General features: G+C 47.8%; 36 protein-coding genes and 3 pseudogenes (2 of these 39 cut by a window edge). 17 read left to right on the top strand and 22 right to left on the bottom strand.

Going from position 1 to position 57,671, the window contains the following annotated elements:
* Both H6F51_10360 and H6F51_10355 read right to left on the bottom strand, forming a co-directional pair.
* Positions 1-678: the 5' portion of a response regulator gene (locus H6F51_10360; protein ID MBD1822891.1), read on the bottom strand. It extends 453 nt beyond the left edge of the window; only the first 678 of its 1,131 coding nucleotides appear in the window; its start codon is at positions 676-678; its stop codon lies beyond the left edge, outside the window.
* Between the two features lie 2 nt (positions 679-680).
* Entirely contained in the window at positions 681-2,885 is a 2,205-nt protein-coding gene (locus H6F51_10355) for a CBS domain-containing protein (GenBank protein ID MBD1822890.1), read from the bottom strand.
* Between the two features lie 327 nt (positions 2,886-3,212).
* On the opposite strand from H6F51_10355, the gene H6F51_10350 reads away from it, so the two are divergent.
* The 5 genes and pseudogenes from H6F51_10350 (at position 3,213) to H6F51_10330 (ending at position 6,174) form a co-directional block, all read left to right on the top strand.
* Positions 3,213-3,593, top strand: coding sequence for a response regulator (locus H6F51_10350; protein ID MBD1822889.1), 381 nt, complete (start codon positions 3,213-3,215; stop codon positions 3,591-3,593).
* Between the two features lie 274 nt (positions 3,594-3,867).
* Positions 3,868-4,581, top strand: coding sequence for a GAF domain-containing protein (locus H6F51_10345; GenBank protein ID MBD1822888.1), 714 nt, complete (start codon positions 3,868-3,870; stop codon positions 4,579-4,581).
* A gap of 132 nt (positions 4,582-4,713) precedes the next feature.
* Positions 4,714-4,917, top strand: a complete 204-nt coding sequence (locus H6F51_10340) for a hypothetical protein (GenBank protein ID MBD1822887.1) — start codon at positions 4,714-4,716, stop codon at positions 4,915-4,917.
* Between the two features lie 44 nt (positions 4,918-4,961).
* The gene (locus tag H6F51_10335; protein ID MBD1822886.1) at positions 4,962-5,240 is read left to right on the top strand and encodes a hypothetical protein; all 279 of its coding nucleotides are present in this window, start codon (positions 4,962-4,964) and stop codon (positions 5,238-5,240) included.
* Between the two features lie 127 nt (positions 5,241-5,367).
* Positions 5,368-6,174 (top strand): annotated as a pseudogene (locus H6F51_10330) (IS5 family transposase).
* 217 nt (positions 6,175-6,391) lie between these two features.
* Here H6F51_10330 and H6F51_10325 read toward each other — a convergent pair.
* Positions 6,392-6,922, bottom strand: a complete 531-nt coding sequence (locus H6F51_10325; protein ID MBD1822885.1) for an outer membrane beta-barrel protein — start codon at positions 6,920-6,922, stop codon at positions 6,392-6,394.
* Positions 6,923-7,392: 470 nt separating this feature from the next.
* On the opposite strand from H6F51_10325, the gene H6F51_10320 reads away from it, so the two are divergent.
* On the top strand, positions 7,393-7,533 hold the full coding sequence (locus tag H6F51_10320) for a hypothetical protein (GenBank protein ID MBD1822884.1): 141 nt from the start codon (positions 7,393-7,395) through the stop codon (positions 7,531-7,533).
* 384 nt (positions 7,534-7,917) lie between these two features.
* Here the strand turns inward: H6F51_10320 and H6F51_10315 are convergent, their stop codons facing one another.
* A complete protein-coding gene (locus H6F51_10315) occupies positions 7,918-8,868 on the bottom strand; it encodes an NmrA/HSCARG family protein (protein MBD1822883.1) in 951 nt (316 codons plus the stop codon).
* An 882-nt stretch (positions 8,869-9,750) separates the two neighbouring features.
* Between H6F51_10315 and H6F51_10310 the strand changes: the two genes are divergently transcribed.
* Positions 9,751-10,104, top strand: coding sequence for a hypothetical protein (locus H6F51_10310; GenBank protein ID MBD1822882.1), 354 nt, complete (start codon positions 9,751-9,753; stop codon positions 10,102-10,104).
* 115 nt (positions 10,105-10,219) lie between these two features.
* On the opposite strand, the gene H6F51_10305 is transcribed toward H6F51_10310, so the two are convergent.
* Together H6F51_10305 and H6F51_10300 are read right to left on the bottom strand one after the other, a co-directional pair.
* A complete protein-coding gene (locus H6F51_10305; protein MBD1822881.1) occupies positions 10,220-10,879 on the bottom strand; it encodes an HNH endonuclease in 660 nt (219 codons plus the stop codon).
* Between the two features lie 185 nt (positions 10,880-11,064).
* A complete protein-coding gene (locus H6F51_10300; protein ID MBD1822880.1) occupies positions 11,065-11,211 on the bottom strand; it encodes a hypothetical protein in 147 nt (48 codons plus the stop codon).
* A gap of 125 nt (positions 11,212-11,336) precedes the next feature.
* Here H6F51_10300 and H6F51_10295 point away from each other — a divergent pair, with 125 nt between their 5' ends.
* Complete coding sequence (locus H6F51_10295) at positions 11,337-11,702, top strand: hypothetical protein (protein MBD1822879.1); 366 nt, start codon at positions 11,337-11,339, stop codon at positions 11,700-11,702.
* Here H6F51_10295 and H6F51_10290 read toward each other — a convergent pair.
* Positions 11,691-12,011 (bottom strand): hypothetical protein, encoded by a 321-nt coding sequence (locus tag H6F51_10290; protein MBD1822878.1) that lies wholly within the window; start codon positions 12,009-12,011, stop codon positions 11,691-11,693. The two genes, H6F51_10295 and H6F51_10290, sit on opposite strands and share 12 nt — an antisense overlap.
* Positions 12,012-12,252: 241 nt before the next feature.
* On the opposite strand from H6F51_10290, the gene H6F51_10285 reads away from it, so the two are divergent.
* Positions 12,253-12,630 carry a hypothetical protein gene (locus H6F51_10285; protein ID MBD1822877.1) on the top strand — a complete coding sequence of 126 codons (378 nt, stop codon included), beginning with the start codon at positions 12,253-12,255 and terminating at the stop codon, positions 12,628-12,630.
* Between the two features lie 209 nt (positions 12,631-12,839).
* On the opposite strand, the gene H6F51_10280 is transcribed toward H6F51_10285, so the two are convergent.
* Complete coding sequence (locus H6F51_10280) at positions 12,840-13,013, bottom strand: hypothetical protein (protein MBD1822876.1); 174 nt, start codon at positions 13,011-13,013, stop codon at positions 12,840-12,842.
* Positions 13,014-13,074: 61 nt separating this feature from the next.
* Here H6F51_10280 and H6F51_10275 point away from each other — a divergent pair, with 61 nt between their 5' ends.
* Positions 13,075-14,226 (top strand): phage integrase SAM-like domain-containing protein, encoded by a 1,152-nt coding sequence (locus tag H6F51_10275; GenBank protein MBD1822875.1) that lies wholly within the window; start codon positions 13,075-13,077, stop codon positions 14,224-14,226.
* Positions 14,227-14,788: 562 nt separating this feature from the next.
* Here H6F51_10275 and H6F51_10270 read toward each other — a convergent pair.
* A complete protein-coding gene (locus H6F51_10270; GenBank protein ID MBD1822874.1) occupies positions 14,789-15,166 on the bottom strand; it encodes a hypothetical protein in 378 nt (125 codons plus the stop codon).
* 163 nt (positions 15,167-15,329) lie between these two features.
* Between H6F51_10270 and H6F51_10265 the strand changes: the two genes are divergently transcribed.
* The 3 genes from H6F51_10265 to H6F51_10255 all read left to right on the top strand — a co-directional run bounded on the left by H6F51_10265 (position 15,330) and on the right by H6F51_10255 (position 19,005).
* A complete protein-coding gene (locus H6F51_10265) occupies positions 15,330-16,097 on the top strand; it encodes a hypothetical protein (protein MBD1822873.1) in 768 nt (255 codons plus the stop codon).
* Between the two features lie 1,103 nt (positions 16,098-17,200).
* On the top strand, positions 17,201-18,268 hold the full coding sequence (locus tag H6F51_10260) for a hypothetical protein (protein ID MBD1822872.1): 1,068 nt from the start codon (positions 17,201-17,203) through the stop codon (positions 18,266-18,268).
* A gap of 428 nt (positions 18,269-18,696) precedes the next feature.
* Positions 18,697-19,005, top strand: a complete 309-nt coding sequence (locus H6F51_10255) for a hypothetical protein (protein ID MBD1822871.1) — start codon at positions 18,697-18,699, stop codon at positions 19,003-19,005.
* 162 nt (positions 19,006-19,167) lie between these two features.
* On the opposite strand, the gene H6F51_10250 is transcribed toward H6F51_10255, so the two are convergent.
* The 7 genes from H6F51_10250 to H6F51_10220 form a co-directional block, all read right to left on the bottom strand.
* A complete protein-coding gene (locus H6F51_10250; GenBank protein MBD1822870.1) occupies positions 19,168-21,015 on the bottom strand; it encodes a PAS domain S-box protein in 1,848 nt (615 codons plus the stop codon).
* 767 nt (positions 21,016-21,782) lie between these two features.
* On the bottom strand, positions 21,783-22,463 hold the full coding sequence (locus tag H6F51_10245; protein ID MBD1822869.1) for a pentapeptide repeat-containing protein: 681 nt from the start codon (positions 22,461-22,463) through the stop codon (positions 21,783-21,785).
* Between the two features lie 554 nt (positions 22,464-23,017).
* Positions 23,018-24,526: a mannitol dehydrogenase family protein gene (locus tag H6F51_10240; protein ID MBD1822868.1), complete on the bottom strand. Its 1,509-nt coding sequence runs from the start codon at positions 24,524-24,526 to the stop codon at positions 23,018-23,020.
* Complete coding sequence (gene ugpC, locus H6F51_10235; GenBank protein ID MBD1822867.1) at positions 24,483-25,640, bottom strand: sn-glycerol-3-phosphate ABC transporter ATP-binding protein UgpC; 1,158 nt, start codon at positions 25,638-25,640, stop codon at positions 24,483-24,485. Before ugpC ends, H6F51_10240 begins: the two co-directional genes overlap by 44 nt.
* Before the next feature lie 36 nt (positions 25,641-25,676).
* Positions 25,677-26,498, bottom strand: coding sequence for a carbohydrate ABC transporter permease (locus H6F51_10230; GenBank protein MBD1822866.1), 822 nt, complete (start codon positions 26,496-26,498; stop codon positions 25,677-25,679).
* 14 nt (positions 26,499-26,512) lie between these two features.
* Positions 26,513-27,430: a sugar ABC transporter permease gene (locus tag H6F51_10225; GenBank protein ID MBD1822865.1), complete on the bottom strand. Its 918-nt coding sequence runs from the start codon at positions 27,428-27,430 to the stop codon at positions 26,513-26,515.
* A 114-nt stretch (positions 27,431-27,544) separates the two neighbouring features.
* A complete protein-coding gene (locus H6F51_10220; GenBank protein MBD1822864.1) occupies positions 27,545-28,891 on the bottom strand; it encodes a sugar ABC transporter substrate-binding protein in 1,347 nt (448 codons plus the stop codon).
* 157 nt (positions 28,892-29,048) lie between these two features.
* Between H6F51_10220 and H6F51_10215 the strand changes: the two genes are divergently transcribed.
* Positions 29,049-29,876, top strand: coding sequence for an SDR family oxidoreductase (locus H6F51_10215; GenBank protein ID MBD1822863.1), 828 nt, complete (start codon positions 29,049-29,051; stop codon positions 29,874-29,876).
* Positions 29,877-30,061: 185 nt separating this feature from the next.
* The gene (locus H6F51_10210; GenBank protein MBD1822862.1) at positions 30,062-31,024 is read left to right on the top strand and encodes a sugar-binding transcriptional regulator; all 963 of its coding nucleotides are present in this window, start codon (positions 30,062-30,064) and stop codon (positions 31,022-31,024) included.
* A 384-nt stretch (positions 31,025-31,408) separates the two neighbouring features.
* Here H6F51_10210 and xylB read toward each other — a convergent pair whose 3' ends face one another.
* From xylB to H6F51_10185, 5 genes and pseudogenes are all read right to left on the bottom strand, one after another.
* Positions 31,409-32,875 (bottom strand): xylulokinase, encoded by a 1,467-nt coding sequence (gene xylB, locus H6F51_10205; protein ID MBD1822861.1) that lies wholly within the window; start codon positions 32,873-32,875, stop codon positions 31,409-31,411.
* Positions 32,868-33,826: pseudogene (locus H6F51_10200) on the bottom strand (FAD-dependent oxidoreductase). The gene xylB and the pseudogene H6F51_10200 overlap by 8 nt, the downstream one beginning before the upstream one ends.
* 1,196 nt (positions 33,827-35,022) lie before the next feature.
* A pseudogene (locus tag H6F51_10195) lies at positions 35,023-35,301 on the bottom strand (transposase family protein).
* A gap of 161 nt (positions 35,302-35,462) precedes the next feature.
* Complete coding sequence (locus H6F51_10190; protein ID MBD1822860.1) at positions 35,463-36,518, bottom strand: NHL repeat-containing protein; 1,056 nt, start codon at positions 36,516-36,518, stop codon at positions 35,463-35,465.
* A gap of 366 nt (positions 36,519-36,884) precedes the next feature.
* Entirely contained in the window at positions 36,885-54,677 is a 17,793-nt protein-coding gene (locus H6F51_10185) for a DUF4347 domain-containing protein (GenBank protein MBD1822859.1), read from the bottom strand.
* A gap of 577 nt (positions 54,678-55,254) precedes the next feature.
* Here H6F51_10185 and H6F51_10180 point away from each other — a divergent pair.
* Positions 55,255-56,004 carry a hypothetical protein gene (locus tag H6F51_10180; protein MBD1822858.1) on the top strand — a complete coding sequence of 250 codons (750 nt, stop codon included), beginning with the start codon at positions 55,255-55,257 and terminating at the stop codon, positions 56,002-56,004.
* A gap of 56 nt (positions 56,005-56,060) precedes the next feature.
* On the opposite strand, the gene H6F51_10175 is transcribed toward H6F51_10180, so the two are convergent.
* Positions 56,061-57,143 carry a GNAT family N-acetyltransferase gene (locus H6F51_10175; protein MBD1822857.1) on the bottom strand — a complete coding sequence of 361 codons (1,083 nt, stop codon included), beginning with the start codon at positions 57,141-57,143 and terminating at the stop codon, positions 56,061-56,063.
* A gap of 250 nt (positions 57,144-57,393) precedes the next feature.
* Here H6F51_10175 and H6F51_10170 point away from each other — a divergent pair, with 250 nt between their 5' ends.
* Positions 57,394-57,671, top strand: the start of a protein-coding gene (locus tag H6F51_10170) for a metalloregulator ArsR/SmtB family transcription factor (GenBank protein MBD1822856.1). It continues 595 nt past the right edge of the window; the window shows 278 of its 873 coding nt (coding positions 1-278); the start codon lies at positions 57,394-57,396; the stop codon falls past the right edge of the window.

The raw sequence follows: 57,671 nt of genomic DNA, 5'->3' as shown, positions 1-57,671 counted from the left end.
GCGCTGACAGAACTGCTCCAAATCCAAAGGCGCAGGCTCGAACTTCAAACTGCCGCCTTCAACGCGACCAATCTCCAATAAATCGTTTAACAACTGGTCCATCGACCGAACCGACTGTTGAATCATGTACAAAAACTCTCGGCGTCGCTCCTCGGGCAAATTGGACTCACGCTCCAGCATTTGAGCACATCCCAGGATCGAGGTCATCGGGTTGCGAATTTCATGCGCCGCCATCGACCAAAACCGGGATTTCAACTCGCTCAACTCCTTCTCTTTCTCTAAAGCAACGCGAATGGCAGTTTCTGATAATTGGCGGCGGAGGGCGACTTCGATCGCCACATGCAAGTCCCGCTCGTCAAACGGTTTCACAATATAGCCAAAGGGTTCGGTCGCTTTTGCACGTTGTAAGGTCGCTTCATCAGCGTAAGCCGTTAAATAAATAACGGGCGTCTCATACTCGGTGCGAATGTGCTCTGCGGCTTCGATGCCATCCATCGGACCCTTGAGCCGGATGTCCATTAAGACTAGATCCGGTCGGACTTCTGCAACCTTTTCAATCGCTGCTTCTGCAGAGGCAACCGAGGCGGGAACGACATACCCCAACTTCTTCAAGCGCTTTTCGATATCGCGAGCAACAATGCGTTCATCCTCCACAACTAAGATTTTTTCAGCAGCCATAATTATGCCTTCCCGGTATTGTCTAGTTCTGAAAATGTGATTGTCAAAGTCGTTCCCGATTCTACAGTTCGATCCAGATCGATCGTGCCCTCGAGTTGCCCAGTGAAGACGCAGACTAATTCCAAGCCGAGGGAATCGGTGTTGCGAAAGTCCAGATCTGGTGGAAAACCAACCCCATTATCGCGAACGGTTAAGGTCAATCGATGATCTGCAGTGGGAACAATTTCAACCCGGATTTCATTGTCGGGGGCTGGAGTGGGAAAGGCATGTTTCAAGGCATTGGACACAAGCTCATTGATGATCAAGCCACAAGGAATGGCGGTATCAATGTTGAGCCAAACCCCTACCGCTTCAGTTTGTAACGTGGCGGCTTTGGCATTCGCCGCATAGGATCGCAGCAAGTTGTCTGCTAAATCTCGAATGTAGTCCTCAAAGTTGATTTTGAGCAGATTACTCGATTGATGCAGCTTCTCATGAATCAGTGCCATTGAGCGGATGCGATTTTGGCTGTCCTTGAACAAGGCGAGAACCTGGTCATCCTTGATGTAATCCGATTGCAGTCGTAATACGCTTGAGATCACCTGGAGATTGTTCTTGACTCGGTGATGAATTTCCTTCAGCAAGACTTCTTTTTCTTTCAGGGATAGCTTAAGCTGCTCCTCGGTGCGTCGGCGCTCCTGCAATTCGGTCTGAACTTGCTGATACAGCTCGGATTGCTGAATCGCGATCGCGATATGTGTGGCGAGTTGCTTGAGAAGTTCTACTTCAAATTCACGCCAGCGTCTAGGTCCAGCACAGTGATAGGCACACAATAACCCCCATAGATGGTCTCCCTGTAGAATCGGAACGACCAGGCTGGCTCGTACATCGTAGATCACCAAAATATCGATATGACACTGAGTTAACCCTGCCGTGTAAATGTCATCGCAAACTTGGGTTTGTCCCCGTTTATAGGCGTGGGCATAATTTTGTGCAAAGCACGTATCCTGAATCCTACTGTGAAGCGCAGGTCTCCAACCGTCTGCGACCGACTCGACCACGACAGTGCCGCTCCAGTCGGGGTGGAACTGGTAGATAATTACCCGATCTGTTTTAAGGAATTGTCGAACTTCCTCGACGCTCCTTTGCAGGATATCGGTTAGGTTGAGAGATTCCCGAATATGGAGTGCCATCGCAGCGAGAATTTGGCTGCACTGTAACTGTTCGAGCAAGCCGGTTGGATTTTCGAGTAGCTGAAGATCAAGATCGGGTCGCGGGTCTGGGTCAGCTTTGGTTTTTGAAACCTCAAACTGCTCGATCGATCTCTGTAGCTGATCCACGGCGCTGTGCATCTCGTTGAGGTCCAGCGTCTCAAGAAAACTCGTCAGCGAGACAATGCCTAACAGGTTTCCTTCAGTGGCACATACCCCAAATCGCTGCACTTTGGCTTGCTGCATTTCCCAGTAAGCCACTAATACTGACTCTGAGGCGGGGAAGCACAGGAATGGAGCACTCATTACTGCTTGGGCTGGGATCTGTGATAACTCTAGCCCCAAAGACCAAAGCTGAAGCACGTGCCGCCTAAGTAGTAATCCAACTTGGGCATCAGGCTGCATCTCCTCGCCCGCTGTGAGGATAATACACTCCACGTCATGCTCAACCATCAGTTGAGCCAACTTAAGTACAGACGTAGTAGATGGAGCTTGTATCACGGGTGGAAACACAATTTCGGCTAACGGCTTTGACTTTAGGAATTCATCGAGCGGTAAGATCGCACGAAGACTCGCTGGAGTGATGAGTCCGAGCCATTGCCCATGATCATCCACGACGGGGAGGTGATGGATTCGATGCTGACGCAATTGAGCGAGCGCCGTAAAAACCGTTTGATCCCTAGATGCAGTGCAGCAAATGACCGGTTGCCGTGCAACATCAGTCATAGTCGTTGCTGTTAAGTCTTGCCCTGACACAATTGCTCCGATCGCATCTCGCTCGGCAAATACGCCCAGCAGCTGCGTTCCTTCGACGACCAGAAGCCCACTTGCACGAGCTTCGCTCATCAAAGTGGTGTTGAGCGAGAGCTCCAATCCTGGAAGTACGCAACTGCTCTGCGCTTTGCTCATCATCGCGATCGCCTCGCTCAGGGAGGTGTCTGGAGACACGGTCAAGGCACGGCGATCAAGGGCAGCGTCTAAAGCGAGGAAAGAAGTGGATGGGTTTTGCGGGTGCATAAAGCGATGAATGTTGAGCAGCAGGACTCGAACCAGGGACGTTTCGCTGAGCCGAGTAGAGCGAATATCACTCAACGCAGGAGGATTGAATTAACTTTTATATAAGCGATAACGACCGCGTTGCAAATATTTCGCTTGATGGAGCTTTATACGATTTGCCAGCCTAAACCAGGTAAGCTTGGTTATTTCAATCCTTTCGATAAGTAATACATTTCGTTAAGCACCTACAAATCGCTAGAATTCCTCGATGATATAGAGAGAGAGGTGAAGGTGCTAAGTATCAACCTTCGCCATCGCTTTTAACCTTTCATCAATTCTGAGTTCAACATGGAGGAGCAAGGGAGGCGCATTCTCATCGTAGACGGCTCGTGGGATAACTTGTGGGTCTTGCAAGTGTTTTTAGCAGACGAAGGATATCAAGTCGAAGTTGCCAATAGTGGGGAGTCTGCGCTAGCTCAAGCGTCCGCCTTCTCTCCCAACGTGATGCTGCTCGATTTCATGATGCCTGGACTGGACGGTGCTCAAGTGATCCAGCGGATTCGACAACATCCTGTGCTGAATGCACTTCCGATTCTGCTAATGACGGCTCACCAGGCAGGGAATGAAGGGTTTGCTGCTGCGATAGGAGCCGATGGCTTTATTCCAAAACCGATTGAGTTCGACAAGCTGCTTGACCGAATTCGAGGGCTGCGAAAAGCAACACTTTAACCCAAGCATCAGGTTCGTTTCCAATGAGATGACCCAATGCTTGCAGCCTCCTGCTTTTGAAGCGAAGAGGACTTGGGCACACTATCTGTGTTAAGCACTATCACGTTTTCTCGTGTTTCTCTGCTTAATCGCTATGGTCAATAAGTATGAGATTAAACGTTAGTGACTGTTCTGCCTGAGAACGAGCAGGGAGTAGCCCTCTCAGCGTTTAGTTGCATAGAAAATACTATTGGCGCCAGCAACCTTGGTTGCAGGACAAACAGAGGTCCATGTGATGAAAGTACGAAAACCGGCTCAAGAAGCCGCGAGACTGGAAGCGCTGAGACAATACCGCATCTTAGATACCCCTGCAGAGCAGTCCTATGATGACTTCACCTTACTAGCCTCGTTCATCTGCGAGGTTCCGATCGCCTTAATTAGCCTCGTCGATGCAGAGCGGCAGTGGTTCAAGTCGAAGGTGGGCTTAGAGGTAGATGAAACCGCTCGGAATCTCGCGTTTTGTGGACATACTATCTTGAGTCCCGAAACCCTAGTGGTGAACGATGCCCTGCTGGACGAACGGTTTATGGACAATCCACTCGTCACCGATGATCCAAGGATTCGGTTTTATGCCGGTGCACCGCTGATTACTCCCGAAGGACATGCGCTTGGTTCGCTTTGTGTCATCGATCGACGGCCCCGAGCGTTATCCACGCCCCAGAAGCTGGCTCTGGAAGCACTGGCGCGGCAGGTGATTGCCCAGCTCGAGTTGCGGCGAGTGTTAGCGAGTTTAACTGAAGCCCTTCACCAGATCGATCTGATGGAAGGATTAATTCCCATTTGCTCTTACTGCAAAAGCATTCGAGATGACCAAGGCTATTGGTCCAGCGTTGAAAAGTTCATCAAGCAGCATTCAGACGTGAATTTTACCCACGGGATTTGCGACGCATGTCTGCAACAGCAATTCCCCGAGGTCGCAAAAAAGCTCTTGCTCGAAGACCCTCAATAAGTTGAAGGACCGGGCATTTGGGCTCAGCCAAACGAGTTGAAGCAGACTATTTTCATAATTTCTGTGCGAAACTGAGCAAGCACCGAATGGAAAGGCTGCCCGTTCAGCAGAAGTTCCAACGGATGAGACAGTGTGGAAAGGCTGACGAGTCAGGGGAATCCGAAGTTTGCCACTACCTTAAACGCCAGCGTTCAGTCTCACGAGTTTTGGGCGCTACAGCGTACTACAAACTGGCGATTTAGTCCGATTCTAGTCCAGCCCGGTTTTGAGACAACTGATCTTAGAATGAGACAGCAGCTTAAGACTGCGAACTTTATTCTGTTTGCATTGGCATGAGGAAATAACTCCGCACAATTGATAGTGCTTATGTACTGTTGACTATGACTCAACCTGATTCTGCCCCCGATGTTAGCTATTCATTGGATCGAGACGAACTCTTACGGATTCGGAGCCTCAAGCTTTTAACAAGCGATCGCGATTATATGTTTTTTGCCTTGCAGGTGGACTACCCGGGTAAACTGAATCCTGCGATTAATGTCTCTGCTTTTTGTGATCGCTGGGAGTTGGATGAGGGAGATTTGTACAAAGCGTTAGGCGATCTGCGGAAGAAGGGTATTGTTGTGTCGATTTCGAGCCAACTGAACCTTCAACTCTCCTAGCAGAATCCAAAACGCTCTGCATCTGGACTTTCTGCCGACTTTGGCAACTGATCAAAACGAGCAGATGATCTTGATGCAATAACTGAGAAGCCCTAGAGGGTGTTATGCACTTTGTTAGACTGGAGGCATGAGCAGAAAGCCTTATCCGACGGACGTGAGTGATGAAGAATGGGTATTTGTCGTACCCTACTTAACGTTAATGACGGAAGATGCACCACAACGAGAACACAGTCTGCGCGAAGTGTTCAATGGCTTACGGTACATAGCGAGAGCAGGAGGCGCATAGCGACTGATGCCCCATGACCTGCCACCGTGGGCAACCGTGTACCAACAAACGATGCGCTGGATGAAAGCGGGTGTGTTTGAAGCGATGGTCGATGATCTGCGGGAATTGCTGCGGCTTCTATCTGGACGTAACGAGCAACCCAGTGCGGTGATTCTGGATAGTCGAACATTACAAGCCACGGTTGAAAGTGGACATCGAGCGGGGTATGACGGAGGAAAACGCAAAAAGGGCAGCAAGGTTCAAATTGCGGTGGACACCTTGGGGCAACTGTTAGCGCTGCATGTCACGCCCGCGAACGAACAAGACCGACACCAAGTTGAAGTCCTCGTCGAGCACGTGCAGCAAGTGAGTGGAGAAACGGTGAAGGTGGCATTTGTAGACCAAGGCTACACCGGAGAATCAGCGGCACAAGCGGCAGCAGAACAAGGCGTTCGATTAGAAGTGGTGAAACTGCCAGAAGCGAAGAAAGGTTTCGTTCTCCTGCCTCGTCGTTGGGTGGTGGAACGCAGTTTCGGTTGGATGTCCCGGTTTCGGCGATTGGCGCGGGATTATGAACGACTAGCCGAGACGTTAGCAGGCTTCCATTTGGTCGCGTTTGCGATGTTGATGGTCAAACAGTTTGTCGAATTTCGATTTCAAAGTGCATAACACCCTCTAGGTCCAATTTTAAGCCAAGATTTGTAACACGGCTGTATTATGTGCAGACTGAATGAATAAAGGTGCGATCACCAACTGCATCTGCAAATCTCAGCAGCCAACCTCAGCTCAGCCAGATACCGATAAAAGAAAAGGCTCCCACTTTAACGTGAGAACCCTGTCCCTTAGTCATGGGTCAAGCCTGTAACTTTGTCTGCTCGACACGCGCTTAGAACTCCAGTCCCACACCTGCTTGCAGACTCAACGCACCCGCATCACTGCCCCGATACGCATTGATGCCATACTTAGCATCGCTATACACCACGACACCTTTCGCCACTTGCGATTCCACTCCCAGCGTCAGCACCGGTGCATCTTGATTTCCAATCGGCGAGGTCACCCCGCCATTCTGCACAAATGAGTAGCCCGCTCCCGCATACACATTCGATTTGTCGTTCAACCGCACATCGTAAGTCACGGTTGGAACGATCGCGCTATTGTCGCCCGTGAACAAGACCGAACCGCGTGCCGACACAGGAGCATTCGGAATCGCAAAGCGACCTTGCACATTGCCACCAAAAGACGTGTCATCATTGCCCCGTCCACCGCTAAGGACACCGCCAGAAATGCCAGCGCCGACATAACTGCGATCGTAACGAGGAGCTGTTTGAGCCGAAGCAGCGCCAACACCAAGGAACAGCGGCGAAACAACTAAGGCAGCGAGACCCGAAAGCATTGCCACAGATTGAAGAGATCTCATAGTCACCTGAAGAGTTGTGAACGTTAAAAGAGAGTTTCTGCCTTATTCGGCAGTGAGAAGAAACATCGAGCCACTCACCGCTTCTTGGGTATCACCAGCAGACTGAGGTAGAGGTGCGAGCTGCTCCAGAATGCTGGGAAGCGAGTGAGTGCGAAGAGAACCCGGATGAGCGTGGAGGTTGAATGACTCTTAGCTCTGGTCCCATACTTCTGTTATAGAGCGAGGAAGCGGGTGTTAAGGAGGAGAAGGGTCAGTTTACTAAGCGTCCTAAGTAATTTCGGAATAGTGTTTGACCGTTGTGAAGCGAGAAGACCCAATTGACCTGCTCCTTCTATTTCATTAACTATTACAAAAAACTTCAGAATGCTGAACCGATTCGGATAAGAAGGCGATCGAACGCAGCAATTTCTTGATGCGTGACCAACCGCGGAACCTGTGTTTATTTGTGCTGGAAATTAATACTACTTTTCGTGCCAATTCAGCATATGGAGCGCGGTACCGCTATTCCGCCGCTGATAGAAGCCTTTGGACATGCCACACAGCAGCAGACGTTAGCGTATCTGGGGATTCAAGCCGAGGAGATTGCCCAGATTTATGAACTGGAACTGTAAACGGATAGCAACTGGGTACAGCCAGTGCTTACCGCCTCATCAAAAAAGGCTCGTTTACGGATAGGGCACAAAAAAAGATTATGTCGCAAATACTTTTTAGTGACAAACGAAGTATCTCGTTCGCGTTCCGTTAAGCACTAATTCCGAAGAGTTTTTCAATCCTTGAAGTGTACGGCGCTCAGGTTGGTTGGATGACACGAATTTGTCCCGATGTCATTTGATTAGTCACTGTACAAATGTTCAGCAGAAACACCACAACGAGATAAATCCCAGTTCTGTGTCAAGCTGCACAGAACTGGGAATGCCACAGTCTTACTTTAGAGTGTGGCTTACCATCGGGGGTGATGGCTGCATTCATCGATCACCAATCAACCATTATCTTCGCTACTTCAGTGGAATCCTGTCCTTATTGCGGTTGAGCCAGGTTGCGAAATCTTGCAATAAAGGATTGAGCGAACGAGCAACATTGATATCGCGTGCGCCGCAGAAGTCGTCATTGAAGTCGCGCTTGAACTGGAACATATTGCCCAGGTCTTCCGCCCCTGGAAAACCAAAGCTGCGGTAAACAGCGGGATCAACGCTGTTGTAAGCCACCGTTTGACCGAGGGCTTGCGAGAATGCCGCCGCCATCTCATCGCCTGTCAGGTGCTCACCTGCGATACCGACCGTTTGACCAATCAACTCGGAGCCTTTCTGGAAAACGCCATAAGCGCATCTGCCAATATCTTCGGAAGCGATTCCCGGCAGCTTCTTGTCGCTCATAGGGAGGGTAATGGCATACCTGCCGTCGGGGCCTTTTTGGGGTTCCATACCGAAGTAAATGAAATTGTCCCAGTAGAATGAGGTCAGCAGAAAGGTGGTGGGCACGCCCAGATTGGTGAAATAGTGATTGGCCTCGCCCTTGGCATCAAGGTGCGGCACTTTGTATTTGTCCATTAGAGTGGGCATCCGGTCATCGCTGAGAGGCACCCACTGGCGCGTGTCTTCGAGAGTAGACCAGATGACGTGCTGTACCCCTGCTTGCTTTGCTGCCGTGGCCAGGTTCTGGGCCTGAATCAGCTCTTTTTCCGGTGAGAAGTGTTCCCAGAAGTTGGTGACACAGTAGGCACCGTAAGCATCAGAGAAAGCGTGTTGCAGGCTATCAAGGTCATCCAAGTCAGCAGCAACGACTTCGGCACCCTGGCTGGCTAAAGCATTGGCTTTGTCTGACTGCACGTTTCTGGTAATCGCGCGGGCGGCGAACCCCCCATTGGTATCGTTTAAGATGGCACGAACCAGACCGCCGCCTTGAGCACCTGTTGCGCCAATAATAGCGATGGTTTTCCTGTCTATCATGGTGAATTCTCCTTATCGTGAAGTATGGTGAAGCAATTCTCAATTCCCCTTTGGTCAACCCATGAAGCGCTGAGCTGACAGGAAGTTTAATTTTCCTGCTCAGTTCCTCTCCCACCTGAACAGCAACGGATTCCATTCATCCCATTAACCGCGCTACTGCCCCTGAGATTGCATCTATCTGAGGTAGGAAAGCCTGTTCTAGCGCGTAGCTGGAGGGAGTGGGTGTATCCGAGCCGGTGATCGTGAGGACGGAAGCAGTCAGTCTAAATGTTAGGTTCACGAGACTGGCTAGAACTGTAATCCGCTGGGAATACTACATCCATGCAAGTTCCAATAGCATAATTTCGTTCTCACACTGGACTAATCCCTGCTTATGCATCCTGCCGAAGCACTCTGGGCACGCCACCACCCCTCGGACGGCTACCCGATCGGCGTCCTACCTGTACCGGAGCCAATTAGCGGACTCGCGTTCTTTCCTGGCGGATACGGGCTGTGGGGTATGAAGCAGGGGTGCCCGCTGCCCGCCTTTCCGGTAGGCGGCGTCATGGTGCTCGGTCATGACTTCCACTCAGAGACTGGCTACGCTGAGTCGCGGCGGCTTGGGGGAGAACGCCTCACGCTACCCACATGGAGCAACCTCTTGAAGCTGTTCGAGTCCGCCGGGGTAGTGCCAGAGCACTGCTTTTTCACAAATCTCTATATGGGACTCCGTGCGGGAACTGCCACAACAGGCGTATTCCCAGGCGCAAACGGCGCGAAATTTGTATCGCATTGCCAGGCGTTTCTCCTCGAACAGCTCCGAGTCCAACGTCCGGCGTTGCTCCTCACACTCGGTGTTCATGTCCCACCCGTGATCGGAGTCCTCTCGCCGGAGCTAGCACCGTGGGCAGCGGGGCGTGGACTGAAGCATTTGGATGCAGTCGGACCGGTGCAGACCGGCGTGACGTTCCGGGATATAGTGGACTTCCAGACCACTGCTGTCGCGCTGATCCACCCGAGCCTGCGGCATGCCAGTCTGAGGCACCGACGGTATGGTGGTGCTATAGGAGCGAATGCAGAGCTTGCGATGCTGAGGGACGGGCTGCTGGCTGCTGCTACAAGTGTGAGCTAACCTCTAAGTTCGGGCTACCGCATCTTGTAGCCATTCTAGAGTTCAGGAATGCTGGCATTGCCGCAGATTTGAATGCACCAATTCTGGCGCGGATGGGACTCCTGCAAGGCGCAGCAATTAGCTAGCATTTGGCAAAGCGAATTCAATGATAACGCCAAAGCGCAGCGGCAGCAGGCAGCCTTTAACTCAGCACCAGCAGCTTTCGTCCGTCCACTGCTGTGAAGTGTTAGGTCGCAAGCACTAATGCTGTAGCCACGATTTCACCTCTTCAATCCTCCTTGTCTTGCCACCTAAATGAATCATGGCATGACAATTAGGACAAACTGGGCGCAGGTCAGCAATTGGATCAACCTCATACTCCTGCTGAATTTCCGATAGCGGTTTTAAGTGATGTACATGGATAAACCCTTGCGCTACCGACCCAAACTTCTCTTCAAAGTTAAAGCCACAAATGCAGCAACTTACACCGTAATACTCAATGCAACGCCTGCGGGCTTCAGGATTGCGCTCATAGGAATTGATCGTAACCTGGCAGACTGAACCCTCAACCAGCTTCTGATTGTCAGAAACTTCTTCAGAAAGACGAACACTAGAGACAGTATTTAGTCGCTTTTGGGCAACAGACAATTCCTCGCTAGTAAAAAGAGCTGACCAAGGTTGGCGGAGAACTAAAGCTTCAAGGGATAAGTCCAGCCGATTGATCTCAACTAATTTCTGTAAGCCCCTCGTTGGATTGCTTTTCGGCTTAAGCCAATCTTTTGCTGCTTGCAAACCACCAACCCTTTTCACACGTTGCAGGTAGCGGTGGGCCCAATACCCTGTCTCACGCCCTACATGTTGGTAAATGGCGATCATTTCCTCATGGAGTTGAGCCTCTAAGCTTGGGGAGTTGGAAACCATAATTATTCGCCCTGAAACATCACAGACTTATCGTGCCCACCAATAAACTTTGCGGTGATACCCCGCAGGGAAAATATGCGACTTAACGCCTCCGTTCACCTGCTGCTAGTACCTCTACTGAACGAGAGAATGCGGCTTTGAACCGTGTTGCATTACGCTCGGTAGCCCCAACGCTGCCCCAACGCTCAGCGATTTCCCTGATCGAGTTCTGCGTCCAGAAATCCCCAAGCCACTAGCCCAAACATTAACGCCAAGATTAGCCACGCTGTGATCGTCATGGGCGCGATCGCGGGTTCAGAGTTGAGCATCAGATTGACTAAAGATTCTTCCATTGTTCAGACCTTGGGAGGATGGCTTTAGTGTTCTGACCACTTTTCAACTGCTGAGACATCCTCTAAGCTGTAAAACTGGCTCGCTAAAGCGTGCGCTAACTCAACGAATGCTTAGGAGAAAGGACATGAATAATTGGAAACTCATGCTAGGACTGCTTCTGACCACTGTTTTACTTCCGATGCCGATCGTGCGCGCAGAATCAACCCCGACCAATGCAACGACTGCTCCCATTGCGACAACAGCAGCCGTTCCGTCTCTAACGCCGTATGACTTAGTGTATGCGGCATACCAGGGTCGTCTTCGGGCGCAGGGCTTGCGTAGCTATGGAGCCTTTGCGGATGGATGTAACCAAGGAACTCTAACGGCAAATGATGTGGTGCAAGCGGCGCTCAAGGCAAATCTATTGCCGCAGAGCATTTTGCAAGACCAAGGTTATATGAATGCTGTGGATGCACAGATGAAAGCGTTCAAGAATAATTCAGGTAGATGAGTACAGAAGCGATCGCCCTGAGTCTAAAGTAGGCATCGACAGATGGTGCAGGTTTTCTGTCATCCACGCTTGCACCTCGACCTGTTCGGATTCGGTCAATCCGGGTAGGATATCTTGCTTCAAGGATTTTAGGAGCGAGAAGTTACAACCTTTGCTGAGGCTGAGATACGATTCACCGAATTGCCGCTTCAGTCGATAAGTCAGCGCGGACGGCTGCACTTTTAGTTCTTTGGCGATTTTACTGACTGAGACGTTCTCTGAAGAGAGGCGGGCGAAGGACTGCTGAACCTGTTCGGGATTGAGTTTCATTGGGCAGGGCGTGGCACAACGTCCCTCTAAAGCTATCTAGAGCGCCTATTCTGTAGGTGTGCGATTTAAGGACAGCCGCGCCCGCTCAGAGGTCATCTACTGCACTCGTTGTACTATTGATCTCGCCTAACCTGAAGCGAGAATAGCGCCCGGCTACGTTAGCTTTTTAACGCGATCGCTACTCTGGTACTTCCTGGATCGGTTGAACTACTGTGGTGGTGGTTGAATTCAGGAGGCGGCTTTGATGAATGCAGAGTTCAGAGAGATGTTAGATGAATGCGTCAAGTTACAAATTCAAGCAGAGGCGGCGCTGAAGTTTTATAAATCGACTAGCGCCCGGTTGCGTAAGCTTGAAGGCGCGATTGGAACAAGATTTGTACCTGAAGAAGTAAATGAAGCGACCGGGGTAGCAAGCGCGCCCTATGAGTTTGAAACGGAAAATGAACGAATCTCTTATATCGTCTTGCAGCACCCTGAACCAAATGAACACGGTAATACGTTTACGATTTATCAAAGCATCCATACATGGAGTCGATCAGAAAGAATCGAGCGGATGATTCAGCAAGCAGAGCGAGATCTAAATGAAGGTGAAGATAGCGAAATCCCGTCGCAGCCCTAAGGTGTGATGCCCTGGAGTAACCTCGCTTGGTAGCACACTACTTGTATGAAGTAGCGTTATTTTCTCAAGCCCCAATCGAGAGTGATCGGATTGCTTCCGATAAGCTTTGTAGCGCTTCAGTTGAAACTCCCCGCCAGGGCTTTGAACAGATTGTTGCGGAATTGTACTCTAAATATTTATGAAGCCTGGAACTGCGATTATGACTAGCCTTATTCGTAAGTACCAAAGCTTGGGGTAGTAGAGGTCGCGGGTTCAAATCCCGCCGCTCCGATTAGATGAAAGCCAGTCATTGACTGGCTTTTGTCGTTTCTAGGAATTTGAAAGTCAGTGGTATACACACTGGTATCTTTGTTCGTTCTGGTACGCTTTAATGCGGTCTCCATCGGGGTAGTGGTATAAGATTCGGTATACCAATTAGTCCACCAATTGAGCCGTATACCACGAATGGCGAGAGACAAGGTTGAAGTCAAGATTGAAGAGATGCGCGGAAATTTGCGCCTGCGTTGGACGCATGAGCGGAAGCGGTACTGTTTAAGCTTGGGTCTCAGAGATAACGCCACAAATCGCGCTCAAGCGCAAATGAGAGCGTCTGTGATCGAACGCGATATCGAGTATGGGATGTTTGATCCAACGTTGTTCAAATACCGCTCGGAGAAGCATGGCAATACGCCAATCAAGGTATATGAATTGTTTGAACGACACATTGAATACAAGCGCGGAAAAATTGCAAACCAAACGTTAGACAAGTATCACGGGGTACTTAGCAACCTTAAGACTTACTTTCGAGAGCGCTATGCCGGGAATTTGACAGAATCTGACTGCGAGAAGTTTAAATCTTGGTTGTCAGAGAAACTTGCGCCGATTACGCTCAAGCAATACTTAAGCGCAATTAAAACCGCTTGGGAATGGGCGATCGCTCGAAAGATGGTTAGCGAAAATCCCTGGATCGAGGTCGTTAAACAAGTTCCACGCGGCAAGGTTAAAAAACCTCAACCCTTTACAGTTCAGGAAGTGCAGCGCATCATCCAGCATTTCAGAACGTACCCAGAATATAGCTACTATGCGGATTATGCAGAATTCTTGCTTTGTACTGGATGTCGAATTGAGAAGGCGATCGCGCTCACTTGGGTTGATGTCACAGAAGACTGTTCCCAAATTTGGTTTGGAAAAGCCTACAACCGTGGGGATTTACGGCAAATTAAGGCAGGTGAAGCGGGTTTTGTCCCACTCAGTAAAAGTCTTCAGCAAATGCTATTGAGAAGACGTGCGCTCGACGTAAAGCCAGAAGCGTTAATCTTTCCAACGCCTCGGAAGGGTGGATATATGGATAACGCAAACTTCCGCAACCGAGCTTGGAAAACCGTTCTCAGCGAGCTAGACATCCCCTACCGCAAACCAAATACCTCTCGTCATACCCTCATCAGCTATTGGCTAAAACAAGGTGAAGATCCCGCTACGGTTGCAAAATACACGCGCACGTCTCTCAAAATGATTTTTGAACACTATGGTCACTACATTCCAAGTAAGGCAACGTTGCCAGATATCTTAGGCGATATTCTTCCTCCCACCTCTGATGGGAACGGCTCCGGGGTGTAATTCCTGAAACCGTTGGATTGCATTGAGGTGCAATTCTGGATTCTTCTGGCATTTTGCCGTGAGCCACACTTCAATCATCCGCTTGTTGAATTTCTCTCTTCAGAGAACTTGATCTTAGGTGCTTTTGTCGCTGCCGCTGCTGGGACTTGCTCTCGGCTCATTTCAACGAAGGGACAATTAGGATTAGTTGAAATCGAGTTCAACATCATTTGCCAGCGATCGGGATGACGGCGCTTCAGTTCCTCGATGTTTTGATGCAGTGACAAAATTAAATCTCGATTGCTCATAATCTATGGTTAGAACATTTGCTCTATTATCCCCTGCTTTTCTTGCGATAAGTACGATCGCACTAGAACTGGTCGCCACTCGCTTGAATGGGGTGGCATTTCCTCTCGATAGATTGGGGACAATTACAGGATTTCTGGAAAGAAAAAAGTTGATCGATAAGTTGAGCCGATAAATTTGATCGCACCAATTCTGGACTAACACCGATCACGCCTTAGTCCAACGATCGAAACTGCCTCGATCCGCAGGATGCTTGCTATGTCTACGTTTACGAGATTTATGACTTTAGAAATTTGGTAGGAATGCTTGGAAATTTTGCGAAGTAGGCAGTGCGAGAGACGAGAACGGTCGCAAGTCTTGTTAGCGCTTCGATGTTTGCGCTCTGCTGCTGAGCTACCGCCAGATGTCCATTGATTGCTTGATTCGTTTCTCGAATTGCCTCAGTTAATCTATCGATCGATTTCTCGGTACGTTCGCCCCATTTTTCTAAATTCGCAGATGTCTGCTTCTGTTGTGCTGCCAATTGGGCAATGTTAAGCGCAAGAGCGTCGATCGATGCGGTGACGCGATCAAAGTTTCGATTGTCGTTATCTCGCATGACTGACAGCAGATCAACGATCGTTTTAAGCGTTTGCTTCTCGAATGACTCAGGCATTAACTTTTACCTCTGATCTCGTTTGCGCCAGTTCATCGAAACTCACCCCAAAATCTACGCCTAAAACATCCTCGATTTTGCGTAGATTCTCGAGCGCCAGTGTCCCCTAGTTCTCCCCGATTGTTTCCTAATCTATAAAAATATCGAACTGAGGTTTAGAGCATTGTTAACCGTAAAAAATAGCCCATCAGTAGCTACCTCTCAAGCTTCAAAAGCTTCAGCATTAAGAGAAAAAATCAAAATTGATGAGAGTAAACTTGGTAATCTTATATTTAAGATTGCAGAAAATAAGTCAGAGTTAGAACAGGCATTTAAGCTAGTTTATAATGCCTATATTCAAATAGAATACATGAATCCTCATCCTTCAGGAATGCGACTTCATCCCCTTCACGTCTTACAAAATTCAACAATATTTATTGGTGTACACAATGACAAAGTAGTAACAACAATGGCTCTGTCTCCTGATTCCGAATTAGGCTTACCTATGGACTGTATTTATCAGGAAGAACTTGCTACTATTCGTCATCAAAAACGGCGATTTGCAGAAATTGGAGCGTTGGCATCAGACCCTAATTTTAGATACAGAGATTTTACTATTCCGTTACATCTCAATAAAATCATGTATCTATATGCAAAACAGTATTTGCAGTTAGATGACCTTGTAATTGGAGTCGTTCCCAAGCATCAATCTTTCTATACAGCTATTCTTCCGTTTCAGCAAATTGGAGCAATCAAAGCTTATCAAGGTATCAACCAAAATCCTGTTATTCTTCTTAGACTTAATTTACACACTGAAGAAGATGATTTGTACCAGACCTATCACAAGTATCCAATTGAAAAAAATCTCTATCATTTCTTTTGCCTTCATGATAGTGAATGTATTTATCTCCCATACCTCAATAATTCTCGGTTAAAGACAAAAACAGCGTAAAGTGAAAGTCTTTCGTTTTTGGAACCGGATCGAGAGAGGTTTTCTCTGAATGAATCGATAAGAACTGCTTAAGCCTTCTGCTCTGGATAAGCCGGACTAACGGCGCAAAAAATAGTCCAGATTTGTATTGCACCTTAAATCGCTGAATCCCCTCATTTATATAGGGTTTCGGGCGTTGACGAGTCCAGGATTTCCTGAAAAATGCTTTGAACTTCTGCTCACACAGCAAAAGTTCAACAATATTTCTAAATCAAGACCGTCTGCAAAATAAGGATTGTACGCTTTTTTAATTCGTCATCTTAAAGCCTGGACTAAAACTGAACTATTTGGGCTAAGTTGCGATCGCGTTCCCCCAAATTCGATCAACGCATCGCACCGGGACAGAGCAGATGTACTCATTAACCAGGCTTATTAATGGTCTTATCTTGAATCTCGTATGAGTCTCAGGCTTTTTACGGTGAGCCGTAAAAATAAAGGCAATCCTAAAGGTCAGGGCTTTTTGATTGTGGTGGGTTGAGTGAATACGCAAGAGCGATCGGGAAGCACAAAGACACTGTTTCAGGATTAAAAGATGCCACACAACCCGGATTAGTGACGCGATGAGCGCTCATCCTCAGTTGAACATTGTCAGCGTGTGGCAGACTGACGATCTCAGACATCGGAGCCAGGCTCCGTGGTTGAATGCTCTAGTGACGAAGCGGCTTGACCATTAGAGATTAAAGGCACAGCGACAAATAATCCGTTGACAGAATCACAGCACACCTCCCTGACCCAGCGAAGCGGATGATGAGAGGCTATGGCTGCTTATGGTTATCTAGTATCTCAAGTCTCTCCGTTGCATAGCTTCCATTTCTCAGCCGTGAAATAGACGAATGAAGCGGTGTAAGTCTATTTCATCGGAGTAAGGAGTGGTTGTCCGACCATTCGTCTGAAAACAGCTGTCATGCTTCTCCTCTAGTTCTCCCCGTTTATTCTGAAAACAGCTGTCATGCTTCTTCTCTAGTTCTCCCCATTTATTCTCTATCTTGAGCGATATCAGGCAAACCGCTGACATTCAGGACTTCGCTGCATCTCAACTTTACGAACACAACAAGAGGTCAACCATGAACCGCCAATTCTGCACGATCGCTCTCCTGACTACCCTAGGTGTTTTTTCTTTTGCATCGGTTCCGAAAGCTGGAGTCGTCTTAAACGGCGCATCAGTCGATGGTTCCACTGTCGACCATACCCAGTTTGACGATCCTTCTAGTCTAGACTTAACTTTGACAAATCGGATGAACAACCAAACCGCTTCGACGTCATCGGGTGGCACACCGACGGTTTTGAACGTTGAGCGTGATGCGCATTTCGTCAACGTGATGGGCGACAAAACACCAGCGATGCCGAATTTTCCTCAGCTTGCGCCAAAGGCTGGAAAAGTGCGCGGTTATGTGAAAGATTTGTCGGGAAATCCTCTGAAGGGCGCGACCATCGGGATTCGTGCTTCGTATTTTGCCGGTCATTATTCAGGTGCGCAGGGCGAAACCGACGCAAACGGGTATTATGAGTTTGCCGTTCCGAAAGGTTCGGCGCATTACTACAATGCAGGTTATCAACTCAAATGGGGCGACGGCATCGCAGCAATGGGTCTGCATCCAGTGGACGGAAAATTGGAAAGTTTTACAACCGTTGATGGTGCGGTGGAAAACTTTGTGCTGCTGCCTTATGGCATTACCAGCCCTGAAAATGTCAGCCAAAATCCGTATGTCTCATCAAGTTATTACGGGGGTTCGATTCGCGTCTCTTATTACACACGCGAAAAGACCGACCCCAATATAGCTGCAGGCAGCATTGTCGAAGATTCGATTATCGAAATCACCTTAACGCCCGAAGGCAACATGCTTGACGGTACAGCGGGAAGAACTTTCGTCATTCGCCAGCCGATCGGGTTTAAGGGTAATTTCAGTATTCACAATATTCCGCTTGGACGCTACCGAATCACTGCTACAACGGGCGACAAAGCGCTCAAGATGAAAGAAGACCGTAAGTTTAACCCGCTTTTTGGGCTGATGCCGGGAGAGGCGATCGGTGAAGCGAGTCTTTTGTTTATTCCGGGCACTGAAAAGGCTTCCAGCGCTACGCCGAATGCTGGCGGTTGGGAGCCAGTAGGTATTACCCTTAGCATGCCGTAGGTTTTGAACGAATTATTGCATTAACAATAGTCCGGGCAAATTCAGACAGCAATTGTGCCGTAGTTACAGAGGTTTGAGTAGTTGGGATGGCTCAAGAATTCCCACATCTAAGGAACGATCGCGCCGTAACCGCTCATCAATCCCGCCGCTCTGCCAGAAATCCCCAAGCTACTAACCCAAGTATCAACCAGTCGTCATAGGCGCGATCGCGGGGTCAGAGTTATTAATAGGTCGCTCACACAAATTAACGAGCATCGATCGCGCTATCTAAATCCACTACATTCAGAACCGTAGAGAACTTTTTCTTCACCGCTTGGCGAAATCTGAACGCACCATTTTCCGCCTGCCTGCCATAGTCAAAACTCGTCAGTCACCCGAGCGATCGCATAGCTGAGGGGGACTATACCGCTCACGATGATGAGAATTATTTGGGGGATACGATTGCGCAATATTTGGGCGATACTCCATCACCGAACCTTGCCGATCGAGTTAGGGAATTGGAGCGAATTGTTTCCGATCTTTTTGCTCGTGTCGCAGGTGCAAATAAAACAGCAGTCCAATCGATCGCTAAGAGCGAGATTCTGACAGAGGCGGAACTGTGTGATCGCTTCAACATTCCGCACAACTGGAGGAGTTCTGTTCACGGATGGAATGCGGAGCATTGGCTCTCAAGGAAAACAGGTGCAGTGCATTTGGGGGGCGATCGCTATCGTTTGAACACCACAACGAAACCTTAGTTAATCAGCATTTCAGCCATTTTAGAGGGGGTTTGATCACCACCATTTCAGAATCAACTCAAATTTGGTGATCTACAAGAAGCCCGATCGCACGTCAAGCTGTTTGGGCTCCTGCCTGCAAGAGCCCAAAGTCAACGGCTGAATAGCCTTTCCGAGCCCAAATCACCAAAAGTTCGCAAGCACCCGTAGTTGTGATTCCAGAGCAGGTAAGTAGATTTTGAATTGAGCACCTTTGTGGGGTTCACTTTCTACGGTGATGAACCCTCCATGCCCTTTGACAATTCCTACCACTAGGGATAGCCCGAGCCCTGTCCCCTTCCCAAACGCTTTGGTTGTGAAGAAGGGTTCAAAGATCCGATTCAAGTTCTCAGGCGGTATGCCAATTCCAGTATCAGAGACAGTTAGCACCACATAGGCACCGGTTGACGCATCTATACTTGTGCGCGCTAGATTTGCATCAACCCATGTGTTTTCTGCAGAGATGCGTAAAATGCCACCGTCTGGCATCGCATCACATGCATTTTGGCAAAGATTCAGCAGCATTTGATGGAGTTGCGATGGGTCTCCAGCAATGGTCCAAAGGTCAACTGCAACATCTGTTTGAACTCGGATATTGCCTGGAAAGTTTTGCTCAAGGCTCTCTGTTATTTCCAATAGCCAGAACGCCACGGCTAGGGGACTTCTATTGCCCTTCAGCCCTCCTACAAAGGACAAGACTTGCTGGATAACATCAGCACTACGCTTTGTGTTTTGTTCCAGAATTGCCAAAAGTCTTTTACTCTGTTCATCGGTCAGTTTGTTCGCCAATAGTTGGATTGACATTAGAACAGGCGTCAACGCATTGTTGAGATGATGCGCCATCCCACTCGTTACCGTGCTAATGCTTTCAAACCGTTGGATGCGTTGATGTAGCGCTTCGGTCTGCTTTCTCTCAGTAATATTGGTGCTACTGACGAGAATAGATTGAGGCTGTCCTACTGAAACACGGATTAATGTCCAATAGCTGTCAACAATGACTTTTCGACCATCTTTTGCGCGATGCTGAAGCTCACCCTGCCACGCTCCCTGTTCAAGAACCAGGGATTGAGCTTGGTGAAGTTGCGGAGAAACCCCTTCAAAAATTAGGTTGTCAAAGCAACATCCTACTGCTTCATCAGCCGTCCAACCGAATAATCGAGTTGCACTGCTATTCCAAAACAGAATCCGATGGTCTAAGCTCAGCAGAAGAATGGCATTCTGTGACTGATCCAGAAGGGTGGCTTTTGCTTGCAGTTGTGCGTCACTCTCTTTTCGCTCGGTGACATCGGTTTGAATCCCAACGAAATAGAGCAGCTGACCTGTATCTGCGCGCACAGGAGCAAGTTTGAGCTCATTCCAAAAGGGCTGACCATCTTTACGATAATTCAAAAGCGTGGCTTGAATTTCCCGTTGTTGTACAATCGCCTCACGAATTTGCGCGACAACTTCTGGATCAGTGTCTGAACCCTGTAAAAATCGACAATTGGAACCTCTAATCTCCTCGAGTTCATACCCTGTCAGCTTTGAGAAGGCAGGATTTGCGTAGATGATAGGATTATCAGGCTGATTGGGATCGCTGAGCAAAATGCCCTCCGAAGCAAAGTGAAACGCTTGGGCAAAGGGCGACTGAGGCAACTCATCTGCTTGCAATCCTACAGTTGACTGCTTCTTCAACCACTCGAGTCGTTCTTGTTTAGCTCTGTCCCAATACGTCTCGAAAAAGTGTGCGATCTGAGGCTCTTCAGAAATTAAGCCATTAAGATGATCTTGAGCTCGCTTATCCGTCGCGTATGATACTTCTGAGTGCGCCTCCATCCACTCATGGCAGGTTTTGACATAAGCAATAAAGGTGACTAGATATTGGTAGTTCTCGCTCCCTAAAACACACCGCAACGCCTGCCGACAGCTGTCAGCCTCATCTGTATGCAAGGCAATAAAGATGGCACAATCCAGAAGACTTGCTTCGAGAACTGCATTAAGCTGGGATAACACTCTCAATAACTCGTTTTGAGCAGTCAGGAGCCGAAGATGCTCATCTACAGCTTGGGCAGTTGGGGGAGCCGTCTCAAGCAGCATTAATATTTCCTGCGCTTGCATTCCCAACTCCCGGAGTGAGCAGGTGTGGCACACCAAGCAGTATGGAACTGGACAGAAACGCGATAGATAGGCAGACAATTTCTCCTTGAAGAGGGCGGGAAGGGGATTGTCAACGTAGGCAGAACAGGTTTGTTGCCATAAATTTTCTAATACTTGAGGAGTCTGTAAGGCAGGAGAGAAAAAAGGGGGGAAGAACCCGAACTTTTGCTCAATTTCTGTCGTAATTTGCTGACTGGTTCGCATAAATAACGGTTGAATTTAAAAACAAGCACAAGAAATTAGTAAACCCATCGCCTCTCTGTCTGGCGAGCCAGAATTTACAGAGGCAGTATAGGGAGTATATTTGCTTATCCGGTTGTAGTTTAGCTCAGCAACTGCTCTGAAATCTTGTTTTGCATAGACTTTTTTTTATATTTGAGCCTTAAGACGTAGATGTTTTTAAGTTCTCTCCGGTAGCTCGTCAAATGAACGTGGGGTTAGTACAGGGTAAATGCATCTTAAAAGCTTGAAGGTGAGGAAGGAACCCTATCCTTCTGGAGGGCGTTTAATCTCGCATAGCTTCAAGTCTCGACTTAAGCGGTTAGAAAATATGATCGCGAAATTAACGACACCGATCGCGTTCTCTAAAACCACTGCATTCAGAGCCGTAAAGAATTTTTTCTTCACCAAAAAGTGCTCTCTACGATTACACCATCGAGACCAGCACCCTTGAGATTCGCGCCGTTGAGATCGGCACCGCTGAGGTTAGCCCTGCTGAGATTGGCTTCGCTGAGATTGGCTTCGCTGAGATCGGCACCCCGGAGATTAGCTTCGCTGAGGTCGGCGCCGCTGAAGTTAGTATTGAAGAGGTAAGCACCCTGGAGATTAGCCCTGCTGAGGTCGGCACCGCTGAGGTTGGCATTGAAGAGGTAGGCACCCCGGAGATTAGCTCTGCTGAGATCGGTACCGCTGAGGTCGATAGTGTTGCTCAGCTGGGGGAAGTTGCGTTGGCTCATCCATCTGTTCCAAGCTTGAATTTGTCCTTGCTGCAACAGGTGAAAAGGCACATCCCCTGCAATATGAGTCGGAAGCGCAGAGCAATCTGAGGACTTAAAGAAAGTCCTCCAGAGTAGACCAAACAGCCTTTTTCCCGCCCCATGCATCCAGCGCAATCGAACAGCGCTGGGTGATTCAATCTTATTGTTCAAGCGGGTTAATTTCGTTCGAGACTGAGAAAGAGGAACTGGTTTAGGCGGCGGCGAGGAGGGTTGCTGCACAAAATAGCTTCGGTTCTGGATGGACAGTTCAGGATACATCAAATCCCACCACTCAGCTACAAATCCCCAAGCCACTAGCCAAAGCATTAACGCCAGAATACAGCCCTGCTCCGATCAGCATCGGCGCGATCGCGGGTTCAGAGTTCATTAAAAAATCGATTTCTTCCATCGCCATTGGGAATAAGAGACGAGTTTAGCGTTCCCAGATTGAGTGTGGTCTCAAATGTTTGAATTCAAACAAGTCAGACTGGTACAAAAAATATTCCAATTCCTATAGTGTTCTTATAGAGATTGGAATATTTTTTGGTATACCAGTCTGAGTGGAAGACAAAAAGTGCTGTGAATAAGCAGTTTTTACAATATTTTTTCTACTTTGCGGTAGTAGGGGTTGTGAGTTCAAATCCCGCCGCTCCGATTGACAGAACCTCCTCTAGCAGGGGGTTTTGTCGTTTCTGGGTAAGGCTTTCAGGGATCACCCAGTGCTCAATAAGAGCGTCATAGAACCTCACTAATGTATTTGGCATCGAGCGATCGTACTAGTGCAACAAAACTTGGTGCAATTGAGTTACATCATGCCTTCTGGTCCTGAGCCTGTTCAGCTGGTTGCACTCCGATACTATCCAATGACCTCTAAATACATTTCACCTCATAATATGAACTTGAAGCAGCCCTATTAAGGTTTCTTTTGCTCCGACGTCATATAGATTGCGGAGATGATTCGTGACTGTCTCAACGAAACGCAAAGACTGTGGGAGATCGCCAAAAAGTTCAGATAACCTGAGGAGGCTACTGGGGTTGGAACCGCCTGCTTGGGCACGTTGAGTTAGAGCATCTGCCATTGGATCATCAATTGAAATTGGCTTCTTCTGGTCATCCTGCCTATTTAAATAGCGGAACCAAGCAGCGATCGTCAAACTTAAATAGTCAATTGATCCACCCTGCTGTAGTTTCTCCCGCAGTGAACTGAGCACCCACTTAGGTAACTTAGCTGAACTATTGAGACACAAGCGTGGAAGCTGATCTCGGATTTTGGGATTTGCAAATCGCTCAATCAACGTCTTTTTATAGTTGTCCAAATCAATTCCAGGAACAGGCTGAAGGGTGGACGTCACTTCCTCCATCAACTGTTCAACTGCTTGTCGAATTAACCGATCTGCCATCGTTTCATGGACATAGGAGTAGCCCATCAGTGTGCCTAGGTAGCCAATGAGCAGATGGCTAGCGTTGAGCAGGCGGATTTTCATCATCTCGTAAGGATGAACATTATTCGTAAATTGAACGCCCACCACTTCGAGTTCTGGTCTACCTGAACAGAAGTTATCTTCGATCACCCACTGAAGAAAAGGTTCGGCAACGGCTGGAAAAGCATCCTCAATGCCAAACTGGTGCCGAACCATTTCGATATCCGATGGAGTGGTAGCGGGAGTAATGCGATCGACCATACAGTTTGGAAAGGCAACATGGTCAGCAATCCAACGACCTAACTCTGGATCGCGCATTTCTGCGAAAGTCGTTAGCATTTTTTTGACAATATTGCCGTTCCCCTGCAAGTTATCACAAGACAGGACAGTAAAGGGCGCTAATCCCTGTTTACGACGCTGATCTAATGCAGCAATCAAAAAGCCATATACACCAATGGGTTCATCTGGATGTTGTAAATCATGCTGAATCGTTGGGTGATTGACATCAAAATCACCGCTGCCCTCGATATAGTAGTAGCCTCCTTCTGTAATCGTGAGTGTCACAATACGGCATTGGGGATGGGCTAATGCATCAATCACAGCTTGCCGATTCTCTGGTGCGAATAGGTACTGTGTAATAGAACCAATGACCCTAGCATTATCGCTTTCGGGCGATCGCTCTACTAAGGTGTATAAGCAATCTTGTGACTTCAAAGCATCTCGCATCCGATGATCGAAATCCAGCAAGCCAACTCCACAAATGCCCCAATCACTGTTGGGATGCTGGTGAAAGTAATCGTCAAGATAGAGCGCTTGATGGGTTCGATGAAATCCGCCTACACCAATGTGGATAATTCCATTTGTGATTTGATGACGATCATATTGGGGAATGCGAACATCACTCGTTAAACGATCAAGAGATGCTTCATTCAGCTTGATGGCTGATTCTGTTTTGATATTGTGGTTCATGGGAGTCATCCAGTGTTAAATGGTGACGACGAGCCTTGGGAACAGCCTCACCGTTTTGATTGAACAGATGGCAAAGTTCGCCATTCACCTGGATAAATGCGCGATCGTGTGTACGACTAGGATTGTCACCATCAGTTTGCACAACCAATGTGTCACCGCCAGCAATCCTGACATAGAGAAATGTTTCTCCACCCAGTTGTTCTACCACAAGTACCTCACCTGTTAAGGTTGGATTGTTGTGATCCAGTCCTAAATGCTCTGGTCGAATTCCTAAGGTTGCGCTATCTCCAGTGGAGAGGCTTCCAGGTCTAACTGGAATTGTGACGCGAGTACCGCCTGGAAGTTGAACTGTTGTACCGGAATCATTGACGGCTGATACTGTAACTGGGAGAAAGTTCATTTTAGGTGAACCAATAAATCCAGCCACGAATAGATTCCGGGGATGATGATAGAGTTCCAGTGGCGACCCTACCTGTTCCACAATGCCGCCCTGCAATACAACAATCTTATCGGCAAGCGTCATCGCTTCTACCTGATCGTGCGTGACATAAATCATTGTAGATTGCAAGCTATCGTGTAAGCTCGATAGCTCCAGCCGCATCTGCACTCGCAAAGCTGCATCTAAGTTTGACAAGGGTTCATCAAACAAAAACACCTTCGGATTCCGAACGAGTGCCCGACCGATCGCTACCCGTTGACGTTGACCACCCGATAGCTCTTTCGGTTTCCGGTTCAAGAGGGGTTCTAATTGAAGGATACGAGCAACATCTCGCGCCCGTTCCAGTCGTCGCGCTTTTGGCATACCAGAGAGCCGTAGACTGAATGCCATATTTTCTGCCACTGTCATGTGGGGATAGAGCGCATAGGTCTGGAACACCATTGCCAATCCGCGCTTGTCCGGCGGCACATCATTCACTCGTTGTTCATCGATGAACAGATCGCCAGAGGAGATTTCTTCCAATCCCGCAATCATCCGAAGTAACGTTGATTTTCCGCAGCCAGAGGGACCGACGAACACAACAAACTCACGATCGTGAATGTCTAGATCAACGCCCTTGATGACTTCAGTATCGGTGTACCGTTTATGGATATTTCTTAAAGTAACTGTAGACATGAACTGCTCCTATCAATGATTACAAACAAGCAGATGCTATTTGACGGCACCAAAGGTGAGACCTCGAACTAACTGTCGTTGGCTCAACCAACCAAAGATGAGAATGGGTGCGATCGCTAATGTTGATGCAGCAGAAAGTTTTGCCCAGAACAATCCCTGCGGGCTGGAGAATGAGGCAATAAATGCAGTGAGTGGAGCTGCATCAGATGTGGTTAGATTCAAACTCCAGAAGGCTTCGTTCCAGGACAGAATAATGGACAGCAGTGCAGTAGAAGCAATTCCCGGTAATGCTAATGGGAGCAATACATGACGAAGCTCTTGTTGGGTGCTTGCGCCATCCATGCGATCGGCTTCTAGAATCTCTTTTGGGACATCCTTGAAGAAGCTATAGATCATCCAAACCACGATCGGTAAATTGCTCAATGTGTAGATAATAATTAAGGCAAGGCGAGTGTCTAGCAGTCCAGCATTTCGGCACAGGATGTAGATGGGAACCAGGACACCAACAGACGGTAGCATTTTGGTGGACAACATCCAGGTTAAGGTTGTCTTGGTGCGCTTGGTTGGGAAGAATGCCATCGCATAGGCAGCAGGGATAGCAAGCAGCAGTGCAAGGATTGTTGAACCGAGGGAAACTGCTATGCTATTAAACGCATAATTGGCATAATTCGCTCGATCCTGAATCGTTGCATAGTTTTCCAATGTTGGCTGGAAGAATAATTGAGGCGGTGTGGCAACCGCAGCAACTTCTGTTTTGAAGCTCGTGATGAACATCCAGAGGATTGGGAAAAACAGGAGTAAAGCAGCTAACCAGCCAAGCACTGCCCACAGCCATTTACGAGAATTTTTACGTGCCATTTTAAGTGCCCCAATTAAGTATCCAAATTACGAGCCACACTCCGCAACAAGAAGATTGCGACGATGTTTGCCAGAATTACGGCAATCAAGCCACCCGCTGAAGCACCGCCCACATCAAATTCCAGGAGTGCTTTCAGGAAGATGTAATAAGCTAAGTTAGTTGTTGCTAAACCAGGACCACCTCCAGTCGTTACGAAAATTTCCGCAAAGATGGTGAGGAAGAAGATCGTCTCAATCATTGCCACTACGGCGATCGCACGACTGAGGTGTGGTAACATTACAAACCGAAACAGAGCGATCGCATTTGCACCATCCATTCGAGCCGCTTCTAGCTGTTCGTGATCAAGTGACTGAATCGCTGTCAATAAGATCAACAATGCAAAGGGTAACCACTCCCACGACACAATGATGATGATTGCTAGCAATGGAAAGTTAGCGAACCAATCGATCGCGCCTAAGCCCAACCCTCTTGTAATCTGAGCAAACAGCCCATTGACTGGGTGCATTAGCATATTCTTCCAAACCAATGCACTGACTGTGGGCATGACAAAGAAGGGAGAGATAGCAAGTACCCGCGCAATTCCCTGACCGGGAAAGTCTTGGTCAAACAGGACGGCGAGTAATGTACCGAGACCGATCGTAATCGCCAAAACTGCAACGACGAGAACGATCGTAGTTCCAATCGAAATCCAGAAGCCCGCATCACTTAGGATAAAGGTGAAATTCTCAATTCCAATGAATTTCTGTGCATCGGGATTTAATAAGTTATATCGCTGGAAAGAAAACCAGATGGTCATCACCAGCGGCACAATCATCCAGAGCAGCAGAGCAATGACGGAAGGCGCAATTAGCGGTAAGGTTGATGCCTGACGATGAGTTCGCTGTCTAGGGGGTTGTGTTTCGGGGTGACGTTCTACAACTATTGAAGACATAGCTTTAAAGACCGCAAATTAATTGTTTTTGAACCACGTTGGTCAGAAAGTAAGAACAGATTTTTCGCCATTAGTAATCTTGAGTAATCTTGAAAGCTGCTGTTAAATCTGTTCCTACTGGATGTAGCCTGTATGTCTCATGAAGCGTTCCGTTGTGCTTTGGGATTGTTGCAACGCTTGATCGACAGAGGTACTACGGGTCAGCGCAGCCGCGATCGTCTGCCCAGTCGATGATCCAATCGCCTGAAATTCTGGAATATCCACATACTGAATGCCTTTATAGGGCGTTGGTTGAGCAGCCGGACGGGTAACATCAGCAGATTGGATAGAACGCAGCACGATCGAGGCAAAAGGAGCGGCTTTTTGATAGTTAGGATTCTGATAGGTGGAAGTGCGAGTACCCGGTGGTACAGCAACCCAACCATTTTGGTCAGCGACCAGCTGGATATACTCCTTCGAGGTGGCCCAAGCAATAAATCGTTCTGCTGCTTCTGGTGATTTCGAGGTTTTAGGAACTGCTAAAGCCCATGCCCAGAGCCAGTTTGAACCATTAGGGTATTTCTCGATCGGCGCACGAGCAAAACCCAGCTTGTCATATACCTTGGACTCTTTCGGGTTCGAGAGTAGTCCCGCCGCAACGGTTGCATCAACCCACATTCCGCACTTGCCCGTTGAGAACAAGGCTAAATTTTCATTGAATCCATTAGAACTTGCGCCAGGGGGACCATAGTTCTGCATCAGATCCACATAGTAGTTGATCGCTTCTTTCCAAGCGGGTGTATTAATCGTCGGATTCCATTTCATGTCAAACCATTGACCACCATAGGTATTCACGAGCGTTGAAATGAATCCCATATTTTCACCCCAACCCGGTTTACCCCGTAAGCACACGCCATAAACCCCATTTTTGGGATCATGAACTTTACTTGCCCACTCTTTAATTTGAGGATAGGTGGGCTGTTCAGGAACTGTAATTCCTGCTTTTTGAAATAAATCCTTGCGGTAATAAAGCATCGAACTTTCGCCATAGAACGGCACAGCATAGAGTTTGCCGTCATTGGAAAGCCCTTCTCGAATGGGTTTCAACAGGTCGTTTACATCATAGCTAGCAGGCAGATTTAAGGATCTTAGCCAATCGCGTCTTGCCCAGATCGGTGTCTCATAAGAACCGATCGTCAAAACATCAAATTGCCCACCTTGGCTCGCAACATCAGTCGTGACCCGCTGGCGCAATACATTTTCTTCCAACACTACCCATCTCAGTTGAATATCGGGGTTAGCTTTCTCAAAGTGACTGGAAAGCTCCTGCATGATCACCATGTCGCCATTATTGACTGTGGCGATCGTGAGTCTTGTTTTTTCTGCCGCTCGCGAACCTGATGAACAAGCATGCAACAGTTGCGTCAACATCATGCCAATCAGGAACACAACGATGATTTTGGCGAAGCGAGGTGTGCGCATCGCTAGCTCCTTATATTAAAGATCGAGCAAGTAATATTGATTTTATGCTCTGCTTTTGGGCAAAAGCTCAATAATAGAAATCATACTGACCTCAGTTCTAAAACTAAATCGTTCATTGATATTTGAAACAATTCTTGATTAACAAGGAGATAAAACCGTGACGGCAAGCGCAACTTATTCGTTTGAGGGAAAAACTATCTTAATTACAGGGGGTGCTGGAGATATTGGAAAAGCAACGGCACAACGCTTTGCAGCTAATGGTGCTGGAGTAGTTCTGCTGGATTTAAATGAAACCAAAATGGCAGAGGTAGTGCAGGACTTAAAGGAGTACAATGTCCCCCTTGTTGCATTTCACTGTGATGTGACGCTTGCAGACAGCGTGGCAAAAGCATTTTCTGGTGCTGTAGCGCAGGTTGGACAGATTGACTACGTCTTCAATAATGCTGGCTACCAAGGAGCATTTGCCAAAACTGAGGACTATCCAGAGGATGATTTTCAAAAGGTGATTGATATCAATGTCGTTGGCGTTTTTCACGTTCTAAAAGCTGCCGCTCAGCAGCTCCGCGATTCAGGCGGCGGCGCGGGCACGTACCCGTGTAGCAGAGCTATCGTCAACATGGCGAGCCATGCAGGAGTTGATGGACCTCCGAATATGCTGGCATATGCAGCTTCCAAGTTTGCAGTGATTGGCATGACTCAAACTGCTGCAAAGGATTTAGCACCTTACGGAATTCGAGTGAATTCTCTCTCACCTTCACTGATTGGACCAGGTGTAATGTGGACACGGCAAACTGAATTGCAGGCAGCAGTAGGTTCTCAGTATTTTGATGCAGACCCTAAAGTTGTAGAACAACAAATGATTGATTCAGTGCCAATGCGCCGTCTGGGCAGTTTAGAAGAGGTTGCCAACGGAGTTGCTTTTCTCATGAGTGATGAAGCAAGTTACATTACAGGATTTAACCTGGACATTACGGGAGGTCAATAGCGACTTCGGGGTTTTGAGTCGTTACTGTCGATCGTGAACGTCTTACTTCTCAAAAATTACCTGCTCTGTAGATTTTATTGAGGATAATGTAATAGAGTTTACAGAGAACTTTGAGCAAATATAGTAATTTTGGGCATATGCTCAAAGCTCTCTTTAGACAGATGCGTTTTCCCAGATGATGAGATATGGAAGAAACTTTTCTTGAGCGGCGCGATCGTAAACTGGATCTCGCGGCTCATGCAGCTTGGCTCTATTACATTGGTGGCAATACTCAGGAAGAGGTTGCCAATAAACTCAATGTCTCCCGTCAGGCAGCTCAACGCCTAGTGGCATTGGCTGTTAGCGAAAAACTGATCAAGTTTCGCCTTGATCATCCTTTAAGAGAATGTATAGAGCTAGCTGAATCATTACGGGAAAAATTTCAATTGTCCTTATGTGAAGTAGTTCCCAGTGATGATCGCAATGTCGATCGGTTTAATGGGATTGGGGTATGTGCTGCTAATTACCTAGAGAGTTATTTGCTTGCAAAAGCCCCAACCATTCTGGCATTTTCTTCTGGAAGAACATTGCGAGCAATGGTGGAACAGATTCCAGCAATGAATCAACCTCAGCATAAAATTATCTCCATTATCGGCAACCTGTCTCACTATGGGCGTGCGGGTCGTCATGAAGTTGTGATGCACCTCTCCGATCGCGTTGGTTCTCAAGCTTATCCTGTCCCCACTCCGGTTGTTGCGACCAGCATTGAAGAACGGCAGCTACTACAGACACAGCGATCGTTTATTACCGTAAAGACCTTAGCAGAGCAAGCTAAAGCAACATTTGTTGGGATTAGCCATCTTGCCTGGAATGCCCCGCTCCATCAAGACGGCTTTATTAACGATGAAGAAGTTGCTAAATTGATTGAGCTGGGAGCAGTTGGAGAGATTGCAGGCTGGGCATATAATCGCGACGGAGTTTTATTACAAGAAGGAATCAATAGTCGAGTAGCTAGCGTTCCCTTGCAGCAACCAGCTCAGCGCCTGGTTATTGGTGTAGCAGGTAGTGAAAAAAAGGCAGAAGCCATTCTAGCCGCTATGCGTGGCAAGCTCATTACAGGGTTGGTCACTGACAAAGCGGTTGCTGAAGCAATTCTTGCCAAAGTGTAAGTGCAATAGAGCATAAACCAAGAATTTATCGGCATTGCTGAATTTGAGTATGAATCTCGGATTCGCCCTCACCCTAGCCCTCTCCCCAGGGAGAGGGAACAAGAGGTTTCTAGCTCCCTTCTCCTTAGGGAGAAGGGTTGGGGATGAGGGCAAACCATACTTGCATTCAGCAACGCCAATTTATCAAAAACGACTGAGTGAATTGAAACCTCATACAGTCGTCCTTGATAAACCCCAAGGCTGGAGATTGATAGCTATTCATCCATGTTCCGAGGATTTGCCCGCGATCGGGGTGCAGCACTCGTTTATCAATCACTTTTTCAAATGCCTGATTTGTTACTGCTACATCAATAATGTGAATTGCTGTTGATTGCAGCGGATTGTTCAACGCACTGCTTTCAGGGCTTCATATAATTGTTTATATTTTTGAAACACAGGCTCATACATTAGATTTTTCTGGGGCTGTACAACGTCTTCAGCCTGGGGCAGGATCTTGAATGCAGCTTCTAAATTGGAATATGCCCCAACTCCTACCATTGCTAGAATTGCGGCTCCATAAGCAGCACCTTCTTCAGCCTTGGGCGCAATCAATTCTGTTTGCAACACATCTGCCAGGATCTTCAACCAAACGCTCGATCGTGCCCCTCCTCCCGTTGCCAAGAGTTGCTGCATGGGAGTTATTTCGTGAATCACATCTAAGGCTTCTCTTAGACTGAATGCCACACCTTCCAGTACAGCCCGGATCAGATCAGCTTGCGAATGTGCTAAGGCTAGATTTACCCAGGCTCCGCGAGTTTCTGAATCAAGATGAGGGCTGCGTTCTCCCGCAAGGTGAGGCAGAAATAAAACACCACGAGCACCAGGCTGTGAACTTTCCGCCAACTGCATCAGATCCGCGAAGGCAATCTGGGGAGCGATCGTGTCTCGATACCAGCGCAACGAGCCACCTGCCGCTAGCGTCACACCCAACAAGTGATAGCCGCCATCAGCATGACAAAACAAATGCACTCGCCCCTCTGGATCAGGGATGGGACGCTCCAGAGGAGCAAAAATCACGCCCGACGTACCGATACTCAGACTACCTCGATTCAGATTACTGGCTGAAATTCCCAACCCAATTGCGGTGGCTGCATTATCACCTCCTCCAGCAACGATTGGTAATCCGTCTGGTAGCCCCACGCGTGTTGCGATCGCTGGTTTCAAGCGTCCAGCGATTGCGGTGGACTCCACTACAGGTGGAAACCATGCTGAATTAATCTCAAGCGCATTCAGAATATCGATGTCCCACTGTCGATTCGCTAAGTTCAAACAGCCTGTTCCTGAAGCATCGGAGGGTTCTGTAGCGGCTGCTCCAGTCAATACATAGCCCAAATAATCCTTGGGCAGCAAGATTTGCCGAACTTGGGCATAGGCTTGTGGCTCTTGCGTTCGCAACCAGATGAGCTTTGGAAGCTGAAATCCTGTGATCGCAGGATTGCCAGTTCGTTGAATCAGTTCTTGGCGAGAAATTGCAGCTTCGATCTCTCCCACCGCCTTTCCAGTCCGTTGGTCATTCCATAAAATTGCGGGTCTGATCACCTGACCTTCTGCATCAAGTGGAACCATACCGTGCATTTGTCCCGACAAGCCCAGGGCGATCGCACGGTTTTCACCAAGCTGTTGAGCGATGTCTGATAAAGCCTCCAAACTAGCTTCTACCCAATCTGCCGGATTTTGCTCCGTCCAACCAGGTTGTGGCGTGAACAGGGGATAACTTTTTGTTGTCTGAGCAATAAGTTGCCCATGCAGATCAACCGCGATCGCTCGCACCCCTCCTGTCCCCAGATCTAGACCTATTACTACGTCAGCCAAGCTTCCCTCCCAGTTCTGAATGGTTTAACGGATCTTCCTCCTGTGTGATCAGGCGAGAACCTCCTTTGCGGCTGAAGTAATTCCAGGACCACTGGATCATCACAATCAGCTTGTTATCAAACTCAATCAAGTAGTAAATATGGGCAAACACCCAAATTAGCCAAGCCAGAAACCCAGAAAGCTTTAACCAGCCCAGGTTAACCACAGCGGCATTCTGTCCAATCACCGCTAAACTTCCGACATCTGAATAGTGGAAGGACGGCAATTCTCGTCTTTGCAGACGATATCGAATTAATTTAGCGATATAAGCGCCTTCCTGCATGGCAACGGGAGCAACTCCTGGCAAAGGTTGATCACCTTGGTGCTTGTAATGAGCAAGATCTCCAACAACAAAAATGTTTGGTTGTCCTGGCACGCTTAAGTCAGGATTGACGATCACTCGCCCTACACGATCGAGCGTTGCACCTGTCCGCTCAGCCAGTACTTTCCCCATTCCTGAAGCGCGAACGCCTGCTGCCCAAAGCACCGTTTTGGCCTGAATTGTCTCAGCTTGTTTTCCGCGGCGAACCATAACCGTATCCTCCGTAATTCCTGTCACAAAGGACTGTGTTTGTACTGTAACGCCTAAATTTTCGAGAGATTTTGCAGCAGCAGTTGAAAGCTCAGGAGGATAAGGCGGTAAGACACGATCTAGCCCTTCTAATAATAAAATCTGAGTTTCTCTCGTATCAATGTTGCGAAAATCATGTTTCAACGCATAGTGATCTAATTCGCCTGATAGAGTAATGGTTGAAAAAGATGAAAATTACGCTTATTGACTAATGTAATTTCAATGTGTTTAAAACGTCCCAAGGCTTTAGCAGCATATAAACCCCCAAACCCACCTCCAGCAATCACAATTCGGTGAGAAGCGGAGTAACCGTCTGTATCTGAGGGCTTATACTGTTCCATTTCAGGTATCCATAATAAAATCCGTTAAAAATAGACTTAATTTCGACGACAATTCACCTTTCACTTTGTAGCGATCGTTTACGGAATTTTTAGACCAGTTGGCAAACTTATATTTCATGCCATATGCGAGGGCAAGACACGGATTTTCCCCGTACTAGAATTAAGTCTTCAATGAATCACGTCCCGCCGCTCCGATTGATGAGAAGCCAGTCATTGACTGGCTTTTGTCGTTTCTGGATAAGTCTTTCACAAGTCACCCAATTCCCAATAAGAGCTTCATAGGAGGTTGTTAAGGCGCTAGTACCAAATTTTTATGACTTTTCTGATCTCAACCTGAATCCCGAACTCGCCCAAAGATTACACCTAGTTTTTTGGAGGTTTCTAAAAAACTGCTCCCAGTAAGGTCTATGAGCCTTATCGGGAGCGTGAAATGGTTGATTTTTGTACGTTCGCACATTAAATGTCGCACTTCGCAAATTAATGCCGCGTAAAACAGTGAGATAGAGTGCTTATCTGATAGGACTTTTAGGACTTTTAGGATTTTTAGTAGGAAAACGACGTTTGAAATCCTTCGCAAATTGAGTGTCGCAGAGTTAACTTTGCAAATTGGGTGTCGCTTCTTACTCAAAAAATCCTTCGCAAATTAAGTGTCGTTTTTAGAATTGTTTTTGCTGTAGCGATCGCTTCCTTAAAAATTTCTGACCCACCGCTCTCAAATCAGAAGATCGTTTCGCAAATTGGATGTCGCTTTTTTACTCTTTACCTGTTCTGGTTTTCCCCATTTCTGATACTAATAGAGACGCATTTTCTAATATCCTGAAAGACTTGATATTTCCTTGTCATTTGAGATTTAGCAAGAGTCACGATCGCTTAAACACCAGCAAGTACAAATCAGAAAATAGGATTTCGTTTATGGGAATTGGCAGGCTGAAGCAGGGATAGAATTGTCACAAAATTCTTCGCCATCGCTAAGTTTGTCTGTGAAAAATACGGCTAAAAATACTTGTTGGCACTGCCCCACGAAGTACTCACTTCTTCTAAAACTTTCTGTCCTGGGGTTTGCAGTGCCGATCGCTTTGGCAAACTCACCTGCAATGCCGCAATCTAAGCCATCGGCTCCGCCTAAAGTGAGTCAATCAGCAACACCAAAGCCAAGCGCGACAACTGAACCGAAAAAGATAGAGGAATCGACATGCCATCAGTAACGATTCAACCCGTCGAATCAATCGGCAGGCTGCCGACTCGCTTAACCCCCAGCTACTGCCAACATGAAACTGTGTTCGGTATTCGCGCCAATACTCCAGCACCACCAGAAGTTGGTCTTCGACGCTCAGTTTTGCTTGTCCCCCGCGTTTTCTCCGCCGGTCAAGGTCGGGACGCAACACTTCAACCATCTGAGTAAACGTTTCAGGAGATACGCTGCATCGGCGCTTGAACGCACTTGGCTTTAGATGTTTTAGCTGTTCATAGGTCATCAGTTTGTCCTCCTTGACCTACTTCTACTACCCTCTCACTGATTCACGCAAGAGGTCTGTTCTAATTTGCCTTGACCCGTTGTGTAGATACGCTCGTGTTTGAATAAAAAGCTAAATAGGCCCTCTCAGTTAGGAGGCAACTGTCTTGTAGCTATCTCAGGTTACTTTCGCTTTTGCAATCGCTTGATGATGCAGCGAATACTAGCTGGCAACAGCGCCCAAAGCGGCGAAAAACCAAACGGTACAGGAGTAATCGGTTCTAAAGATCCAGCGAAACGGGTGATAACAGGGGTGTTTTCATTAAAACTTGCAACCAAAAGATTGTTACTACGATCGATTGCCAGTGCAGAGGGAGCAGTGAGTCCACTAAGTCTCTGACGCTCGACACCAGTGCTGTCATAACGAACTACAACGTCGCCAGCGCTATCTGCCACCAAAATATCACCACTGCTATCGATCGCGATACTATTTGGGAGCAAACCCACCGTAAGCGCTTGTAATAGGGTACCTGTATTGCTATATTTTAGTACTTTGCTGGTATCAATATCGCCGATAAAAACATTGCCGCTGCTGTCAACCGCAATGCCAAATGGGCTACTCAAGCCCGATGTTGTATTAGCAAATATTCCAAGCGAGGTACCATTGCTACTGTACTTCCTTACATCTTTTGTAACATCGCTAGTATTCGTGACAAAAACATTTCCACTGCTATCCACCGCAATACCAAAGGGATTAGCCAAGTCCAATGAGGTAAACACTGCTGACGTAGTACCATCGCTACTATATTTCAGTACCTTATTGTTGGTTGTGTCCGTAACCAAGACGCTTCCATCGTTGGAGATCGCGATACCAGCGAAGCTTGCACCTGATCCAAATGTCGCTGATGGAGTGCCGTTGCTAGTATATTTTGATATAGTAGCGGTATCGAAATTCGAGACAAAGACATTGCCACTGCTATCGACTGCTATTCCCGTTGGAAGCCCCAATCCCGTATTAGTAAATGGTGTTCCAGTAGAGTTATAGGACAATGCCATTGCAGTCTGTAAAAAAGCAATATTCATGACTGCGGCACCCGCGATCGGCAAAGCGGCACTCCGAAGCATTGTGATCGCTTGAACTTTCCACGTTTCCTTGCGCTTCGGCTCTTGCAGAATTGTCTTATGCGTTAATCGTACTTTTGGCACGATCGGGGCGGTTTCATTCACACTGATACTCATACTTCCTCACGGGTAAAAAATGTGTCTTGGGGCTTGGTGCTATTAAAGCAGGAACGCTAGTGTTTGGCTCAGCATTTTTCAGAACAGAATATGTACTGAGTTTCTTGCATTGCTATTTTTTATTCCTCCGCCTTTAAGGTTCCCGGCTTCGGGGCTTTGAAACACAACTTATATAGCGGTGAGATTTAGAAGGCAATTGTGAGACTTAGAAGGTTTCTCGAATGAGAGAGCGCTAGCGGGAAGGGTAGAGAAACGCGATCGAAAATTCAGGTGGCAATAGCCTAAGCGGCAATAATTTTTGAGCGAAAGGGACTGGTGGAAAGAGGCAGCCCCTATTCGCTATCGCTTCATTACAGCCCAACAGGATTACTTGTTTTCTAAGTATTTCAAGGTGCCATCCTGCTGACCGAAGATCGCGTCCGAATCCCCGTCCTTATCAATATCTGCAAAGATAATTGCACTAGTTGAACCGATGCCACTGATATTGGCGAAGGGATTCGCACCTGACTCATAGCTAAAGCTACCATTGGTATTCCGGTAGTAGGCAGCGCCAACTTTGTCGTCACCCACAAACATATCTAGATCTCCATCTTTATCAAGGTCTGCAAAATCATAGCGAGTGTTAACACCAATACTCATTCCATTGAATGGGTTTGCCGTTCCGGTAACTTGCGTAAAGCTGCCATTGGTATTGCGATAGAACGCGATCGAGCCTGTTGTGCTAGACGAGCTACTTGCATTGGTGATGAATGCATCTAAATCGCCATCTCCATCAATGTCTGCGAATGTAGGAGCATTAGTGGTGGAGGTTAAACCAGGGAACAAGGTAGTATTCGTGTTCAGAGTAAAGACACCGTTGGTATTTTGGTAGTATCCGATCCCCCCTTTAGTTCCGCTAATAAAGGCATCTAAATCACCATCACGATCAATATCCGCAAAAGAGATACTGCTGTTATTACCCCAAGTGATTCCATTAAAGGGATTAGCAGTTCCAGTAACTTGGGTGAAGCTTCCATTGGTGTTGCGATAGTAGCGAATCGTTCCATCAGATGATCCTACAAAAGCATCTAAATCGCCATCTTTATCAATGTCTGCAAAAGCAGGAGTTGCTTTGTCACCAACATCTAACCCGGTGAAGGGATTCGCTGTACCAGTACGCTCTCTAAAGGTTAATCCAGTGATTGACAGAGAGACAGTTGCCGTACTGGTACCACCTTTACCATCGCTAATGGTGTAGGTGAAACTATCACTACCTGTTGCCCCCGACTGCAAGGACGAGAACTTGCCATTAGGATTGTAGGTAAAGGTGCCATTACTATTTATGGTCAATTTTGCACCAGAACCGAGCGTGATCGTAGAACCAGAGGAGATTGCGGCTCCATTCACCTGAGTGATGCTGAAGGTATCTGCATCCATATCATAGTCATTGCTCAGTACGCTGATTGTAGTCGTGGTGTCTTCATCAGTAGTTGCGCTATCGGCAACAGTAACAGGAGCATCGTTGACTCCAGTAATCGTCAAGCTGACGGTCGCAGTGCTGATACCTCCTCTGCCATCGCTAATCGAGTAGGTGAAGCTATCCATTGCCGACTTTCCGCTTCCCAGATACTCGAACTTACCGTTCGGGCTGTATGTAAAGGTCTTGTTGGCATTCAATGTCACCTTTGCTCCAGAGGTGAGAGAAATTGAAGAGCCAGCGGTCATGGAAGCGCCATTCACTTTCGTGATGCTTAGCGTATCGGCAACATTCGCATCAGAATCATTGCTTAATGTACTAAAGGTAATCGCGGTATCCTCATTCGTTGTTGTGCTGTCAGCCGAGGCAACAGGTGCCGTGTTGACGTTCTCGAAGTAATTGAAATTACCATCGAATTCACCGATGAAGGCATCTAAATCGCCATCGCCATTAATATCAGCAAACGCGATCGTTGCATTTTGTCCTACATCTACCCCATTAAACGGATTGCCACTTGATGCAGCAAAGCTGCCGTTTGTGTTGCTGTAGTAGCTGATAAGGCCAGTTGATCTTCCAATAAAGGCATCTAAGTCGCCATCCAGGTCAACGTCAGCAAAGGATATGCTAGCGTCATCACCAAAATCTAGCCCATTAAAGGGATGAGCACTTCCAGTCACTTGAGCAAAGCTTCCATTAGTATTGCGATAGAACTTAATCGTGCCGTCAATGCTTCCTGCGAAGGCATCTAAATCACCATCATTATCGATATCGATAAAGCTAGGTGCAATAGTGTCAGAAATGTTATTAAAGGGATTGCTAGCACCAGTGACTAGAGAAAACCTACCATTGTTGTTTTGGTAATAATTGATACCGCTCTTAACATCACCAACGAAGGCATCTAAATCGCCGTCCTTGTCAATATCTGCAAAGGAGATCGAGGCGCCGTACACCCCATTCAAGAGATTAGAAGTTCCAGTGACTTGAGTAAAGCTACCATTAGTATTCTGATAGTAGCGGATACCCTCAGATGCTGCCATAAATGCATCCAAATCGCCATCTTTATCGAGATCTGCAAATGTTATGTTGCTGTTATAGCCGACATCCACACCATTGAATGGATTGCTACTTCCTGTCCGTTCGAAGAAGCTACCACCTTTAATCGTGATGGTAGCAGTAGCAGTGCTGCTTCCTCCTTTGCCATCGACGATTGTATAGGTAAAGCTGTCGGTCGCTGTATCACCCATATTGAGTGCAGCAAATTTACCGTTGGGGTTGTAGGTAAAGGTACGGTTGGTGTTGTAGGTAAGCTTTGCGCCGGAAGTCAGCGTAATCGTTGAACCAGGAACCATAATCTTGCCATTGATCCGACTGATACTAATCGTGTCGCCCGTATCAATATCAGAATCATTGCTCAAGATGCTAAATGTAGTCGAACTGTCTTCATTGGTCGTCACACTATCTGCATTTGCAGTAGGTGCATCATTCTCTCCAGTAATCGTGAGATTAATAGTTGCGGTACTGATTCCCCCTTTGCTGTCACTAATAGTGTAGGTGAAGCTATCGGTGCCTGTTGCACTCTTGCCCAAATACTCGAATTTGCCGTTCGGATCATATGTGAGCGTACCGTTGGCATTCAGCGTAACCTTAGCTTTAGAGTCAATCAAGACACTAGAACCAGCACTCAGCATGACGCCGTTTATCTTTGTGACGCTAAGGATATCTCCCACATCAATATCCGAGTCGTTACCTAGAACTGCGAATGTCACCGTTGAGTTTTCGGTGGTGGTCACGCTGTCAGCTTTGGCTGTGGGAGCATCATTAACCCCAGTAATTGTGAGATTAATGGTTGCAGTACTGGTGCCCCCTTTGCCGTCACTGATGGTGTATTGAAAGCTATCGGTGGCTGTCTTCCCAATTCCTAGATATTCGAACTTACCGTTCGGATTGTAGCTGAAGGTGCCGTCCGCATTGAAAGTTACCTTCGCACCAGACGCCAGCGTTAGGATCGAGCCAGCACTAATAGCGGTGCCATTGACATGGGTGATACTCAGTGTGTCTCCCATGTCAGTATCAAAGTCATTGCTGAGCGCCGAGATGGTCAACGTCGTCGCTTCATCTGTGGCCGGACTATCGTCTATGCCGGTTGGTGCATCGTTAATTCCAGCGATCGTCACGGTGACCGTTGCGGTGTCCGTTCCGCTAGAGGAATTGGTTACACCGTAGGTAAAGGTATCGGTTGCGGTCTTACCTACTCCGATGAATTCAAATTTGCCATTGGGATTGTAGGTGAAGCTGTTGTTGGCATTGAAGGTGACTAATGCACCAGAAGTCAGGGTCACTGTTTGGCCTGCCGTGACGCTGCTGCCGCCAATTTCTGAAATTGCGATCGCGTTTGCAGGATAAAAGTCGACATCATTGCCCAAGACAGTAAACGTAGTCGAGGTTGCTTCAGTCGTCGTGGCGCTGTCGTTTCCAGCAACCGGCGTGATTTTCACCGTTTCGATATTGCTGTAAGCGATCGTGCCTAAACCTGTACCCGTAATCGTTCGGTTCGTCTGGTCCCATGTGCCGCCCGTACGGGTGGGTTTCACGATCAGGGTATCGCTACCGCTGCCACCATTAACAGAAATGTCTATCGTTGAATTGAGGCTGTCAGAACTGCTGTAGAGCGTAATGATATTGTTGCTGCTATCGCCGGTGATGTTGACAGATCCACTTGTTCTGCCCAAGACATCAACACTCAGATCCCCAGGGGTTTGCAAATATACATTCTGAGTCGTATTCAACTTGACTTCTGTATCATCCGCGAAGTCGACTGCATTCGTAGAGGTTCCTGCAGATGGAGCAGTTAGCATCAGGAAATCACTTTGGAGATTGGCATCAGCATTATTGCTGGCATCGATAATGCCCCCCGTCGAAGACAGACTGAGAATATTTCCAGCATAGACTTCACTGATATTGAGGTTGCCGCTATTTGCGACATAGATATCTGTCTTCGCACGAGCGGTCAAGTTAGCGCCAAGAGAACCGATTTCTACGATACCACGCATCGTTGCGGTTGAGGAACTATCGTTCCATTGGCGATTACCGCCAAAGTTCATGGAGACATAATCCTCATTATTGGAATTATTCGGTTCACCTGCTGCCCAGTTACGATAGGTTGTGGTTTCACCATTTGCCCAAGCAAAGGTGCCTTCCGTCGCTTTGTCAGTTAAGCCAATCCAGAAGCCTTCTGTTGAGCCGAATGTAGACTTCAACCATGCCTCTTCGGTTGCATCATTGATTGTGATTAAGGCGCCACCTAATGCTTGCGCTGCCGTTTGAGCCGTTTCCCAGGTGGCGGTAGGATTGAGCAGGTAGAAATGTCCGTTGTATTCCTGGACGCTGAGCTCGATGATACCGCGCATCGTTGCGGTTGAGGAACTATCGTTCCATTGGCGATTACCGCCAAAGTTCATGGAGACATAATCCTCATTATTGGAATTATTCGGTTCACCTGCTGCCCAGTTACGATAGGTTGTGGTTTCACCATTTGCCCAAGCAAAGGTGCCTTCCGTCGCTTTGTCAGTTAAGCCAATCCAGAAGCCTTCTGTTGAGCCGAATGTAGACTTCAACCATGCCTCTTCGGTTGCATCATTGATTGTGATTAAGTTGCCGCCTAGGCTCTGAGCGTAGGTTTGAGCCGTTTCCCAGGTGGCCGAGCTACTCAGAAGATAGAGTTTGCCATTGTAGTAGTAAGCGTTATCTTTTAGGTCGATCGTAATCGGAGTGGTGCTAGTCCCTATGCTGGCACTTCCAGCCTCTAGAACCAGATCACCTCCGCTGATAACGTTGACTGCTCCTGATGCAGCCACGTTGACAAGGCCTTTAGTAGCCTTAATCCGCACTTCGCTGCCTGCTTTAATCTGATCGAGGTTAATGTCTTGCTCAGACCCCAGGAAGACATTGCCGCCAGCCGTGAGGTTAATTTCCCCAGTAGTATTGATGTCTACATCCTGCTTGAGGCTGATGGAGACCTTGGCGATCGAGGTGCCCGATTTACTCAGATCACTAATTTTGTTGCCCGATGCATCATAGTAGGTGATATCGTCGCGCTCTGCATAGCTGAGCGCAAGGCGTTGAGCTTCGGTCAGATCTGTTGCCCAGTTTTTAATACTGCTCCAGTTATCGATCACGACTGTACCTTCAGCGCGACCAACACCACCGCTCGTCGTGATCGTAACGTCGCCACCAGCTGTGATATTTGGATCCTCGACCATGTACTGCGTATCTGTTACGGAACCAAACAATCCGGCGGCAACCGTATTTTTCAGTTGATCCAAGCTCCACTTGCCGCCTTGGCTAAGGCTGCTTTGCTGACTAGTGCTGACGTTATACTTCGACTCGATTAACGTGGGGCTGTAGGTGCTGACGATTGTCAGGTTCTTGCCAGTGAAGTCACTGTCCTTAAATAGGTCAGTAATTACAGTAGACATGTAAGCCTCATCACCGGTTAGGGTCACACTACTGTCACTGAACAACTGATGGAGAGTATGATACTGTGCGGTTTTCTCTGCTGCCATCGCAGTGATCGCGCTATCAGTGTAGCCGAGCGTACGCAGTTGGGCTTTCGCAGTATCACTGTAGCTGTAAGCGAAGTTGGCGTTGTAGTCGTCAGCAGTATAGACTGTTTGACCTGCCCCATTCACGCTGGATTTGACGTTGCGATAGTTCCAGTAGGTATCATAAAGTTGCTCTGCCTGTTGCTTGAAGCTGGCGATCGCCTTAGAACTACGATCGGTAGTCAAACCAACTTGCGACCACAGACTTTCGAGCTGAGTTTGGGAGTAGGGATCGAGCGTTTCTGACAAGTTATTGTCAATCAATCCGCCCTTGGTGACGTTGAGGGTAACATTGTTTCCTGCCTTAGCGCTGACGAGATAAAGATCGCCATCAGTTTCCTCCAGGTAGATATCATCTGCGGCATCTAGCGTGACGCCAGAGACGCCATCAGCAGTACTGAGCGTCGCGTTGGTCTTAATACCAGAATTCACACGGACTGATCGAGTCGAGGAGCCGATCGAGCCGCTCTCAGAAGTCAGATCGATCGTGTAACCTTTTATGTCATAAGTGCCTGCACCCGCGCTCAGAAGTGAGCCTTCTGTAGACAGTGTGACTTTACCGGACGAAGAATAGCTTTCACCAGAAATCGTCACATCGCCTGCAGTGTCAGTAATAGATACATCCCCAGTTACCGTAAATTGCAACTGATTCACGTCAGTCTTCAAATCCTCTAATTTGCTGCCGGAGAGCACTAAGCTATTGCTGGTAATCGTGCCTGTAGTGGACAGGTTGTCAATATAACCAGAAGTTGATTTGAGAGTCGTGGTGCCACCCTCGTTGGTGACTGAATCTAAAATCAGAATGTTCGAGGTAGAGGTCACACTGACCGAGCCCGTGTCATAGCCAACGAAGGTTACGGCGATTGGAGAATCAGCCTTGTAGCTGTGAGTATTGATTGTCTTCTGACCTTTTTGATAGGTATCGCGGCGATAGTAGGTAGTTGACTTAAAGACCCACCAGCCGCTTGTAGTTGTCCAGGTATCCTGATCCACGAGTTGACTGTTGCTCGTGGTCACTACTTCGCGGCTGTAGTTGTACAGATTGCTGCTGGTGCCGGTTTCAACATAAGTTCCTTCTAGGAGCGGCGTTTCATCCAGCAGCGTGGTATGCGACTCAATCTCTGTCCCAGGATCTTTTGCGAGCTCATCAATTCCCCAGACATTCGATTTGGCATAAGTTTTTACTGTTTCAGTGAGGCTGGATTGCCCTGTCACCCAGGTATAACGTTGGTTTGCAAGGGGGCTGTAACTGGCGCTACGGGAATTGGAAGTCGTGGTTGTCTTGCCGCCAGATATTGAAGTATCAGTTATCGTGACATTATTGCCAACATGGGTATAGGTTGTGACGAGAGCTTCGCCATCTGCTCCCGTTCGAGCAGTATCAATAATTTTGAGTTTTCCTTCAATTCCGCTGCCACCTGTGTCAATGCTGTTGAGCGCAATATCAAAGCTCGTGTTGTTGACGATGTTGATCCGCCCAAAGCCATCCATCACTTTTAGGTTGCCGTCGCCTGTGCTGAGGATATGGCCAGTCAACTGCATGTAACCGCCTTCGATCGAGACATTGTCTAATTCAATGCGGTTTGTTTCAGCATTGTATTTAGCATCAATGCCAGTGCCATCTGTATCGGTAGACAGAGTGAGGTACTTCGTCGACGACGTTCCACCAAATTCTTTGGTGAGATCATAGCTGAATTTGAAACCAAAAATCGTAGAGTTGAGTGTGTCGCTGAGGGTAAGACTACGATCGGGAATTCCGCTCTGGATTACACCGTTGATGTTGAGATAGCGAGCATTAATAAAGACGTTGTTGCTCGCGGTAATACTGCTGGTACTGCTGGGATCTACAGAGGAGCTCCCAGTGGTTGCACTACCAATTTCATAAGTGCTGGCAGTACCGGATAATTGGCTGCGAGGATCGCCACCTACATGTAGGAAGCCTAAATCGTCTGTCAGACTCAGGCTTTGAGTGCCACTACCTGCACTGGTGAGATCGATTGCCTTATTCGCGGAGGCATCGGTTTCAGTGGAGGCAAGCTTGATTGTGTTGCTGTCAACGACGATCGTGAAGTAGCTGCGAGCATTTGTCAATCCACCAATGCTTGTACCACCACCGTTTTGATAGAACACTTGCTCGCCTGTCTTCAATCCATGGCTAGCGATCGTGATTGTATTGTTGGAGACGCTGACTTTACTAGAGGGATTAAATTCAAACACTGTGCCATTGTCACTCAAGACAAAGTCGCTGCCAGAGTCAATATCAATGGTTTTTGCATTGAGGCTACCCGTGACGACAATGCTTCCCTCATCATTCGTCAACCTGACCGTACCTTTGAAGTTGGACACAGACCCAAGAACTTCCAAATCAGGGGCTGCCGGTGTACTCACGCCCAGAGCAGTAAACTGGCTCTTCTGCACAGCAAAGGTCGGATCGTAAGTATTTTCTACACTAATCAGGGCTTCATCACTGTTGGCTGATGTCGTGACTTGGCTGAAATTAGCGGTATTGCCGCTTGTATTCCGGCTATTGATCGTCGCATTACTCGTGACCGAAGCAGTATTGAAGAGAATTCGTCCTCCTGCAATTTCTGGGATAGTGAGATCGTTAACCCGCAAGTAGTAGGGGCTACCATTTGTGATAAAAATCTTGGCATCGCCAGGCGAATTCAACAGGCCGCTACCCTTGAGGTAGTCGCCTGTAACACGGATATCGCCCACTTTCACCGTAATATCTGGTACCTCAATATACGTAACCTGTGTTACAGAACCCAGTTCTGCCAGTTTGGTTTCCCAGTATTCAATCTCAGAGGTGTAGGAGGCAACGGTACTGACGTCACCAGCGTAAGCGGCTTTCAGCTCTTTAAGTTGCAGAATACGTTGACTAATGGTGTTGTAAACATTCTCGACGCTAAGGGTGACAGTGCCAATGCCATCAGTCTGCTGCGTGATATTGATCGGATAGACACTGACACCATCCACGGTTGTCTTCGAGGTCAGGTTCAAGCTTTCATCGATCGTCAGTGTTTCCTGGTTCTCAATACTGACCTCGACCGTGCCATTGACCGTGACACCCGTTGTACTCCTGATGTCGTCAGCCGTGCGTTCAATATCTGCAACTGATGCACCTGTCAAGTTTCCGACAAGCTCTTCGTAACCGTCTTGGCTCTTCAGAACTCCCACCGCTTCAACATCGCCTTCTGTCGTGAGCAGATTGGCATCATTGACCGTCAAGATCTGGGCACCTGCATCGATCGTAATTGTATTCTCCAAAGTGACGGAAGCATCCGACGAGCCAGCACTACTAATTGGAGCAGCCGTGTAGTTCCAGACATTGGAGCGGGCATTGATGTTGATTGCATTAGTGTCGCCATCAGCATTCTGTCCTGCCAAAAGATTGACATCCTTCTCAGACCGCAGATAAGCCCCATTCTTAAGCTGAATCTGGTTTTTGGTATTCGTGGTTGCCGTTGAATAGGCAGAAGGAACACCAGCGACTCCATAGCTAGAAGCACTCGCAGTGACATCAAACTCAACCTCTGCCCGGGCTGAGAGGGTAATCTCGCCATCACTATACAGGTTGGCATCCTGGATAGCGATCATCGCTTCGTTGGTCTTTTGCTCTACTTTCGAGTCCGATCGAGCAACCGAAACGACACCGCCACTATCGAGTAGCGTATCGTCCCAGGCATAGACAGTATTCAGCGCGTTTAAGGTAATATCGCCTGTGGTAGAAATCGTGGTGTCAAAGTTATTACTGGTCGAGCTGTCGCCAATCGTAATCGTCGTCGAGTTATTAATCGTCGTTGTGCTCGATGCAGCGGGTGCATCAATGACACCTCCCGATGCTGACTCCGCGGTTTCGTCAACTAGCTCCGGCTTGAGAATGGTCTGATTTGCATTCACTGTCAAGCTAGCAGCATTGATCACTAAGTTTTGAACAGTATTGTCCGTATCAGTGCCAATTGTGACACTTGCGGTGGAATTCACTGTGTTCTCAGTGTAAGCGCCGCTCCCACCAACCACCGAAGCATTTACACTATTGGACTTGCTATTGAATTTCGTGGTTTGATCAGCCAGAATATCAATCGCGTTACTGATCTTGATTTCTACATTGCCGCTCGTGGTATCTCCATCCTCAATGCGAACCTTAGCGGTGCTTGCATTGTCTGTTGAACCTGTCGCTGCCCGTCCAGAAACAACACCGCCACCGCCCGCGATCGCGTTTGCGTAGTTGTAATCGTTACCAATCGCCTGAATCTTCAAATCCTTAGCTGTGACATTGACTCCATTGTCCAAATAGGCTTGTGTCGTCAGGCTTGACTCAGCACTAGCAATATTGTTGCCCAGCGCTAATGCTCCAGCATTGTAGCCATCTGCTTCTGCGGTCTGTTGGCTGTCAGCATCCGCTTTAATCGAAGCAGTATTGGTAATCGTTAGATTGCTATACTTACCAACATAGGCGCTTACCTGTCCTGAATTGGTGGCAGTACTTTCGCTGGCGTTGAGTGAACCAAACAATGCGCCTCCCGATCCTGTCGCCTTGGCATAGGCAGCATCTCCGCCGGTTGATAGACTTTGCTGCGCGAGGAGAGTCAAATTACTCGCACTGATTGTACTGCCATTGCCGATGTAAGCGTCGATTTGGGGTGTCACTTCAGCAGTTGCAGCAGAATAGCCTGCCTGTAAGAGTCCGGATACACTCAAGCCGAACGCAGTCGCATCCGCATCGGGTTGCGCGGTAGCGGTGATGTTGAGATTACCTGTGAGGGTGACTGTCGTTGAATCCCCAATGTAGGCCTGTACGGTGGAATCAAACGTTGCATCTGCACTATTACCCGCTCCAGAGGCCCACACGCCTCCCGCAAGTGACATCACGCCAGCATCAACCTTTCCATCGCCAGTACTGCTAATATTGAGATTGGTCGCAGTAATTGTTGCTCCAGTAACATGAGCTTTCGTTATGCTTTGGGTCTTGGAATCTGCAATAGCTGCTCCGATCGCAACTACACCTGCGCTCGCACCATAGGCATCAGTTGTGATGTCATCGGTACTATCAGTCACGACATCAATGGTTTTCGCCTTCACGCTACTGCCAGAGCCAATTCGAGCTTCGACTGTAGACTTCACGGTTGCGGTCGCTTCTGCGCCTGCCCCAGCTCCACCTATGCTTGCAGCCACCGAAGTCGCAACCGCCAGGGCATCGATATCGGGTGACGAGGTCGCTGTGAGACTGAGATTGCCATTGGTAGAAGAGACTTTTGCATTGTCGATGTAGGCTTGAACTGTATTGTTTACAGTTGTGTCAGTGATAGATACACCAACCGATGCACCGACCATACTTGCAACTAGCACGCCGCTGCCAACAGTCGGATCAAGATTGGAGGCATCGTTGGCCGTTAGAGTAATTACGTCTGCTGCTTGTACGTTGTAGCCATTAGTCGACGTATTTACGTTGCGGATAAAGGCCGCTATATCACTCGTTGTGGTCGTCGTGACGCTAGCGCCAGCGCCACTGAAGCTGGCGCTGGTTGGCGCAACTCCTACGGAAAGCGACGCAGCAACGGCAGTATTTTGCGTCATGGTCAGCCTAGACTGCGCTGTCAGGGCAATATCGTCTCCTGCGCTAATGCTCGTGCTGTCGGTTGCATTCTGCCCAATGAACGATTGAACCGTGTTGTCGATCGTATTTGTGACCGTTACAGCCCCGATTGCCAAGCTAAAGGCTGCACCTGTACTCCCAGAGATGGCAATGCTTCCACCGATGGCGACGCTTTCAATAGTGCTATCGTCGATCGCGCTGAGATTGAGATCACCACCATTATTTGCATCCGTCTTGGTGGTAATTGTGCTGCCGTTTTGGATGTAAGACTGAATGGTGTTCCGTAGAGTATTCGTTACCCCTGTCCCGGCTCCCGCGCCGCTCAAGGATGCTCCACCGCTAGCTGCAACGGAAACGGCCCCTGCGATACCCTTGGTATCAATTAGAGCGCTAGACGAAGCGGAGAGATTCAAATCGCCTGCAGTGACTGTTCCTTTATCGACAAAAGCTTTGACCGTATTGTTGATCTCGTTATTGGCGATCGCAACTCCGATAGATACAGCACCAGATCCATCTCCACTCACACCGATTGCGAGGCTAGCCGCTCCAGCATCAGCCGTAATCTCACTATCATCAGTCGCAGTCAGAGTAACCGTTTCGACAGTCGTGACTTTTCCACCGTTTTGAATCCCTGCTGCGATCGTCGCCTTAATTGTATTCTCAATGCCAGTTCCAGATCCTGCAAGGCTGATATTTCCGCCTCCTGTAGAGCCGGAAACGGCGGCTGCTCCACTGAAAGCTAAGCCATCAATCGTGGCAGTAGAGCTCGCAGTTAGTCCGACATTGCCAGCAGCATTGATAGTTGCATTGTCAACGAGAGCTTGAATTGTGTGGCCGCGCTCTAACCCAATCTTATTGGTGGCGATAGAAGCGCCGATCGACAATGATGCGCTCGAACCATTGCCCAGTGTTCCTGAGATCGCTACGCCACCGGCATCTGCGGTAATCAGGCTACCATCTGTTGCCTTCACTGTGACTGCCGCATTATTGGACGTTGTGATTGTTGCGGTGTTCTTGACTTGGGCGGAGATTTTATTGTCGATGCTATTGGTCGTGCCCGCACCCGCGCCACTGATGCTTAGACTGCCTAAATCGCCAGACGATCCAGCAGCCGAACCCCCAATACTCAACGCGTCAATTTCTGCCGTCGACTGTGCCGTGATATCAACTGCGCCAGTCGAGGTCAGAGTTGACTGATCAACGTAAGCGCTGATCGTGTTCTGAATATCGTTATTGGCGATCGCCACACCAACAGAACCAGATGCACTCGCCGAACTGCGGCTAAAGGCAATCGAGTATCCCCCGCTATCGGCAGTGATAGTGCTGTTATCGGTAGCAGTAATTGAAATCGTTCCACTGTTAGACGTTGTAATAGTGCTGCTATTTGTAACGTAAGCACTGATGGTATTCTCAATGTCATTATCTGCACCCGCCCCAGCACCAGAAAAGCTGAAAGCCATTAGAGAAGCATTGGAGCTGACGGAGGCTGCTCCCCCCAGAGCAAAGGCATCGATTGTTCCTGTCGATGTCGCTGTTACGGCAACGTTTCCAGCAGCAGTGAGTGTAGATTTATCAACATAGGCACTCACAGTATTCGTGACATCGTTAACAGATACGCCTACCCCTGCACTTAGGGAGGCCGCATTTGATTCAGGCTTGAATGCGATCGCCAACGCAACTCCGCCAGCATCAGCATGCAAGGTGGAACTATCCGTAGCACTGACGGTAATCGCACCTGCGATCGTCGTTGTGGAATTGGCAATATAAGCTTTGGTGGTATTGGTAATTTCGTTGATGGTGACTGCGCCAGCGATGCCTGTATTCAGATCAGAATTCGCTGCTCCCGATCCACCTGCGACAACAGCATAAATTTCACTCGTGTTGGTGGCAGTGACGGTAAAAGTCTTGGGATTTGTAAGTGTTGTGTTTTCCAGGTAGGCATTGGTAGTCTGACTGACGATATTTTGACCGTAGGAGCCTGCTAAGCCCAATGAGCTTGTGGATTTATAGTTATTTCCAATCGTCAGGGCAACCGAGCCACCGATCGCCATAATTTCACTATCATTGTTAGCCGTGACGCTGACAGTCGATTGATTCGTCGTCGTGACTTTGACATCCCGCAAATACGCCTCGGTGGTGTCTGTAACTTCGTTAAATGCTACGTCTCCGGAGATGCCTACCCCATAGCTTGTGGAGCCTGTAGTCGTGCCATCCGAATGATTGGTAACATCACCGCCTGTGGAAATTGCCGAGGCTAGAGAGAAGGAACCAATGTACCCATTATTCTTCGCATTGACCTTGACATTGCCACTGCTACTAATTGATGTGGTTTGATCAGTTTCACCAGAACCACTTAAGTTTCCGATTACAGCGCGGGTATTACGATCGATCGTATTGAAGCCAACGGTGACTCCCATGCCAATACTGTCGCTGACGGAAATTCCACCCATAACATTGATTACATCGCTGGTGTCCTCGGCGTTTACGACTAAACTCGCGGTTGAACCACTCACGAGGTTATCCCCAACCACCAGAGTCACTCCGTCATCAATTTGTGCAGTGGTTGTATTATCGGCAAATACCCAAGTGCCTGCGCCATTAAAGCCAAACTTGTCAGCCTTACCGCCAGAAGCCGCAATATCAATGCTCATCGTCTTGCTATCAGCATTCACCTTTAGGCTATCGGCATACAATGTCACTCCATCCTCAATTCGAGCGGAGACATCGTTTATGTAGTCCAGCACCAATACTGTTCCACCTACTGCATTACTCGCGCTTGCTCCAGCTCCACCAATACTAAAGTTTGCAGACGAAGTTTTGCCGTTCCAGGATACTCCAGGTAGAGCAATGTTACCGCCAAAGTGAACAGACTCATTAATACTATTAGATTCAACCGTCACGGTTTGCTGATCTGACCGCAGCGTCGTGTCTTGGTTGATTTTGGCGTTTTGATCGATATAAGCTTTGCTTGTATGATCCAAGGATAGAACAGTCACGGCACCTGCTGCTGCCAATTTGCTCTCGGCACTGGCTGTTGCTTGGCTCCAAGAATCAAATATGTAGTTATCCAAGCCTAAATTATTGTTAAGATAACCCGTTAAATTGCTGACAAACGTACCTGCCTTGGTCTGCCAGTCACCAGTTTCTGTAAAAGGTTCAACTAGGTTAACACCCCACTGAACACTATAGTTGTTCAGCGTGTTAGCTGTCACTGATAGGCTCTTGTAAGCGTTGACGGTTGCTGAACTACCAATATAGGCAGAAACATTGTTAGTGTAATCTCCGATCGCGACACCTGCTGAACCCGCAAAGCTGCTGGAGGATGTGCTACTAGAAGAACCGCTAGAGGAGCTGGATGAATCGCTGCTGGATGAACTGCTGCCGGAGTCATCCAGCATTGAACTCGCTGTGACATTAGGCCGGTATTCAGCCGTAGCATTAACAGCGATGCTGCCCGATTTGGCCATGACGTTTGCAGCCGAGGTTTCACCAGATTTGTAAGTATCTCCAATACGAGCCGTGACATTGTTCGTATCATCGATATAAGCGAAAGCAGCCCCAATCTGAAAGCTGGAGGTCTTTCCTTTCGTCTTACTGCTGGCCTGAGAGGACTCTGACGATCCCAAGGATGCAATTGCACTCCAAAGCCCCGCTCCAACGCTGCTCTGAATTCCAGAGAGCACATCACCCTTGAGATCACTGACGCCAGCAACAGCACTCACCCCACTCCCACTTGTCAAGCTACCGCCACCTGTCAGGATGCTTTGAATATCCTCGTTCTTCTGGCTTGCCTCGACGGTAATACTGCCTCCAGCAGTGACTTGGCCATCCATCAATGCATTTGTGCTGCCATCCTCTAATGAAACAGCAGCAGCAACTGCAAGTGTTCCATTCGAACTAGTACTTGATTTAGTGTTGGTGTAGTTACGATCGATTGTTTTCGCTGTGACACTGACATTTCCGCCTGCTGAGATCGAAGCTTGATCGGTAATTTGTGCGGTGGAATTACTGTAGAGTTCGGTAATCGCTGCGGAAGCTGCCGAATTGGTCACGGCATTTGAACTGTCCCACTTGGAGGTACTGGATTGAGCGTTGACCGTGCTATCTGTTAGTGTGGAAATAGAAACATTACTGGTGGCAGTGATCTTTCCTGCAAATGTCACTGTTGCGGTGGAATCTGCTTTGGCATAGGCAGCACCCAAAATGTAGGAGAAGAGAGGCTGAATTATTGCCTCGGTGGTCGCACTCGCAGACAGACTGACATCAGCACCAGTAATTTGCGTGTAATAATCTGCTGTAATCGTTGCCGTGGATTTGGAAACCGCTCCACCTCCCACCAGAGAATAGTTGTCTAAGAAGCTAACTGCCCAGTCTGCAACCGAGCTACTGTCATCAAACGTTTGAGCATAATCTGCAGTGGCAGAGAAAGTAACATTGTTTCCTTTCAGGATTACTTTATTGAGATTGATCGTCGCGTTGCTGGTGTCTGTCGGATCGAGTGTCGTGAGCGCAGTCTCACTGACGCTAATCTTGATATCGCCTGCTTTGTAAGTACTTCCAGTCTCGACTTGAGAGTACAGCCCGGTGTAAAGTGTACTGTCTTTTGATCCGATCGTAATTTGTTCGCCTGTTAAGGAAATCGCACCAGAATTGCCTGTAGAAGTTGCTGTGGAGTGATCTGCCCCGGAGGTGTTACGGGTTGAAAGATTGTTGCCAGCCTTCACGGTCAACGTGTTCGCCTCAATACTGAGATTGCCACCCTGTGTATAGACACTTGCGTTTATCGTAGCTGTATCGTTTCCACTATCCCCACTAATGGTGAAAGCTCCACCTGTCGTAGAGATCGTGTTGCTGACATTAAACGTATCGCTTCCGTCGCCGCCGCCAAGACTGACAGTTCCACCTGCCGTCAAGATCGTGTTGCTGATATTAAACGTATCGTTTCCGCCGCCTCCACTAAGACTGAAAGAACCAGCCTTTGTATCGACAGCTTGGTTGAAGGTGATCGTATCACCATCATCGCCAGTCTCGATCGCAAAGGTTCCACCTTGGGTACTGATTGCAGCATTAACTGTAATGGTATCTTCCCCACTACCACTATTGATGCTAAAACTTGCACCCTTCGTATCGACAGCTTGATTGAAGGTAATCGTGTCACCATCATCGCCAGTCTCGATCGCAAAGGTTCCACCTTGGGTACTGATTGCAGCATTAACTGTAATGGTATCTTCCCCACTACCACTATTGATGCTAAAACTTGCACCCTTCGTATCGACAGCTTGATTGAAGGTAATCGTGTCACCATCATCGCCAGTCTCGATCAACAGGGTTCCACCTTGGGTGTTAACCGCGGTGTCAAACGTAATGGTATCCGACCCCATCCCTGTATTAATGCTGATATTGACAGCGCTCAAGAAACTGCTGAAATCTGAAGAGAGGACGATCGTGTCATCACTATTTCCTGTATTAATCTCAAAGGATGTGATGGCGCTGAGCACTACACTGACGCTATAGGTATTAATGATTTTGATATCAGATCCGGAAATCCCAATCGAATATGCATCTTGGTCATTGTCTGTGACGACGAGATTGCTACCACTGATCGAAACCGTGAGCTGATTCTTCTCAACGTCTGTCTCACCGGTCGTCGAATACACAAATTTGCCATTGGTGAGAGAAGCAGTTGCCAGAATGTGCTGATAGTCAATATTGGATAGGGCACTTGTGTCGATCGTCCCTGCACCAAATTCTAAAATCCAGTCTCCACCGAGTGCCGCAGTCCCGGTCAAATCATCCGATGCGGCAACATCTGCCCCGGTTAGCTGGCTGATCTGCGTGATAACTGCTTGCCCTTGCTCTCCTGCTGCCACATCACAGCCATAAATCAAAATATCAGCATCGTCGGTCAGGCTAGTTTTCCAGGCTTGTAAGCTGTCGCGATAGCGATCGAGCGTTTCCCCACTCAGGTCAGCATTACCTAATCGCAGCGAACCTGAATCGCCGTGAGAAATGATATGGATCGCAGAAATTCCCTGCCGTTGGGCTAGAGCCTCAGTGATCTGCTCAACACCATCCTGTGCTGCATTTAAATAGATGATTTGATTAGAAGAAATTCCGGCGAGGAGGCTGGCTGCATCCTCTACCGTGCTATCGACAAAGAATAGCTCCTGATCCCAATTTGTGTAGGGCGCAACACTGTTTGGTGTGCTGGTTGTCGGGTTTGACCAGGGAACGATCGGAAAAGAACGGTCTGCATTCTGACGAATGATGTCACTGCTTCCCGTTCTCAGTTCAGCTTCAAGTCCTTGTGTTGTGTCTGATGGAGTCTCAAATTCGCCGCTGAAGAGACTAGACTGCTGAGAAGTTGAGAGGGAGAACGCATGAGGAATGTTTGCCCACGGCGACTGATTTGTAAGTCCTGTTTGCAGTTCGACTGGTGAAGTTGTTAGTTGCTTGAAAGACTTAGCATCAGAAAAAGACGCGCGGTTAAAATCGGAACTCATCGTTCAATCCCCTGAGAAAAAAGACTGCGAAGTTATGAAAGTGAATCAACAGGGCAACACAATTTAGAGCCAGCAGTAATAGGCAAAAGCTCGCTGAATTGAAGCTTCTGCCTATTTGACAAGGGCGATCTGTTGAGTCTTGGTCTTGTACAGAAGGACTCTATAAATCAGAGCGTTCAATGTCTACAACGGCTCTAGCACATTAAGCAGCGCTGTTACGATCGGGTTTTACTGTGGAGCAGGTCGCTAGACTTTGCGATCTCAACACGCTTATAAATTCAGTATTATCTACCTATAATGAGGTAAATTGACCACTTGCGTGAAGGTAGAAATACTGAAATTCTGAAAAATATTAGCTTACGAAATATTAAGAAGTGCACAGCAAAATAGCTGACAAAAACTCATATTGATCTCATACAAATTCACGTTTCTGACTCCGGTAAGTTGCCTATATTTCAATGACGCTTAGCATTCACCGTTTATACTCATCTTTTTTCATTTCAGAGCGAAGACAATCGGAATCTTCATAAATGATAGGGGCATGATAAAAACATCAAAAATTTTGAGGACAGTCTGAATGGATACAGCCTTAGTATTGGAGAAGTCTTCTGAGCAATCCCTAGAGCAAGCCGCACCCCAACTCACTTCAGAAAACTCAATCGATATCCAGGAGCTTTCGATTGTGATCGTCGCCAATGAACTAAGCGCGGCACTGCTCAATCCAGAATTCTTTGTTTTTAGCGGCATTGTTCCTCGCGAGTGGCAACTGGCTCGAAATTCCGTAACTTCTCAGCAAGTCACACAACTGGTCTTTCAAAATGGGATTAGCCTTCTGGTTGAACCTGGCAAAATCTCATTCTCCGAATCCATCAACGGCAAAGCTCAGGAAGACATCGCGATCGCCAGAATGGCAGCGAAATTTGTTGAAACGATGCCCAAGGTTGATTATCAAGCGATCGGTATCAATCCCAAACGAATCGTGACCTTCCAAGATCAAGCGGATGGTGCTCGGAAGTATTTGCTAGAAACGCTGCTCTCTCCGGGCGAATGGCAGCAGTTTGGACGTGAACCAATGCAAGCTTCACTTAATTTGTCTTACCTGCTCGACGACTGCCGCTTCCAACTCAGCATTCATCCAACTCAATTGCGGTTGTCCGACGACTCGCAAATTTCAGGACTGCTCTTTTCTGGCAATTTCCACTATGAGTTATCGGTTGTTGAAATTGATGATCGCTCAAAGCTAATCGCTCAAGCACTTTCCAACTGGTACGGGCTGCTTGAAGCTTACCGATCGCTGCTGAAAACTAAGTTTCAGATAATAGTATAAACAAAGCCTTAACGAATTCAGGGGTATGTCGGTTTCTACATCCCTCTGAATTAGGACTAATCTAAGACTTTATAGCTAGAACGAGACTCAGAAAGATAAGTGGCATAGGGCTTGTAGTAACGATCAGTGCAGCGTAGCATCGGTAGATTCTCACTCGAAACAGCAGTCGTCGCATAAGGAATCCCGCTTTCAATTTGGCGTTTAATTGCTTCAGTTAGAAGCGAAAATCCACGTCCCAAGCGCTGAAACTGAGGTTCAACGTACATTGTGGAATAGCGAATTGTATCGGTAGCCACACGATGGTTGATTGTCCAACCAACCACTTCACCTTGATAACGCAAGCCTAAACTATTGATCGGTTCAAGCCGAGGATCGGAATGAAAAGGATTGAGGCTTTCGGGATAGGAGCGGCGGTGTAAGATACCCCCCCGTTCTGCTTTGGTTAATTCGAGCCAGGGAAAAACGGTAAATTTAGGTGGCAGTGGGTATTGATACACCCAAGGTGCTTGCTTGAGCGCTTCGATCGTCGTTTTGGTAATGAGAAAATCGGTTTTGGGAGCCTGCCATCCTTGATGGTTTAGGATAGCTTCGAGCGCCTGATTGGTCAAATCGCTGACTCGATAGCGAATTTGAACTTGGGGACATTTAAGCCGACGTAATGCTGTTTCCACATAATGGAGTAGTTGAGCACCAACGCCGTGTTGTCGGTATTCAGGTACAACAAACAGAGAAAGAACTTCCGCACCTTCTGGCAAAAGCTCAATGATCGCTAACCCAACCATTGCTCCACCCACGATCGCGACAACGCCACCGAGATTACCTCGTTGCTGATGGGTTTGCCACCGTTTCTGAAGGCTAGGAAATGTCAGTGCCTCAAACTCCTGGCAATTAGTTAGTGTTAAGTTATAAACCCACTGATATTTCACGGAGTAGTTCTCAGAAGTCATATCGGCAGGCTGTGTATTGTGTTTAGGGGAAGGGGATGCTGGTGACTGTTGCTCTGATGAGAGCATTTCTGGTTGTTCTGTCTCTGATGAAGTTAAGTTTGAGGAATTCTGTTCTGATGAGGGGTTTTCTGGTACCTCTGAGTCTGGACGATTGCCAAATAACCCCAATGCTTTTTTTAACAAACCACTCATTGCAATAATCCTATAGATTCATTTCCCAGTTTTCCCGGTTCTTTTTCCAATTCATCTCATAATTCATATCTACTGCGGTACAACATACAGGTACACAGGATGACCACACAGCCGACATTGCATAGATCAAGCTTGAAAGTAGATGTTAATTTTATCCGAACTCCCGCTCTCTGATGCACTACCGTTTAGTTTCAGTTTTTATTTCGACTATTCTAGAAATATAAATTATTTCGATATTTCTAGAAATGGCATGAGCAACCCTGCCCAATATGTTGATGTCTTTGCTGCCCTCGGTTCTGAGCCTCGTTTAGATATCATGCGACTGCTATTCGCGGCTTATCCTCAAGGAATGACTGTCGGGGAACTGCAAGCACAACTGCAAATTCCCAACTCCACGCTGTCGCATCACCTGGAAAAGCTGCGGGTTGAAGCCCTTGTCACGGTACAGCGCCATCACCAATTCCTCTGGTACTCTGCCAATGTGGAAACAACCGAAGCGCTGCTGGCATTTCTTTACAACGGGTGTGC

It is taken from the genome of Cyanobacteria bacterium FACHB-DQ100, assembly GCA_014695195.1.
In the GTDB taxonomy this organism is placed as follows: Bacteria; Cyanobacteriota; Cyanobacteriia; order Leptolyngbyales; family Leptolyngbyaceae; genus Leptolyngbya.
The sequence above is the reverse complement of the archived record's forward strand: the minus strand, read 5'-3'. Positions and strand labels throughout refer to the sequence as shown.

Excerpts from the sequence above, each read along its gene's own strand:
- H6F51_10355 (MBD1822890.1), bottom strand. The coding sequence starts at position 2,885 with ATGCACCCGCAAAACCCATCCACTTCTTTCCTCGCTTTAGACGCTGCC.
- H6F51_10350 (MBD1822889.1), top strand. The coding sequence starts at position 3,213 with ATGGAGGAGCAAGGGAGGCGCATTCTCATCGTAGACGGCTCGTGGGAT.
- H6F51_10345 (MBD1822888.1), top strand. The coding sequence starts at position 3,868 with ATGAAAGTACGAAAACCGGCTCAAGAAGCCGCGAGACTGGAAGCGCTG.
- H6F51_10335 (MBD1822886.1), top strand. The coding sequence starts at position 4,962 with ATGACTCAACCTGATTCTGCCCCCGATGTTAGCTATTCATTGGATCGA.
- H6F51_10325 (MBD1822885.1), bottom strand. The coding sequence starts at position 6,922 with ATGAGATCTCTTCAATCTGTGGCAATGCTTTCGGGTCTCGCTGCCTTA.
- H6F51_10315 (MBD1822883.1), bottom strand. The coding sequence starts at position 8,868 with ATGATAGACAGGAAAACCATCGCTATTATTGGCGCAACAGGTGCTCAA.
- H6F51_10305 (MBD1822881.1), bottom strand. The coding sequence starts at position 10,879 with ATGGTTTCCAACTCCCCAAGCTTAGAGGCTCAACTCCATGAGGAAATG.
- H6F51_10300 (MBD1822880.1), bottom strand. The coding sequence starts at position 11,211 with ATGGAAGAATCTTTAGTCAATCTGATGCTCAACTCTGAACCCGCGATC.
- H6F51_10295 (MBD1822879.1), top strand. The coding sequence starts at position 11,337 with ATGAATAATTGGAAACTCATGCTAGGACTGCTTCTGACCACTGTTTTA.
- H6F51_10290 (MBD1822878.1), bottom strand. The coding sequence starts at position 12,011 with ATGAAACTCAATCCCGAACAGGTTCAGCAGTCCTTCGCCCGCCTCTCT.
- H6F51_10280 (MBD1822876.1), bottom strand. The coding sequence starts at position 13,013 with ATGGAGACCGCATTAAAGCGTACCAGAACGAACAAAGATACCAGTGTG.
- H6F51_10275 (MBD1822875.1), top strand. The coding sequence starts at position 13,075 with ATGGCGAGAGACAAGGTTGAAGTCAAGATTGAAGAGATGCGCGGAAAT.
- H6F51_10270 (MBD1822874.1), bottom strand. The coding sequence starts at position 15,166 with ATGCCTGAGTCATTCGAGAAGCAAACGCTTAAAACGATCGTTGATCTG.
- H6F51_10260 (MBD1822872.1), top strand. The coding sequence starts at position 17,201 with ATGAACCGCCAATTCTGCACGATCGCTCTCCTGACTACCCTAGGTGTT.
- H6F51_10245 (MBD1822869.1), bottom strand. The coding sequence starts at position 22,463 with ATGCTTTGGCTAGTGGCTTGGGGATTTGTAGCTGAGTGGTGGGATTTG.
- H6F51_10240 (MBD1822868.1), bottom strand. The coding sequence starts at position 24,526 with ATGAACCACAATATCAAAACAGAATCAGCCATCAAGCTGAATGAAGCA.
- ugpC (MBD1822867.1), bottom strand. The coding sequence starts at position 25,640 with ATGTCTACAGTTACTTTAAGAAATATCCATAAACGGTACACCGATACT.
- H6F51_10230 (MBD1822866.1), bottom strand. The coding sequence starts at position 26,498 with ATGGCACGTAAAAATTCTCGTAAATGGCTGTGGGCAGTGCTTGGCTGG.
- H6F51_10225 (MBD1822865.1), bottom strand. The coding sequence starts at position 27,430 with ATGTCTTCAATAGTTGTAGAACGTCACCCCGAAACACAACCCCCTAGA.
- H6F51_10220 (MBD1822864.1), bottom strand. The coding sequence starts at position 28,891 with ATGCGCACACCTCGCTTCGCCAAAATCATCGTTGTGTTCCTGATTGGC.
- H6F51_10210 (MBD1822862.1), top strand. The coding sequence starts at position 30,062 with ATGGAAGAAACTTTTCTTGAGCGGCGCGATCGTAAACTGGATCTCGCG.
- H6F51_10190 (MBD1822860.1), bottom strand. The coding sequence starts at position 36,518 with ATGAGTATCAGTGTGAATGAAACCGCCCCGATCGTGCCAAAAGTACGA.
- H6F51_10185 (MBD1822859.1), bottom strand. The coding sequence starts at position 54,677 with ATGAGTTCCGATTTTAACCGCGCGTCTTTTTCTGATGCTAAGTCTTTC.
- H6F51_10180 (MBD1822858.1), top strand. The coding sequence starts at position 55,255 with ATGGATACAGCCTTAGTATTGGAGAAGTCTTCTGAGCAATCCCTAGAG.
- H6F51_10175 (MBD1822857.1), bottom strand. The coding sequence starts at position 57,143 with ATGAGTGGTTTGTTAAAAAAAGCATTGGGGTTATTTGGCAATCGTCCA.